The organism is Hymenobacter sp. NBH84, assembly GCF_014217645.1.
Lineage (GTDB): Bacteria > Bacteroidota > Bacteroidia > Cytophagales > Hymenobacteraceae > Hymenobacter > Hymenobacter profundi.
This window is the reverse complement of record NZ_CP043645.1, coordinates 1-57671: the sequence shown is the minus strand read 5'-3', so window position 1 is coordinate 57671 and position 57671 is coordinate 1. Positions and strand designations below refer to the sequence as shown.

Here is a 57671-nt window from a genome sequence, read left to right as displayed (position 1 = left end):
AGGCGTGCTTCCACAGGTCGGCGTTCTGGTCCACGATGTGCATCACGGAGGCAAACGTGTTGGCAATGTCGCCGGAAACGCGCCAGGAATCGGCCAGCGGCACCACCCACTCGCCCGGAAACTGCCAGCGGCACACGTTGTAGACCGCGTCGGGCCGTATGTCCCGGATCAGGTTGCCAATGAGCGTGTATTGCGTCTGCTCGTTCAGCCCCAGCCAGTCGCCGCCGCACCAGTCTACCTTAATAAAATCGTAGTTCCAGTCCCGTAGCAGCAGCTGCAGATCCTGGGCTTCGTGCCCACGCAGGCCCATTCCTATCCCAACGCTGTCTTTATCCCAGAAGGAAGCGCAGGTGTTGATGCCCGCATCAGAGTAGATGCCCGCCTTCAGGCCTTTGGCGTGGATGTAGTTGCTCAGGGCCCTCATGCCGGCCGTAAAGCGGGTAGGGTGCGCTATAATATTGCCCTGCTGATCGCGCCCCCCGAAGTAGCCGTCGTCTATGTTCACATAGGTGTAGCCCGCGGCCTGCATGCCCGACGCCACCATGGCATCGGCCTGCCCTTTGATAATTTCCTCGTTGATGCCCACGTGGAAATTGTTCCAGCTCGACCAGCCCATCACCGGGGTGCGGGGCCGCCCGACACGCTCTACCCGATCTGCCGCGGCGTCCATCCGGCTCAGGCTATGCTGCTGGCTTTGACAAGAAAACAGCGCTGCCGCCGTAAGCGCCAGGAACGTATTTATCTTTCTCACTATAAAATAAGGTTGGTGGCGGATTGGAGGCGCGCTGCCAGGTAGGGCGCAGCGTAGCTGCACTAGCGCAAGCGAAATATTCGAGCGGAGGGGCGCTCCTGCCTCGCGTAACGGCAGTTTTCAGTATACTTGCTGCTGCAAACGAACAGCCGTCACGGCTGAAAGGCAGCATGGGGGCCCAAGGCCACCTGTTTTCCTGAAGCGTTGTATAGCCCGTTACGCTGTGAGAGCCTGGGCTTTATAGTGCTGATAATCAGCGAGAAGCTAGTTTAATAGCCTGCCCTATGGCAGGGAGGGTCGAAAGGCAGGCGTACTGCCTGCTGGCAACTGATGCAGTTGCAGCCCCGCCCAAAGATATAGAAAAACGTGGGCCAGCCGGCCACTTTTATAACGCAACGCGCTGCTCGGCAGCCCGGCGCGCCACTACCGCCCATCTAGTCCTACCCCTCGCTCTCCCAACCGCGAGGCAGCACCTCGCGACCCTTATATTCAGTAACCTGTTTAGCATGAAATACTTGCCGTCTATTTTAGCCTTGCTGTTGCTTGGCGCAACCTTGCCGGCACCGGCGCAGACGCCTGTCTCCCAACCCCGGCAGCCCAACATTATTTTTATCCTGACCGACGACCTGGGCTACGGCGACCTGGGCGTGTTCTATCAAAACCAGCGGCAGCAAGCGGCCAACCGCAGTGAGCCCTGGCACTACACCCCCTACCTCGATCAGATGGCCGCCGGCGGGGCGCAGCTTACCCAGCAGTATGCCAACGCGCCCGTGTGTGCCCCCTCCCGCGCCTCCCTGCTCACGGGTACGCACCAAGGCAATGCCCACGTGCGCAACAACCAGTTCGACAAAGCCCTGGAGGACAACCACACCCTGGGCACCGTGCTGCAGGCGGCCGGCTACACCACCGCCACCATTGGCAAATGGGGCCTGCAAGGCGTGGATGAGGTAGGGCCCAACTGGCCGGCACACCCGCTCAAGCGCGGCTTCGACGCCTATTTCGGCTACATGCGCCACATGGATGGCCACGAGCACTACCCCGTGGAGGGCCCCTACGGCGGCCCCAAGCAGGTGTGGTACGGCTACGAAAATGTGTCGGAAGCCATGGCCAAGTGCTACACCACCGACCTGTGGACGGCGGCGGCCAAAAAATACGTCATCGACCACACCAAGGGTACCGACGCGGCCAAGCCGTTCTTCCTGTACCTGGCCTACGATACGCCCCACGCCGTGCTGGAGCTGCCTACCCAGACGTACCCAAAGGGCCAAGGGCTGAATGGCGGCCTGCAGTGGACGGGCACGCCCGGCCAGATGATCAATACCGCCTCGGGGCAGGTAGACTCTTACCTGCACCCCGACTACCGCGACGCCACCTACGACCACGACCGCAACGTGGCCACTGCCGAGGTGGCTTGGCCCGATACCTACAAGCGCTACGCCACCGCCGTGCGCCGCATCGACGACGGGGTAGGCGACCTGCTGCGCTTGTTGAAAGACCTGCACCTAGACGACAACACGCTGGTGGTATTCACCTCCGACAACGGCCCGTCCGTGGAGTCTTACCTGCCGGCCCGGTACGTGCCCAACTCCCCTACCTTCTTCAACAGCTTCGGGCCCTTTGATGGCATCAAGCGCGACTGTTGGGAAGGCGGCGTGCGCATGCCCACGCTGGTGCGCTGGCCCGGCCACATTCCGGCGGGCCGGGTGGTAACCACCCCCAGCATCTTCTCCGACTGGCTGGCCACCTTCGCCACTGCTGCCTGCGTGCCCGCCCCCGCCCGCACCGATGGCGTGTCGCTGCTGCCCTCGCTCACCGGCCAGGGTAGGCAGCCCGAGAGCACCGTTTACGTGGAGTATTTTGAGGAAGGCCAAACACCTGATTACGGAGCGTTTGAGCCAAACCACCGGGGCCGCCGGCGCGAGCAGATGCAAATGCTGCGCCTGGGCGACCTGGCCGGCGTGCGCTACCAGGTGAAATCAGCCAACGACGACTTCGAGATTTACGACGTGGTGAAAGACCCCTCGCAGGGTACCAACCTGGCCCGGCACCCCGGCTACGAGCAGCTACAGCAGCAGCTAAAAGCCCGGGCGCTGCAAGTGCGCCGCGCCAACCCCACCGCCCAGCGCCCCTACGACAACGCCCCGATTCCGGCAACGCCCGCCGCCTCTACCAAGAATAAAAAGAGCTTCTCCTGGAAATACGTGAAGGGAGATTTTCCGTGGGTAGCAGCTGATGAGGAGCAGAAAGCCAGCGCCCACGGCACCACCAAAACCCTGGGGGGCAAAGAATTGCGCAACCGACGGGGCATGGTCTATTACACGGCCTACGTGAATGTGCCAACGGACGGCGTGTATGAGTTTTCGTTGAAAACAACGGGCAAGGCCTTTGTGCGCCTGCACGAAGCCGCGCTGCTGGATGCCGATTTCGGTTATATCCCCGGCACCGAGCTAACGCAACGGGTGCCGTTGCAAGCCGGCCAGCACCCCATCCGCGTGGCCTACCGCAGCGGCAAAGCACCCCAGCCCGCCTTGACGCTACAATGGAAAAAAGCAGGTGATACCACCTGGCGCCCGCTAGGAGCAGCGAAGTAGCACTGGCGGAGGGTAGCCCTACCTGCCCTCCAGATGAAAACTACCCCAGCGCACCTGCCTTTTACCCTACCCTCGCCCCTACCCTCGCCCCTACCCTATTGCCAGTATCATGCGTCTGCAACCTTTCTCTCTCTCTATAATAGGTGTGCTTCTATTGACGGTTGGTGCCTGCCAGCACGAGCCGCCGCAAACTGAAACGGCCGCCATCGCACCAGCCGACGCGGAGCCGACCTCCTGCCACAGCAACATGCCGCAACGCTTTGCCACCGCCACGGGCGCCGCCACAACCGACAGCCTGGCTGCCCCGGCGAAGCACGCCTCGCACCAGGGCATGGTATGGGTGGAGGGCAGCCACTTCCGGATGGGCGCCACCGACAACGAGGGCCGCCCCGACGAGTACCCGGCCCACGAGGTGCAGCTGAATGGCTTCTGGATAGACGCCACCGAGGTGACCAACGCCCAGTTTGCGGCCTTCGTGAAAGCCACCGGCTACCAAACCGTGGCCGAGCGCAAGCCCGATTGGGAGGAGCTGAAAAAGCAGCTACCGGCCGGCACCCCCAAGCCCGCCGACGAACTGCTGGTGGCCTCTTCCCTCACCTTCAGCCAGCCCAGCCAGCCCGTGCCCCTAAACGATGCCTCGCAGTGGTGGCGCTGGACGCCCGGTGCCAGCTGGCGCCATCCGCAAGGGCCGCAGAGCAACCTCGAGGGTAGGGAAAGCTACCCCGCCACGCAGGTTGCCTGGGCGGATGCCGCCGCCTACGCCCGCTGGGCCGGCAAGCGCCTACCCTCCGAAGCCGAGTGGGAATACGCGGCCAGGGGCGGCCTGAGCAGCAAGAAGTACGGCTGGGGCGATGAGGACGTGGAAGCCGGCAAGCCCAAGGCCAACACCTGGCAGGGCAGCTTTCCCAACCACGACGAGCAACGAGACGGCTTTGCCGGCCTGGCGCCCGTTCGCTCGTTTCAGCCCAACGCCTACGGCCTCTACGATATGGCCGGCAACGTGTGGGAGTGGGTAGAGGATTGGTACGCGCCGGACTACTACCAGACCGTGGCCGGCCGCGTTTCCGTGAACCCGCACGGACCCGCCCAAAGCCACGACCCGCAGGAGCCCACGGTGCCCAAGAAGGTGACCCGCGGCGGCTCCTTCATGTGCAACGCCTCCTACTGCAAAGGCTACCGCGTGGCCGCCCGCATGAAATCCTCCCCCGATACGGGCCTGGAAAACACCGGCTTCCGGTGCGTATCCTCCCTATAATAAACGCCCATAGGCAAAATCTACCCCTCTGGAGTCTGTCATGAACTGGTTGGCGAAACACACCTTTTGCCAGTAGCAGCGGGAGCGAAGGCGAGGGAGCGAACCTGCTGCAGGACTAGGCGGCGACAGCGGGCGGCCCTACCGAAATTGCGCTCCATGACCCAGCGGCGGGGCAGTAGCACAAAGCCCGGCTGGCCTTCTACTTTGGCAATGGCTTGCAAGTTAATCTCGTGCAAAACGGCGGCGTGCTACGCGTCTTCGCCCATGTAGCTTTGGGCAACGTAGGCCATCCGTACTTTTTAGCCCGTGACATACTACCCCCCCCTCGCAGAGTGCCGCCACTGGCCAGCCGCCGCCGGTTTTGACCAAATAGCGCAGGGCGCTGAACACGGCTCAGAGCGAATGCTACCGCTGCACCATGTTCTACTGCACCGGGGCCAAATAGGGTGCCACAAATACCCATTCCGCATCTGTGGCGTCGCTCGAGTAATCTTTTCACTGGGGCATCTCCCAGATTACACCACCAATACATAACACGCTCTACCCACCTGCCCCAAGGGGCACAAAGGTGAACATCCACTTCACCGGGTTCTGCCAGTCGGAGCCTTTGAAGCGCCCGACGGGAAGCTTCACTAGCACCGTGTTCCAGCCTTTGCGCACGGGGGCGGCGGTTGGGGGGCGGTAGCTGTAGCCTTCGTCCTGTAGCGGAACTTCGGGGTGGCCGGGCTGGCCGGGGTGCTGCCAGGCGGGCGGGGCAATGGCCTGGCCGTTGAGGAGCACGGCGCTACCGCGGTTGTCCCAGGTGCCGGCGGCCGGCGAGGCGGAGTTGTAGGAGCGCGACAGGTCGTTGAAGCCGATCCAGAAGTAGCCGGTGGTATCGGCATTGCTCCAGAAGCGGGTGGTGGCGTACCAGGTGGTATTTTCCCGCGGCTGCTCCAGCGCGCCCGCTACCTGCGGGCTCCACCAATGGCGCAGCACCACGGTGCCGCCGGCCACTTCGGCGGCGGGCTTGCCGACTTTGGAGCCCGGCTTCTCGGGCGCGAAGGCGCGCGTCAGGTCGCCTTTGTTGGGGTAGGGACCGAGCAGCTGCCAGCTGATATCGGCTTGGGCGGCGTAGGGGAAGGGTAGGCGCCGAAAGTAGAGCGCCTTGTGGTCGAGCAGACGCCGCTCAAACGCCTTAAATGCGTTGGCGCGCTCGGAGTCCGGCTGGCCCACGGTAGACACCCAGCCGGGGTAGCCGCCGCCGCACCAGCTACGCTCGGCAAAAGCTAGCAGGGCCGGGTACACAGCATTGTGTTGCAGCACCTCTTCGGGCCGGGCCACGCGCCGGTCGTTCCACACGCAGAGGGTAGCGCCCAGCAGGCTGCTGTCGGCGGCGGCGGCATCGCCCAGGCGGCGGTTGAAGACGGTAACCACGCTCTCCAGCGGGTCCATGTGGTTGAGGTAGAGGTGGCGCGAGTCGATGTACTGCCGGCCGGGCTGGCGCTCCACCTCGCGCATCCACAGCTGCCGGATGGTGGCGGGGTCCAGGTTGCCGCCGGGCTCCCAGCCAATGGTTTTCTTCCCCATCTGATGCAGCAGCCCCGTCACCTGTGGCAGGAAATCGGAGTTGGTGATTTTCACCTCGTCGGCCCCCACGTGCAGGTAGGGCACATCGTAGGTCTGGGTGAAGCGGGTGAGGACTTCCTTTACCGTGGTCAGGCCGGCCGGGCTCTGCATTACAGTGCCAGTGGCGCGGGTGAAGGCGGCGCTGTGGCCGGGCATGTCCAGCTCCGGCACCAGCGTAATGTAGCGCGCCCGGCAGTAGCCAATGAGCTCCTGCACCTCTGCCTCCGAGTAGTACTGGCCAGGGTCGCGTAGCATGTGCTCGGGCGCGGTGAGCTGCGCAAAGCCGGGCACCTGCAGCCGCCAGGCAATGTCCTCGGTGGCGTGGAAATGAAAGACGTTGAGCTTGTACCGGGCCATAGCATCAATCTGCTGTTTCAGCAGCGACATGGGCTGATAGTTGCGGCCCACATCCACCATGTAGCCGCGCCACCCAAAGGCGGGCCAATCCCGGATGGTGCAGCCGGGCAGAAACGCCCCGTCGCGGCACAGCTGCACCAGCGTTTGCAAGCCGTTGAAGATGCCGTGGGCCGTGTTGGCGGTGAGCTGCACCCGCGCATCGGTCACGGCCAGGGCGTAGGCTTCCTCCGGAAAGTGATCCGCCGCCACCGGCCCCAGCGCCAGCGCCATGTGCGCCTCGCCGGGCGCGGGCTGGCTGGTTACGCGCAGCAGCAGCCCCTTTTCTGCCAGCAGCTGCTTTAGGCGCTCCGCCTCGGGTAGCAGCGCCGGCTGCTGTACCACAATGGTTCGGCACTGGTAGAGCGGAAAAGCCGCCGCCGTCCACTGCACCTGTTGCGGCAGCGGGAGCAGGGCGAGCTGATCTTGCAGGTCGTATACTTTAGGGTAGATCAGATGCTTCCAGCGCATATAGCCGGCGCCCGTCAGGTGCAGGCCGTCGTTGGTGTAGCGGGCGTCGAGCTTGCCGGTGGCGTCGGCGAAGCCGGCGTGCAGATCGAGGTAGGTGTAGCCGTGCGCTGTAGCCAAGCGACGGAGCTGCTCGTTTACTTGGTTGATGAGCGCCCCGTTGTGCACATGGCCCGCAAACTTGCCAAAGGCGTCGTTCACCGGCAAAATACTCTGCACGTAGAGCCGCGTGGCGGGCGACTCCTGCCGGAGGTAGTCGGCCAGCCACGTGATGTTTTTCACCACGCTGTCGGGCGGTACTTTGCCGGCCAGGTCGTTGGTGCCAATCAGCACAAACACCTTGGCCGGACGCCGCGCCACCACCTCCCCTACCCTGTTTAGCACCCCCGCCGACACGTCGCCGCTGATGCCGCGGTTTTTCACCTGCGGGTCATCAAACAGCTCGCTCCACTCGGCGCTGTCGCTGATGCTGTTGCCCAGAAAGATAACGTCGCCGCGGGTGTGCGGCAGCGTGCGGAAATGGCTGGCCCGCTGGTGGTAGTAGGTAGGAAATTTGCCGTCGGGCAGGCGCACCGGCTGCAGCTGCGCCGTCGCCGTCTGGGCCAGCAGGCACAGCAGGCACAACAGAAAAGTCAGGGTTTTCATGCGGGCTGATAAGGGGACGGTGGCGGGCGCCGGCCCGGAGTGAAGCCGGGGTAGTTAGGTCATTCTGCCGGGGTAGGGCGGCCTTGGGCCAGTAGCTCGCCCAGCACCTGCTGGCACTGGTAGAGGCCCCGTGGCACGTGGAAGCAGCCCTTCCATTTGCCCCCTTTGAGGGATAGCAGGGCCTCGCCCTGGCGGTTGAGGTAGCCAAACCACTCGCCGCCGTGGGCAGGGTCGGGGAAGCGCTGCCAGGTGTAGGCGTGCACGCGCTCAAACCACTGCCAGCAGGCCGGATTGCCGGTGTGCTGGTAGCCTTTGAGCAGGCTGATGATGGTTTCGATGTGTACCCACCACAGCTTCTGGTCCCACTCCAGCTGCTGGGGCGGGTGGCCATTGACGTCCATAAAGTAGAACAGGCCGCCGTGCTGCGGGTCCCAGGCATACTCTAGGGTGTTGAGCGTGATTTGCACGGCTTTTTCCAGCAGGGCCGGGTCGTGGCGCCGCACGGCCAGATCCATGATAAACCACATGGCCTCAATGGCGTGGCCGGGGTTCAGGAGCCTACCCTCGAAGCTGTCGGAAGGCTGCCCGTCGGGGGTAACGTTTTCCCGGATCAGGCCCAGGTCAGCGTCGTAAAACACGTCCATCACCTCGTGGATGCACGCCTCAATGGTTTGCTCCACCAGGGCGGGGTCGAGCAGGTGTTCGATTTCCAGCGACAGATTGCACAGGATCATCGGCAGGGCAAAGTTTTTCAGCGGGCGGGTATCCGCCACGGCTTTGCTCCAGCGGCCCTTGGGGTTGTCGCGCCGGGCCAGAATCTGCTCAAACGTGCTTTTGGCCAGCTGCGCGTAGTCGTCGCGCCCGGTAGCTACCGACAGCTGCCCGAAGGCCATGGTGGCGAAGCAGTCGGAGAAGATGTTGTAGGGCTGCACCAGCGGCTGGCCCGCGCGGTTCAGCGAGAAGTACCAGCTGCCCTCGTCGGCGCGCCCGTGCTGAAGCAGGAAGTCGGCGCCGTGCTGGGCCATTTCCAGCCAGTCGGGGCGCTGCTCCAAACGATTGTAGAGCATCGAGAACGTCCAGACCTGCCGGGCCTGTAGCCAGATGAACTTGTCGGTATCATAGACCTGCCCGGTGCGGTCGAGGCAGGTAAAAAAGCCGCCCTGCTCCCGGTCCACCGAATGGCGTTGCCAGAACGGCAGCACGTCGTGGAGCAGGTTGTCGCGGTACTGCTGGTAGTAGGCTTGTAGGGAAGTGTGCATCAGTGGTTGGGTTTGGAGACGGGTTGCCCGCCGGTTTTTGCCGGTTTTGCCGCTAGCGCGTCAGCCAGTCGTAGCTAAACTGCGCGTATACAATGCGGGTGTACTCGTCTTTCTCGTAGAGCACGCCAATGCGGCTGTCGCGCTGCACCACCAGATCGGAGTAAGCGGCCGGGCCGGCATAGATTTCTTTACCAGCCGACCAGGTCTGGCCGTTGTCGATGCTGGTGCGCACGGTCATTTTCTCGCGCTTGCTCTGGCTGTTGAGGTTGCTGAACAGCAGCACGTTCTGGTTTTTGCGGGGGCGATAGTTCACCATGCTGCCCTGGCACACGGGGTCGGGTAGCTCCTGCGCCACACGCACCGGCTCCCAGGTCTGGCCGGCGTCGGGCGAGTTGGCCAGCAGGCGGCTCTTCACGTCGCCCGACTGGTTGCGGATGTTCATTAGCACCCCGCCGCCGGTGGTTTCGGCGGCCGTGCTTTCGTTACCGCCGGGGTAGGGCACGGTGGGCGTCAGGTGCCAGGTGCGGCCGTGGTCGTCGGAGTAGAAGCCGTGGGCCTTATAGTCGCGGGACTGTGCCTGGGGCGGCCCGGCCGAGTGGTTGGCGGCCACAAACAGCCTACCCTGGTGCTCGCCCTGGGTGAGCTGCAGGGCGTGGCCCGGCGTGTTGGCGTAGGAGCGCCAGTCTTCCGCAAACGTGTACTGCGGGTTGATGGCCGGCTTATTGGGCCGGCTAACCTGGGCTGTGATGTTCATCGGCTCCGACCAAGTAGCGCCCTTGTTGGTGCTGGTCACGTACCACACTTCCCGAATGGCTTTGCCGTTGCGCACCTCACTCTCGTGCGTGGTGCCGGTGTTATAGATCAGAAACAGCCGCCCGTTGGGGTAGCGCGGGTCCGTCAGGTCAAACACGGGGGCGGGGTTGCCCACCTGCCACTTGCCGTAGTCGGCGGCCCGGCGCACGCTGGTCCAGGTCTGGCCGTTGTCGCGGCTGGTGCGCAGCACAATGTCCACGTCGCCAAAGTCGCCGCAATTGTCCAGCCTACCCTCGGCAAAGGCCAGCAGCTCGCCATCGGGCGCTTTCACAATGGCCGGGATGCGGTAGCAGCGGTAGCCGTCGTCGCCGTTGCGGAATACCACGGTTTCGGTGGGCGCACCCGCCGCGGCCTTATTGCCGGCCGGCCTGGTAGGGGCCGTGGCGTGGCAGCCCAGCAGGCCGGCGCTCAGTAGCAAGGGGTAGAAAGAACGATGGGCAAGGAAAAGCATAAGCGGCACGGATAAGGCTTTTGCTGAGAATCAGCTAGAAAAGCCGTTGAAAGTGATTCTCGAAATGGTTGCGCATGGCGTTGCGAAACGTTTCGGGGTTACCGTGCTGGATGACATCCACCAGCCCCCGGTGCGACACGAACTTGCGGTGCTGCACGGGCTTTTTCAGCAGGCCGCTCCGGTGCACGTACTCGAAGGCGGGCAGTAGCATGCGCTGGAAGCGGCGCAGAGTTTCGTTGCCGGCTATATCGTATAGTTTACCGTGAAAGCGCACTTCCTGGGCCGTGTCGAATAGCATCTGCTCGGTGTTGACTGGCTCCTCCGCTACAATGGCGTACAGCTCGTCGATATCAGCTTGTGTGATGCGCTCGAAGAGCAGATCGGCCATGCCGATTTCCAGTACCAGCCGCAGCTCAAAGATGTCGCGCAGGGTTTCGTGGTCCAGGATGCCCGGGTGCATGGTTTTTTCGAGGAGCGAGAGCAGGTCGGGATTGGTAATGACCGTGCCGCGCTTTTTGCGCGACTCAATCAGCCCGCGCATCCGCAGCCGTAGCAGCGCCTCCCGCACCACGGTGCGGCTCACGCTCAGCTGGGTAGCCAGCTCCACTTCCTTGGGAATGACATCGCCCGCTTTGTACTGCTGACTCTGGAAGAAGTTGAGCAGGTCGGTTTCCACTTTGTCGACCAGCGTAAGCTGCTCCTGTTCTTTCTGGTTGCTCTGAATTCCGGCGTAGTCCATCGAATGCAATTAGGAGGGTAGCACAGCACAGGAAACGCCCGGGGTCTATGGCCGGGGTGCATTGCCCTCGGCACGACCACGGCAACGAAGCCGGGAAGTAGCCACAATAAGTATGAGTTAATAGGCCACACTTGGGAAGCAGGCCGGGCAATATTCGCCATAAACAGAAGTAAATAAAAATTATTTCTTTTTATTTCAAGTATTAAGTTTGACTTAATATATTTGGTAGCGCACATTCAAGCTCTTTCAATTCTATTCCCCTCTGCTTATGCTCACTTTTACTGCTTCTTCTCGAAAATATATCATACTTATTATTTGCTGGCTGGCGGCGCTTAGTAGTTGGGCCCAAACGACGCTCACCGGCACCGTACGCGATGCTCTCACCAGCGAGCCGCTACCGGGGGCCAACGTGGTGGTGAAGGGTACCGCACGGGGCACGGCCACCGACGGGGAAGGCAAGTTTTCCCTACCCGTCAGCCGGGGCGAGGTGGTGGTGGTATCGCTGGTGAGCATGGCCAAGCAGGAAATCATCATTGCCGACCAGACCACGCTGGACGTGCGGCTGGCGGAAAGCAACCAGAGCCTGGATGAAGTGGTCGTGGTCGGCTACGGCCAGCAAAGCCGGCAAACGCTGACGCAAGCCGTCTCCAGCGTTGATAACACCGTGTTTAAATCGGTGCCGCGCACTAACGTGGGCACGGCCCTGCAGGGCACGGCGCCGGGCCTGCGGGTGCAGCAAAACACTGGCCAGCCGGGCGCTACCCCTACCATTGTGCTGCGCGGAGGCACCAACTTCAACGGCACTGGCTCGCCGCTGATTGTGCTCGACGGCGTGATTGTGCCGTCGCTGTACGGCATTAACATGGAGGATGTGGAGAAGATAGACGTGCTGAAGGATGCCGCCTCGGCCGCCATCTACGGCGCCCGCGCCTCCAACGGCGTGATTCTGGTGACCACCCGCAAGGGAAAGAAGGGCCGCACCTCCGTCACCTACAGCTATAAAACGGCCAGCAACTACGTGCGCCGCAACCCACTGTCTTATATGAGTGCGGCCGACTACATTCACTGGAACCGCCAGGGCTTGGGCAGCCGCTACGCCGCCGCCCAGGCCGATGGCAACACGGCCGAAATGAACAACGCCCGCAACCAGCTGACGGGCGCTTGGGGCTGGGGCCTGAACTCGGCCTGGACGGCTCCCGACGGCAAGTACTCTACGCAGCTGGTGAGCAAGGCCAACCGCCGGCTGCTCAACGACCCGCAGTACAGCCTGCTCGTCGATCCTAATCCCTTCAACCCCAACCAAAACGACAGCATTCTGTTCCGCTCCATCTCGCAGCGCGAGCTGGAAAACCAGATCTTGCGGCGTGGCTTGCTGAATGAGCATTACCTGAACTTTTCGGGGGGCAACGAGCAGGGCAACTTCTCGCTGGGGGTAGGCAGTCTGGGCGATGAGGGCGTAGTCATCGGCTCGCGACTGAAGCGCTACAACCTGAACTTCAACGGCGGGCTAAACGTGGGCAAAAACCTGGTAGTGAGCCTGAACATGGCTGGCTACAGCACCAAAACCAACGTACCCTACCTCAGCGCCGACGGTGGCGGGGGCGTCAACGGGGGCATTGTGCAGCGCTTCACGGGCATTGCGCCCACCGTGCGCCTCACCCACGACAACACCGGCGCGCAGCTGCCGGGCGTGGATGGCAGCACCCTGGGCAACCCTACCTACCTGCGCGACAAGTTTCTGAACGAAACCAACGAGCAGCGCTACTCAGGCGGACTGAACCTGACTTACACCATTCTGCCGGGTTTGAAGGCGCTGGGCTCGGCCTCGGGCTACTACCGCTACACCACCAACGACGCCTTCACCCAAGCCTATATCAACGGCACGGGCGGCGCCCTCATCAACACCCGCAACGCGTCGTATGCGCTGGAAAAAGCCAGCCAGTATACCTACAACGGCTTTTTGCAGTACGATAAAACGCTCGGCAAGCACAACCTATCGGTGCTGGGCGGGGGCGAGTTCTACGAGGTGCGCGCCTACAACTACAGCGCCGCCGCCAACCTGGCCGCCACCGACTTTATCCCCTGGCTGTCGGCCTCCACGGCGGCTGTGGGCGTGCCCAGTTCCTCGTTTTCGAGCTGGCAGCGGCTGGCCTCGGGCATCGGGCGCATCAACTACACCTTCGACAATACCTACCTGCTGACGGTGAACATGCGCTACGACGGTACCTCCAAGCTAACCACCAACCAGTACGGCTTCTTCCCCGGCGTATCGGCGGGCTGGAACGTGCACTACACCGACTTCTTCTCCAGCTCCGCAGTGCATCGGTTTGTGTCTACCCTGAAGCCTCGCGTCAGCTACGGCGAGGTGGGCAGCATTGAGCCGCTGGGCGACTACGCCACTATTCCGCAGTACGGCAGCGTAGGCACCTACAACGGGCAGCCGGGCTTTGCCGCGGGCAGCATCACCAACACCAACCTGAAGTGGGAGCGCGCCAACACGCTCAACTTCGGTCTGGACTTGGGCTTGTTCGATAACCGCGTGACGGTGATTACGGATTACTTTATCCGCAACGTGTACGACAAGATTGCCTCGCTGCCCATTCCGGTATCAACCGGCTACACGGCCTACACCACCAACAACGGCCAGCTGCGCAACCGCGGCCTTGAGCTGGAGGTGCGCGCCGACGTGCTGCGCCCGACCAAGCCCGACGGCGTGGCCTGGACCGTGAGCGCCAACCTCTTTCACGTGCGCAACTCCGCCGTGAAGCTGCCCAACAACGGCCTGGATCTGAATCGTCAGAACGCCATTCAGGTCTACGACCCCGCCCAAAACCGGCTGGTGTACGTGGGTGGCCTGCAGGAGGGCCGCCGCATTGGGCTGGATGAAGTGTATGCCCCCATCTACGATGGCCTGTATACCACGCAGGATGAAATCAATGAGCGCAACACCTTCTACAACTCCTACCTACCCTACGCCAACAAGCGCATCAAGCTGCTGGGCGACGCCCGCTGGCGCGACGTGGACAGCAACGACACGCTCGACTACCGCGACTTGGTGTACGTGGGCCGCACTACCCCTACTGTGCAGGGCGGCTTCTCGTCGAACCTGAGCTGGAAGGGCATCACCCTGTTTGCGCAGTTCGACTACTCCCTGGGCTTTGTCATCGCCAACCAGATGTACCTGCGGGGGATGTCGCAGGTGCAGGGCTCGCAAAACGGCCCCGTGGATGTGACCCAGACCTGGACGCCCGACAACCCCACGGCCACGCTGCCGCGCTACTACTGGGCCAACTACGGCCGCAACTACTTCACCGACGCGGGCGGCAGCTCTACGCCCCCGGCCAACTTCTGGCAGAAGGGCAACTACCTGGCCCTGCGCGAGCTAACGCTCAGCTTCGAAACGCCCGCCCAGCTGCTCGCGCGCCTGTCGGGCAGCCATGTGCAGGACCTGCGCGTGTTCGCCACGGGCTCCAACCTGGTGTATTTCACGCACTACAACGGCACCTTGCCTGAGGTAGGCGGCAACGACGTGGGCCGTTTCCCCCTACCCCGCACGCTCACGTTTGGCGCCACCATCAGACTCTAATTGCCCCCAACGTATGACATTCTATAAAACCCTATGTATCGCCGGCGGCTTGGCTTGCAGCGCCGGTCTGTTTTCGTGCCAGGATCAGCTCCGCGACGTGGTACCGCAAAACTCGCTCAACCAGGCGCTGGTGCTCACGGATGCCAACGCGGCCCTCACGCTCTACACCGGCGTGTACGCCTCGCTGCGCAACTACCAGAGCACGCTGGTGAACCTGGGCGAGATGCGCTCCGATTTGTGGGCCGACGGGCTCTACACCGAGTCGGAAGATGCTACCCTGCGCCAGTATTGGTCGCACAACATCAGCGCCACCAATGTGCCGGCCGCCAACTGGGGCAACTTCTACAACCTGCTTGACCGCGTGAACACGGTTATCAAGCTGTTTCCGAACGCGCCCCTAGACGAGGCCCGGCGCAAGAGCGCCCTGGCCGAAATGCACGGCCTGCGCGCCTACCTCTACTACACCATGCTGCGCACCTGGGGCGGGGTGCCGCTGCGCACCGAGCCCGTGACGGCCATTGGCAACCTGCAGGACCTGTACGCCGCCCGCGCTACCCCGGCCGAGGTGGTGCAGCTCATCAAAAGCGACCTGGAGCAGTCCCTGACCCTGTTCGACGGCAACAATGCCTTCACGGCCAAGCGCGTGTACTGGAACCGCGCCACCACGCTCACGCTCAAGGGCGACGTGTTCATCTGGTCGGGTACGCACCTGGGCGGGGGTAGCGCCGATTTCGCTACCGCCAAAACGGCCCTCGACGAGGTAAAGACCATCCCGGCGCTGGGCCTGCTCGACAGCTTTGCCGACGTGTTTGACCCCACCAAGGAAACCGGCAACCGCGAGATTCTCTTCTCGCTCAGCTTCGAGAAAAACGAGGCGACCCAGACCACCTACAACAACTTCCTGGTGAACACCACCCAGGCCAGCACGCTGGTGCTCGACCCCGTGCCGGGCCCGCCCGCGTCGGTGAGCAGCGTGTATCCGCTGGTAGCCGGAGCCAGCCGGGTAGGGCTGTCGGAAAACCTGATTAAGCGCCTGACCAGCACCCCCGTCGACGCGCGCATCCCCAACTCGTTTCGGGTGATGTACCGCAACAGCAAGGACTTCCCCATTGCAGCCACGCTGTTTACCAAGTTCATTGGCCGCGTGGATGCGGGCGTGCAGCTCTACGACACCAACTTTCCCCTCTACCGCTACGCCGATGTGCTGCTGCTCTCGGCCGAGGCCAACGCCAAGCTGGGCAACAGCCCCGCCGCCGACATCAACGCCATTCGGCGGCGGGCCTACGGCGCGGGCTACACGCCCTACGTGGCCAGCAGCCAGGCCAACAACCTGAACGCCATTCTGGACGAGTACCTGCGCGAGTTCATAGGGGAGGGCAAGCGCTGGTGGGCCCTGCGCCGGGCCGGCGACGCCTATGTTTTTGCAGCCGTGAACCCCCGCTACCTCTCGCCCGGCCAAACCTCCAAGCTGCTGCTGCCCATCACCATTGGCATGCTGAACGCCGACCCCAAGCTGACCCAGACCCCGGGCTACTAGGCGCTGGCTGGCCCGGGCCTTGGGCCTTGCCAGCCTACCCCCTCCCGCCCGGAATGGGGCTAGGGTAGGCAAGGCCCAAGGCCCGCACCAGCCGCTCACCGATGTTTAAACACGTTGTAGCTTTATTGTTTTTATCTCAACTACTGGCTGGCTTTTCCGGCAAATACCCCTTTTTTACACGCAACTCATGACGCAAATTCCGAAAATAGAAGGCCTGGTGGCGGCACCCTTCACCCCCATGCACCCCAACGGCGAGCTAAACCTTGCCCCAATACCCGAATACGGCCGCTTGCTGGCCCAAAATGGCGTGAAAGGCGCCTTCATTGGCGGCTCCACGGGCGAGGGCGTATCGTTGTCGTTTGCCGAAAAAATGACCCTGCTCCAGGCCTGGGGCGAGGTGCGCGAGCCGGGCCTGCAAAAGATTATGCTGGTGGGCGGCACCTCCCAGGCCGAGAGCATTCTGCTGGCCCGCGAGGCCGCCCGCTGCGGCTACGACGCCGTGGCCGTGCTGGCGCCCTACTACTTCAAGCCGGCCACCGTGGAGCTGCTGGCGCAGTTTTGCATCGGTATTGGCGAGGCCGTGCCCGAGGTGGGGCTGTACTTCTACCACATTCCGGCCCTGACGGGTGCCAACCTGTCGATGATTGACTTTCTGACCTGTATTGATGGGCGCCTGCCCAACTTCCGGGGTATCAAGTACACCCACAACGACCTGATGGACTACCGCCGCTGCCTGCTCTTCGCCGGTGGCAAGTACGACCTGCTCTGGGGTTGGGACGAAATTTTTCTGGCCGCCATGGCCATGGGCGCGCGGGGCGCCGTGGGCAGCACCTTCAACTACGCCGCGCCCGTTTACCATAAGCTGATGGCCGCCTTCGATGCCGGCGACCTGCCCCAGGCCCAGGCCATGCAGGACCAGTCCATTGCCATTGTGAAGCTATTGGTGAAGTACGGCGGCATTGCCACCGGCAAAGCTTACATGCGCGCGCTGGGGCTGGACTGCGGCACCTTCCGCCTACCCGTGGCCAACATGGGCGAAACCCGGTACCAGGAGTTTCTGGATGATTTGCAGCAAATCGACTTTTACGCGCACGCCTCGCAGCTCCCTGCATCCGTCTGATGCGTAGGCTCCGCAGGCTTGTGCTGGGGGTAGGGCTGGCGGGGGTGGTGGGGTGCGGGCGGGCGGGCCTCCCTACCCCCCCCACTACCCGGCTACACTACCACTCCCTACCCGCCCTACCCCCGCAGCAGGGGCAGGCCAACCCCGGCGTGGCCGGGGCGTTTGCGGGCGTCAGCCACGGCGCGCTGCTGGTGGCCGGGGGCGCCAACTTTCCCAACGGCTACCCGTGGCAAAACGGCCCAAAGGTGTGGCACGCCACCGTGTACGTGCTCACCGGCAAGGGCAGCCGGCAGCGCTGGCAGCTGGCCCAGCCGCTCGCCCAGCCCTTGGCCTACGGTGCCTCCGTGGGGTGGCACAACCAGCTCATCGGCCTTGGCGGCAACAACGCCGACCGCCGCCATAGCCAGGTGTTCACGCTAACCTGGGATGCCGATGCCGGGCAGGTGCAGCAGGGCACGCTGCCCAACCTACCGCTGGCCCTGGCCAACCACGCGGCGGCCGTGCTGGGCGACGTGCTGTACGTGTTCGGGGGCGAGTCGGACCACGGCACGGAGAAGAGCCTCTACGCGCTGAACCTGCGCCACCCGGCCACCGGCTGGCAGCGCCGCGCCGATCTGCCGGGGCCGGCGCGGGCCTTCACGGCGCTGGCGGCTTTGGGCGAGGCGCTGTACGTGCTGGGGGGTAGGGAAACGGTGGCGGGCACCACTACGGTGTTTAAAGACGCCTACCGCTACGAGCCGGCGCAGGACCATTGGGCGGCACTGCCGGATATGCCCGTGGCACTGGCCGCGCACGGCGCCGCGGCGGCCGGCCCGCACGCCCTGCTCATTCCGGGCGGCGACGACGGGGTGCGCCTCCAGCAGATTGAGGCCCTGAACCGGCAGCTGGCCACCACCCCCGCCGGCCCGGCCCACAACGATCTGCTGCAGCGGCGCAACGCCCTGCAGGCCGTTCACCCGGGGTTCCGGCGCGAGGTCTGGGAGTTTCGCCCCGGTAGCCGCCGCTGGGCGGTTGTGGACACGCTTCCCTACCCGGCCCCCGTCACGACCCCCGTGGTGCGCCGGGGCCGCCAGCTGCTGCTACCCTCGGGCGAAATATCGCCGGGCGTGCGCACGCCGGCCATCCGGCAGCTTACTGTTAAATAAGCAGTTATCCCGCCCCAGGCGTACATTAGTTCGCCGCTTGGGGCGGGATGATGGCGCTTTATCACTACCTCTGACTATGCGTAAGCAGGATTCCTTTTTAGCCGATTTTCAAAAGCTGTGGCTGGTGGGCGCGCTGCTGTTGCCGGGCGCGTCGGCGCGGGCGCAGCAGCCAACATTGCAGCTGGGGCAGGTGTGGCAGTCGGGCATGGTGGTGCAGCGCAACCAGCCCCTAACGCTCTGGGGCAAAGGCCAGCCGGGCGCATTGGTGCGGGCTGCCTTTGGCCGGGCGCAGGGCGCCGCCACCGTGCTACCCGATTCTACCTGGACCATTGCGCTGCCCGCCCGCCCCGCCTCCCCTACCCCCGACTCCCTGCAAGTGGTCAGTGGACCGGAGCGCCTCGTGCTCACCGATGTGCTGACTGGCGACGTGTGGCTGTGCGCGGGACAATCGAACATGGCCTTTCCGCTGGCTAATGACCGTGCGGCTTCGCAAACCCTATCCCAGCTTTCCAACCCGCTGCTACGGCTGCTGAACCTGCCGCCCGCCCTGACTACCTACAGCCCTGCCTACAAAGCCACCGAGCAGGCCCAGCTGGAGCCCGCCCAGTTCTACCGCCCCGGCCACTGGCAGGCGGCCAGCCCAGAGGCGGCGCGGGCCTTTTCGGCCGTGGGCTTCTATGCGGGGCAGTTGGTGCAGCAGCAGACCGGCATCCCCATTGGGCTGATTAATGTGGCCGTGGGCGGCACGCCCGCCGAAGCCTGGATGCGCCCGGTGCCCGCGGCGCCGACGCCCGCCGTGCACGCCGTTTTCAGCGGCAACTGGCTCACCAACCCCGCGCTGGAGCCCTGGTGCATACAGCGCGGCCACGAAAACCTGGATGCGCTGCTGCAGGCCGGCTACGTTCTGCCGCACGATTCGCTGGGCTACAATCACCCGTTTAAACCCGGCTTTCTGTACGAAGCCGCCGTCCGTCCCTTGCTGCGCCTGGGCATTGCGGGGGTGCTGTGGTATCAGGGTGAAAGCAACGCGCTGAGCCAGGCGCGGACCGAGCAGCACGAGCAGCTCTTTCCGCAGCTGGTGGCCGCGTGGCGGGCCGACTGGCAGCGGCCGGACCTGCCCATCTACACGTGTCAGCTTTCCTCCATTGGCACCGAAAAGGGATACAAATCGGAGTACTGGCCGCTGTTTCGGGACGGGCAGCGGCGGTTGGCGGCGGCGCTGCCGCACGTGGGCATGGCCGTCACCAGCTACGTGGGCCACCCCTGGGACGTGCACCCGACGGACAAAAAAACCGTGGGTGAGCGGCTGGGCCGCGTCGTGCTCATCCAAACCTACCACCAGCCCCTGCTGCCGGCCCCGCTGCCCGGCCGCGTGCGCCGCCGTCACAATGGCTGGGTGCTGCACCTGACCCACAGCGGCACCGGTTTGCGCACGGCCGATGCGCAGGCCGCGCGCGGCTTTGCGGTAGGCAGCGGCACCGGTCTGCGCATCGACCTGTCGGCCCAGGTTCGCGGCAGCAAGGTGCGGCTGCGTGGGGCCACGGCAGGCGAGTATCTGTACTACGGCTGGCAGCCCTTCAGCACGGCCAACGTGGTTAACAGCGCCTGCCTGCCTTTGTCTACCTTCCGGCTCGCCCTACCCTAGCCGGCCGCGCCGGCCACTCCCTACCCCTATTCCCCTCCTCTGCTCATGCCAGTCAGTACGCTTCCTGAATCGTCCCTGTTCTCTTCCCGCTCGCGCTTCTACCCCTGGGTAGTGGTAGGGCTGCTGTGGGTGGTAGCCATGCTGAACTACCTCGACCGGCAGATGCTGGCCACCATGCGCCCGGCCATGCAAATTGACCTGCACGAGCTGCAGTCGGCCACCAACTTTGGGCATCTGATGGCCATTTTTTTGTGGATTTACGGGCTGATGAGCCCCTTATCCGGGCTGGTGGCCGACCGCCTCAACCGTAAGTGGCTGATTGTGGGCAGCTTATTTGTGTGGTCGGGTGTGACACTTGCCATGGGCTACGCCACCACCTTCGATCAGCTCTACTGGATGCGCGCCCTGATGGGCGTCAGCGAGGCCCTCTACATTCCGGCCGCCCTGGCCCTGATTGCCGATTTTCACTCCTCCAAAACCCGCTCGCTGGCCATCGGCATTCACATGACCGGCTTATACATGGGGCAGGCGCTGGGCGGTTTTGGGGCCACGTTGGCCGCGGCTTACTCGTGGCCGGTGGCGTTTCACTGGTTTGGCGTGGCCGGCATTGGCTACGCGCTGGTGCTGGCCCTGTGCCTGCGCGAAGCGCGCCGCGAGGGGGTAGGCGCCGCAGCGGCGCCGGGCCAGGGCGCACCGGCCCGGCCCCTGTCGATGCTGAGCGGCGTGAAGGCGCTGCTGGGCAATTTCTCGTTCTGGATACTGCTGCTCTACTACGCCATTCCGAGCCTGCCCGGCTGGGCCACCAAGAACTGGCTCCCTACCCTATTTGCCGGCAGCCTGCACATTGATATGGCCAGCGTAGGGCCGCTTTCTACCATCAGCATTGCCGTTTCCTCGTTTCTGGGCGTCATTTTTGGCGGCCTGCTCTCCGACCGCTGGGTGCAGCGCAACGTGCGGGGCCGCATCTACACCAGCGCTATCGGCCTGGCCCTCACCATCCCCTCCTTGATGCTCATTGGCTTCGGCTCCTCGCAGGTTAGCGTTATCGGGGCCGCGCTGTGCTTCGGGCTGGGCTACGGCATGTTCGACGCCAACAACATGCCCATTTTGTGCCAGTTTGTGCCCGCCCACAGCCGGGCCACAGCGTACGGCCTGATGAATATGACCGGCGTATTTGCGGGCGCCATGGTTACCAACTGGCTGGGCAAATCGGTAGACGCCGGCCACTTAGGCAGCGACTTTGCCCTGCTGGCGGGCATTGTGCTGGTGGCCCTCATCCTGCAGCTGGCCTTCCTCAAACCCAAAGCCGTTGACTTCACGACTGACTACGCAGCTACCGCCTGATGGCAGACAATCATCAGGCAGCCTATTATTTCCTCCCCCCTCCTATGCTTAGTATCGCCTGTGCGCGCGTCGCCCTCGCCCCGCATCCTTGGAGAGCATCAAAAAGTGTGGGGCAGTGGGGCTAGGCGGCCATCGGTAGGGGCTCCGCTGGCGGTGGTCGGAAACCGGGGTACTGTTGTCGGAAACAGTCTTCCCATTCCTCGTTGAGCACCTTGGTACGGGCCTGCACGAGCAGATGGGCACCCTTTTTGGTCCACTGCATCTGCTGCCGCTTCACCATTCGCTTGGCCAGCACTTGGTTCACCGCCGACTCCACAAAGCCCGTAGACACCCGTTCGCCGTAGCGCTGGCGCTCCGAGTAGTCTACGATGAAGCCGCTGTTCTGCTCCACGTAGGTGTAAAAATCAGCCAGTAGCCGGGCCAATGGCTTCAATTTGCTGTATTTCTTGGCCACCAGCGGGTCGTCTTGGTGCGTGGCCAACAGGTCGTCCAGGTCCAATATTTTTTCCAGGGCCCGCTCGGCGCTGCCGTGCCAGAGGTGCCACTTGATGCTATGCAAGCGGTCCTGAAACGCTTTGCCCCCGATCGCATCGACCTGGACCACGCCCAGCGCGTACTGCTGCAGCACCGTCAGGCGCATGGTCAGGTGAAACCAGTCCAGGATGTGGGTGGACTCCGCACTCAGGTAGCTGGTCAGCGACCGCAGAACCGCGGCGCCGTCCGTGAAAAATTCCACTGCTTGATTGGCCTGCAGCCCCTGCGAACGCAGGACCTCGAACACCCGTCGGCGCGGCTTGGCATCAACCTCCTGCACGAAACCGAAGCATTTGGCAGCCCCTTCGGCGGGAATGCTTTTGCCCGTAATCACCTCGAAACAGCCTTTTTTATGCCAGTGCCGGACGTAGCCGCCGTCGAGGCCGACCACCAGCGGGCGGGGCGGGCACGGCAAGGCCTCGCGGTCGCGCTGGCAAACGCCGTGAAAAGGGGCCACTTCCTGCGGCAGCTGCTGTTCCTGCGCCTCGACCACGGCGTGCAGGTGCTGCTGGATGGTCGTGCCTGTGAGCTTCGCACTCAGGGGCAGCACGTCGTGGAGCAAATCGGCCGTTTTCTGGTAGGGAATCAGGCTGGCCCACTTGGTTTCCAGGTACAGCAACTCCGGCGTCACGTGCTGCGGAAACAGGGGCTGCAGGGGACTGAAGGTCTTCGGTCCGGCCTCGGTGGGTGGCAAGTAGTAGCGCGGGCTATCGACCGTGACGTTGCCGAATAAGGTTTTCAACTGGAGCGGGTAGCTGCCTTTCTTGCGCAACCCGCTGGGCTGGTGCGCCTGCAGGTGCGTCGCTATCTGCTGCCCAATCATCGTTTGCTGAATGCGCTGCAGCAGCTCCTTCGATTCGGCCAGCGTCAGTCCCACGCTGGCTAAGCTGAGGTCCTCCCGGCTCTAGGTGAACACGTCTTCGAGCAGGGACTCTTCGCCTTCCGACAGGCACGCCACCAATTGTAGTTTGAAGTTCATGGCATCAAGGGATTAAGGATTACAGCAAGGCCTTCACTTTACGAACCGTGTTGATGGCCACGTCGCACAGCTTTGCCGTGTTACGTACGCTCAGGCCCGCGCGCAGCTGCCGGGCGACGGCGGCATACTTTTTCAGAAAGACGGCTTTGTCTTCCTTCACGCCCACCGGGCGGCCAATCGTGACGCCTTGCCGCCGCGCTTCATCCATGCCCGAGAGGATGCGCTCGCGCAGGGTCTCGCGCTCCAGGCGGGCAAATTCGGCCAGCAGCGTGAACATGAACTGGGCGACGGGGTTACGTTTGCCGTTTTTTAGCGTTTCAATCCCAAAGTTTTGAACGTAGATGCTGACGCCCAGCTGCGTCAACTCCTCGACGATTTGCAGGACTTCTACCGTGGAACGGCCCAAACGCGAGACTTCGCTCACCAATACTTTCTGGATGGCGCCCCGGCGGCTCAGTTCCAGCAACTGCTGAATGCCCTCCCGGTCCTGATTCCGCTTGGCGCCGCTCATCTTCTCCGCAATCTCGGCCACCACCTGCACGGCCTGACTCTGGGCCACGGCGCGCAGGTCTTCCACCTGCCGCTGGTAGTCCTGCTCCTTTTTGGAGACGCGCACGAAAATAACCGCGTGTTGCATGGCGCAAAGCTACCTGGGCTGTATCAAATAAACCATCTGGTTTTCTTGATACAAATTTCAGGAGATTAAATCCGCGAAGAAATAGTCGTAACCGCCCTGCGAAAATAGAAAATCGGGATTACCCTTTAGTTGATACAGTTTGGCTAGTTTCTGGTTGACCTGGTCTTTATCGAAGTGCTCCGGCCGATAGGTCCAGAACCAGGTCGGTACGTCGTCCTCTCGGATATCCTCGCCGGCCAGTAAACGGTCATGAGCTTCGTAGGCCCAGCTGAACTGGTCGAGCGTGCGCTGGTCATAACCGCGGGGGCCGCCCACTTCTTCCGGCGGGCAGGCGCGGCGGCCACTCAGACACACCGGCCCGGTGGGGACTGCTGTTGCAGGCAGCACTTTCTCGACCCGTACCTGGTGCTGCCAGTAGTCACCGAAGTCATAGGTATAGGTGAACTTATCATTGACCCGCCACGGGAAATCGCCCAAGTGGACTCGCCGGGCGTCATCGGCGTACCATGTGCCGCCTGCGTAGCTCAGGCCGTAGTCCTTGCCCCACAAGTGAAAGCAGTGCAGGTGCCAGTTCTCCCAGCCCATCGCTACCTGGAAAATATGATGCAGCTCGGCCAGGGTAGTATCGCCCCGCACCAACACGCGCCGGCTGATTTGCGGGCTGATGCCGAGCAGATGAATCTTTAGCTGGTAGCCCCCAGCTAGGCGCTCAAGAGTGGAAGCAACAGGTGGTTGGGTCATGGTCTTTGCCGACAGCTTCGGCTTCCCAAGGTAGCCGAAGAAGCTGCCACCCCCAACTGCCCCACACTTTTTGATGCTCTCCAACATGAAGAACTTGACAATGTCTGAAAAGACAAAGGTTAGCCCTCAATATGTCGCCCTAAGTTTGATGCGTAAGCCCTGATCGTAAACTAGCTAACCACATTAGGAAATAAGGTGGGTAATTCAAGTTTAAAGGTCGGTAGGGAAAGTGGGATTTGCTACGATTTGGTTACAAATGGCTACAACTACGACTAGCCCATAACAAGACGGGCGGCCCACTATTCGTGAGCCGCCCGTCGGTTGGATGGTAGTAGATAAGAAGTTACTCGTGGCCTGCAGCTTCCATCTTGTGCTGCATCTTACGGGCAAAGGACTCAGCCTCGTTTTCGTGCACAAAGTCTACCTGCACATCGGTACTACTCGCTGACTTGATGATTTGCTCGATGGAGTTGCGGAGGTCAGAATTGGCGGGAGCAGCAGTAAGCAAATACAAGTGTAGGGGGGTATCGCCCGTTTTGAGGGCAGTGATGCGGCCCGCCCACTTATAGGCTTTGTCTTTGGCACGAGCCGGATTCTTGAGCTGGAAGGTGACGGGCTCCAAGCAATTCAGTACTCCGTTTTGCCATGTGTGAGAAAAGAGAATTTGGTCGTTTGCGGTAGCTATTTGACTTGGCTGCAGCTTTTCGGTCACGTGGTAGCGGTCGAAATACTGCTTGTACGATTGCCGCCACACCTTCTCGTCGTCGGTACGAGCTGGCGCGGCCTCTTCCTAGTACTCTCCTATCAAACGATGGTATAGCTCCTGACAGATACGCTCGGGCTCGGGGTCCATGGTGAGACCTTTCTGCACGGGTGTGAGTTGCCAAGCGGCGTCATTTGGCCGGATGAGAACAGAAGTGACGGTATTGAGGTCCTCGATGCTCTCGAATAACGGGTTGACCGATATTGCATCAGCTCGACGGTTGATAGCAACGGCAAAGTGCCGCAGCGTCGAAATGATAGGCCGAGCGGGTAAGCCGGGGAAGAATCCGGTCAGGCGTTGGGTCTTGGTAATAACCTGGGCACGTAGGAATCGGGTTTCTGGTTCGTAGAAAACAAGACCGACGTTCACGAACTCGCCCGTCACGTGGTCGTGCAGGTAACGCAGAACCTGGTACTGGTACGTTTTCATTGAGTTACGCGGTTGAGTTCTTGAGTAAAGGATGATACGTGTGCTAGCACTTGAGAGATATGAGCCTCAATGTCGTCAATTTCCGGTGTGCGCCAAGTGGGCGGGATATGTTGCCGGGCCGCCTGCCAGAATTGACTGTCTAAGCGCTGAAGAGCAGGTGTTAGCGTGGTGAAGTCGAACTGTTGGCCGCGCAGCTGCGGGAAAAAGTAGTGCTTTTCAATCCAGCCGCTCACATCGTTTGGTTGCAGCAGCCATGGTTCGGGAGAACGTAAAAACGAAAAGACCTGAGTGAAAGAAAATCCCAACTCATGGTCAAGCAACATGATTTGCTGCCCGTTGGTTAGCATGTTTTGCTTGGTGGCGTTGCGGTCAACGTTATTCAACAAAACATCAAACGCGAAAATCAGATAGGCTTGTTCCTTTTCGGCATCGGTGAGGGGCTGGCCGGTGATAAACTCCCGAAATCCTTGCTCGTAGCTAGAGCCAAAGTTGCGGCCTAGCGAACGGCTGACCATACCGTACTCGGCGCGACCATTCATCAGCTCCAAAAAATCAGGGCTGATGTCTACCTCAACCGGTTCAACGGCATATAGCCCTACATGCCAAGCAGCCCAGCAGCCTAACAATTCGCGCTGGAAAGCGGCTCCCTTCATGCGCTCGGCATCTACGCATTTGATAACGTATTCGCCCTCGGATTTCAGGAGGTCATTATAGCCGCGGATTAGCAGTGGCTTATTCGCTCCGTTCTCGAATGTTTTGTCTGGCTTAAGGGCATAAACAACGGGAAGTTGGTAGGAGCTATCAGTAATCAACACAGGGGCGGATGTTTAGGGCTGCGAAATTGCATAGAAAACACGGACTTTATTACCGGAGATATAAGTGAGGTGATCTAGCTAAGCCGCACAGAGTTGGGACGTAGTTTGAAATTGGGTTTCGAAGTGATTGGGGGATTGGTAGCCGAGGGCCGAATGGCGGCGCTCGGCGTTGTAATAAGCGAGATAGTGACTGATTTCCAGCCGGGCTTCTGCTAGGTTGCGGAAGCGGCCGCCGTCGAGCAACTCGGTTTTTAAGCGGCTCCAAAAGGACTCGGCGTGGGCGTTGTCGTAGCAGTTGCCCCGCCGACTCATGCTCTGCAAGGCCTCGTGGCGGGCTACTAAGGCCTTGAAGTTGGTGGCTGTGTACTGGCTGCCCTGGTCGGAATGGATGACCAAGCCCGCCGCGGGCTGGCGCACGGCCAAGGCGCGGCGCAACGCTTCGCTGACCAGGTCTTCGGGCATGGACTCGCGCACATCCCAGCCCACGACTTTACGCGAGTAGCGGTCCAGCCAGGTGGCCAGGTACAGCCACCCGCCGCCCTGTTTAGGCAGATACGTGATGTCGCCCACCCAGACCTGGTTGGGGGCCGTGGGCACTGGTTGACCCAGTAAGCGATTTGGCGCGGCGCGCACGTTTGGGTCGGAATCGGTGGTACGGGGCACAAAAGCGCGGGGCTGCTGGGCCCGCAAGCCGTGCGCTTTCAGCACGCGCCGGATGCGCCAGCGGCCCACAGGGTGCCCTTGGGCGTGCAACTCCGCTCGCAGGCGCCGGGTACCGTAGCGCGCCGAATGCCACTTAAACTCCTGGCGCACCGCTACTTGCCAAGCGGGCTCAGGGGCCGGCACTTGCCCCCGCTGCCACGCATAGTACGCGCTCGGGGCCACGCGCAGCACCTGACAGAGCTGGCGCACGGGCACCTGAGCCCGGCGTTGGGCGATATACTGATAAGTACTCACCGCGTTGGCTGGCTGAAGATGACCAAGGCTTTTTTTAAAATATCTAACTCCTGCTCCGCTCGTTTGAGCTGGGCGCGCAGCTGGCGCACTTCCGGGTCGCGAGCCACTTCCACACTGCCCACTTCGGCCACGAGTTGGGCCTGCTGCCAGCGGTAAAGTAGCTTGGGACTGATGCCCAACTGCTGGGCGGCCGCCTGCGTGCTGCGGCTCTCACTAGCCAGGCGCAGGGCCTCGGCTTTGAAGGCGTCGTCGTATTTGCGCCGTCTATCCGGCGTGGACTTGCTGCTTTTTACACTCATGACTCAGGAAATATACGTCCTGTTTCTGTGCGCCTAACCTAGACCACCTCAACCCACACAGCGTTGAGCGTCGGCCCGAGCTTCCGTTACCGCTTGTTCTCCGGCTTAGAGGCAGTTGGTGAAGGCACAGTCAATATGGATATACGGGCTCCGCGCGTGGTCACGACTTGCGGGGCAATCGGTCTGCGCTATGGGTTTGGTCGCTAACCAATAGTACAGACTGCTCTCTGCGCAGCGCTAGGGCACGCAGCCAGTGTGTGCCCTAGCGCTGTTTTCAGGCTGTGCTTTTCGCGCAGTGGGTAGGGCGTGTAAGATCTTAATGAGAATATTCGAAAGCAAATGGAATCTTTTAACCTATGAAACCTGAACCAAGATCACTGCCGCAAAAAGTACTATTTATTTAAGCACACATAGGGGGTGTCAAAATCGTCACTATTCTGAGGTTTGTCCGAGAAGCAACATTACGTTAAGCAACTTTTCTCAGAAACCACCTGATTTGATGAATAGGCCTATTTCTTACTTTTATCTAATTAATAGTCTTATCAAAAAAGCAACCTATGTTAACTTATGCAACCAGGTAATCTTTTACCCATTACCACTCTTGGTGACAGCTGGGTGGACAATGACTTGATGATGCTTCACGCCTGCTTCCAGTTGTTAACCAACTGCATTGAGCAGGAACACTTGTTCACGGCGACCGAGTGGGAGGAAAACGAAGCGACCCAGCACACCAAGCAAGAGCTTGAAGCATTGCATCAGTGGTGGCAAGAACGGAGCACAGTAGAACGGCAGCAACAGGTAGATCCAATCTGGACGAAGAAACAGTACGAAGAGGATACTCAGATGCTAATCCGCTTAATTAAGGTGCGTCAGTATCTATGGACGTAGCAGTGACCAACCTATAGATTGCTCTATTGAACATAATCTTTACTTATACGACAGGCTGAGAACAGCGCTATTACTGTGTAGGTCGAATGGCGTTGATCAACCACTGGCCGTTATGTCGGACTAAACTGAAGGTTAGGTTAGGCCCCTCGCTCATCTCACTTTCCTGCCAGCGATACAGCACTTGGGCGCTATCCTGGCTCATACTGACCTGCGTAGGCTGGCTTCGTAAGAGTAAGGCGACCTGTCCCTCGGCATCCTGTGTAAAGAGCACGCGGTCGTAGTCCAAGCCGGACGGGGGACCATCCGTTTGCGGATGTGCCTGGAGGGAATCCTGCGCGTATTGAAAGTAGCGGCGCTGCGTGAGCAAGTAGGTGGGCGCTACCCGACCGCTACGCTGTAACAACTGCAAGTAGCGATCGACTGCCTGAAAGTCAACTGCGTATGGGTTCGTTGTATCAGCATCGTTGGCAGCCGGGACGGTCGGCATGGTATTGAGTTGCTCATGCCGCTGCTGATACCAACGCAGAAACGCCACGACTGTCTGGGGAGGAGACGCGACGGCTTGTTGCGCACGCGTAGCAGATGGTGGCATTTGGGCAGGGGTAGAAGTCGTAGAATCGGTGGTGCACGCGGCGAGCAACAGCAGGCTTAGCCAATAGGTATAACAAGAGAGCTTCATGCAGCTAAAATAAGAGATGGCACCCGTAGAGTATGGTACCGAAGTATTACTTTAGAAATAGTGACAGGTATTGACCCACAAACCTAAATTCCCGGAAAAGTTGATTAGCATAATGCTAGTTATATGCGCGCTCTTAGAGGAGTGCAAATATTACTAGATGTCGTTAGCCCCTAATCAGTTTGGACGTTATCCCTGTCCGTGTTGTCACTATCACACCTTTCAAGAGCCCGCAACAGGAGAATATATCATCTGCCCGGTTTGCTTTTGGGAGGATGATCCGGTGCAAGCGGTTGAACCCACCTTCGTGAGTGGCGCTAATCAGGTGAGTTTACGCCAAGCACAAGTCAACTTTGTCGCGCTTGGGGTTTCCGATCCTACCTTTAAGCGTCAGGTTCGGCTGCCCACTACAGAAGAGCTACCTGATCAGTAGCGCTATTTTTCTCCTACCAGTTCTATCTGTTTTTCTATGGGTGCCAAACATGTGTGCTTTGCTTGTCGGAACGCCTATAATGTACCCTACGGCGCCGTTGGCCCCCTAAAGTGTCCCCACTGTGCCGGAGCCTTAACTATTTTGCCACATCGCTTTCGGCCGCCGAAAAAGCGAGAGGACGAGAAGTGGAATACCGCACAGTACTTAGTGGAGCAGGGGTTCTACTATGAGCATATCTTCCCGGTAGCGGAGCCTACGAAGCACGTGGCAATACCGGCGAACTATGTACCCTATCCGGAGAATTTACGGGAAGCTCGAGAATTCGTACAGCAATACCGTGCCTTTGCCAAGAAGCCATAAAAACAGCTGGTATTTAGCTACAGTCAAGCTTATAACCTTTATTGAAGGGACCTCGGTAAACGTTATAATTTTTTGGTTCTCTATAGAGAATACAGTTCAGTGAAACCACCGTTTATCAACGCAAACAGGGACTCCTCAATACCTATTTACGCCGCGAACTCACGCACTCTGCTTCGCGCTTTGCATAGGTCCTAATTTACCTGCTACAACTGATTATCTTGCCCTCATATGAAAGTTTTACTGGTAGAAGACGACCCGCAGGTAGCCTCTTTTGTGAAGAAAGGGTTTAAGCACGAGGGATATGAGATAACAGTGGCCTACGATGGACGCTCGGGCTGGTCGCTTTACCAGCAGCAGCCCTACGACATTGTGGTGCTGGACGTCAACCTACCCTACCTCAACGGGGTGGAATTATGTCAGCTTCTGCGCGGCAGCCGGCAACGGGTACCCATTCTGTTGCTTACGGCCCTGGATAGCCTGGCCGACAAAGAAGCGGGGTTTGCTGCCGGGGCCGACGATTACTTGGTGAAGCCCTTCGCGTTTCGGGAGTTGCTGCTGCGGGTACGGGCCCTCACCAAGCGTTATGCCGAAACCAGTACCCCGCAACACCTACGTCTGGCTGACCTGGAGCTGAATCTAGATTCCAAGATTGTGACCCGCGCCGGGCAACGCATTGACCTCACGACCCGCGAGTATTCGCTGCTGGAGCACCTATTGCTCAACCAGGGACGCATCGTGTCGCGCGTGGACATTGCCGAGCGGGTATGGGAAGTGGATTTCGATACCACGACTAACATCATTGACGTATACATTGGCTACTTGCGAAAAAAAATTGATCGAAGCTTCACGCCGAAGCTTATTCATACCGTTGTGGGGATGGGCTACGTGATGCGAATTGATTGAGTAGGGCGCTTCGCTCGTTTTGGCCCTCAACGCGACGCCTACCGCTATTCAGTAGCGCAGCATAAATACGGTAGGCGAGTGCAAAAAGCCCTGGCTCCTGGCTGGCCAGACTAACCAACGGGTCGTATATTTTCGCTCCTAACGGCTCCTGTATACGTGAGAACATGCTGATTCGAAATAAGCTGATGGTGCGCTTTACCCTGCTAGCCCTGGGTATCCAGCTGTGCTTCTCCGCTTGCGTCTATTACTTTAATGCCACCATGCGGGCGCAACGCTTTCAACACCGCTTGGTTAATAGCGCCACGCTGGCCGGGCGCCTGCTCGTACCCCGGCTTGCGCCGGAAACAAACCGGCTGCGCGGTTTGCGCCGGGAAGTGCTGCTTACCCTACCCCACGAAGAAATCAGCCTCTACGGCCCCGACACTACCCTGCGCTACAGCAGCGCCGACCACATCGACCAAGCGGCTAACCGAAGGCGCCTCGCCAGCGTAGGCGCGGGCCAGTTGGTGCGGTATCCGACTACAGGGGCGCTCGAAACCATTGGCTTTGCGTATCCGCAGGGTAGGGCCCAAGGGTATTACCGCATCTTCGTGTCGGCCGAGGACCAAGTGGGGCGGGCACAGCAGCGGCAACTGGGCCGGCTGCTGCTGCTGGCTAACAGTGGGGCGCTACTGCTCACGCTGGCCGCTGCCTGGCTGTTCGCCAGTGGTGCCCTGCGGCCCTTCGCGCGAATCAGCCAGCAGGCGCAGCGCATTTCAGCTAGTAGCCTGCAGCTGCGCCTAGCAGAAGGCAACGGTCGCGATGAGCTGGCCCAGCTCGCACGCGATTTCAACACGATGCTGGCCGGTCTGGAACAGGCGTTTGAAGCGCAGAAGAGTTTTCTTTCCAATGCTTCGCACGAGCTGCGCACGCCGCTCACAGGACTGGTTGGCACCCTGGAAACGGCGCTCGAATACGATACTACCCTGTTTGATGCCCGCCAGAGCATGACCCAAAGCCTGGAGGCCGCCCGCCGCCTCAGCGCCCTGACCAATGGGTTGCTTAACCTGGCGAAGGTGGACGGCGCCCTGCCGGCCGCTACCCCCGTGCGCCTCGACGAATGTCTCCGCCACGCCCTGGCGCTGGCGCGGGCCAAGTACCCCAACCGCGAGTGGCACCTCTCCTTCCGCAACGTACCCACTGGCCCCGAAGCACACCTATTTATGCTGACTGGCAATGCCGAGCTGCTCACGACCGCGCTGCTCAACCTGCTTGACAATGCGGGTAAATACTCTGGTGGGCCGGTGCGCACGGAAGTGATGTATGCCGATGCCACCACCCTACGCTTGGCGGTAGCCGATGAGGGCCCCGGCCTTTCTGCGGAAGAGCTCAGCCACATCTACGAGCCGCTGTATCGGTCGGCCGGGGCCCAGGGCCGCCCGGGCTACGGTTTGGGCTTACCGTTGACGCAACGCATCATCCAGCGCCACGGCGGGCGGCTCGAGTTGACTTCCGTTCCTAACCAAGGTACCGTAGCGGAGGTCTGGCTACCTATTCATCCTTCTTAACGGATGCAGGGTGGCGGCCATCTGTACCGTTAGCCCCCGGCCTGGCCGGGGGCTTTTTCATGTTTTCTCATGTGCTTCTCATCTCGTTCTCATGCCGGGGCGGGACCTTTATACGGGTCGTTGCCTAGCCTATCTGCATCAGGTTGCGGCGCGTTTTTCTGGTTGGAAGCCGTTTGAACCTATACGGCACGGGTACTACACTAGCAGGCAGTACCCGTGCCGTATAGGTTTGGGCTATTCATCGTTTGCCCACCTGAAGCCCTACCACCGCTGCACACTCGGGCCGCCATTTCCGCCGCTGTCCCCATCCCTACCTAAACGATTAACGCCATGCACAGCAAGCTTTCTGCTCATGCTATCTATCTCACGAAGCTGGATCATGAGCGACTAACCAACCTGGTGCAGCAGGAGCAGCCAGCGGATATGAGCGACCTGATAGAGGTGCTGAAACAGGAGCTCAAGCACGCGCATCTTGTTGATTCCTACGCTGTTCTTCCTGATGTCATCACCATGAATTCCCGCCTGAAGCTGCGGGCGACAACCAACGACGAGCGGTACTTCACGCTGGTATACCCGTCGGAGGCGAACGAAGCCCGGGAACGGGTATCCGTGCTGACGCCCATGGGCATTGCCGTGCTGGGCTGCCGGCTGGGTGACCAGGTCCGGTGGAGTACGCCGGAAGGGCCAACCAGCTACTGGATTGAAGCAGTTCTGCACCAACCGGAAGCCGCCGGCGACTGGGTGAGCTAGAGACGCTCCGCAGTCGCTTATTTTCTGGAGCACAGCCAGTTGCACTATGCTACCGGGGCTACGGACTCACACCACCAACCACCTGCTTAACAGTAAATCACCCCTGGTTCACCTTATTCTTTACAACATACACATGCAGCCCATCTATATCACGAAAGCGGACCATGCTAAGCTAGTAACTCTAATACAGGCGGAGCGTCAAGTCGGCGGCGACCAGCCTGTGGGGGCATTGGATACTGAATTGAAACGCGCCAAGCTGGTTGATTCAGCAGTCGTGCCGCCAGATGTTGTCACGATGAACTCGGTGGTTCGCCTCCGGGAGCTGAAAAGCAAGACAGAGTTGGAAATCACGTTGGTGTATCCCAAGGACGCGGATGTGGGGCGCCGAAAAATCTCGATTCTGGCTCCGGTGGCTACCGCTGTGCTCGGCTGCCGGGTAGGCGACCAGGTAGAGTGGCCCCTGCCAAAAGGCACGGCTACATACGCAATAGAAGCCATTTTGTATCAGCCCGAAGCTGCTGGACCGCTGTGAGAGCAGGTGCCACCCCAGGCTGTTGCGGGTTGAGCCAGCATTAGCAAAGCGATGAACGCCTGGCACTTGCAGGCAGAAACAAGGTAACGTTTTGTTCGGCGGGCGCACCGCGGCTTGCTGCGGCTCCTGTCGCTTCTCAAATAAAATAGCTTTCTATCCTTATGAAAAAAGTCTTTTTGTGCTGTGTGCTCGGCCTGTTGGCCTGCGCTGGGTTGGCGTCCTATCCAAAAGAAGTCGCTCCGGCGGGCTACCTGATGGTGATAGGCAGCGGCCGGCCAGGTAATTCAAACCGGGCGGAAATCACCATTATACAGCCGAATGGTCGCCGGCAGGTGCAGTCCCTCCCCGATATTCCGGTGAGCAAGGAAGGTCCCAGCCCGGCAGGCGCAGTGGATATTCACCAAGCTGAGTCCGTCACGATCAATAAGTTATACGCCCAGGGTTGGCGTCTGGTTAGTGTGGCGCAAAGCACCGTAGGGGCCGGGGCCTCCACCGAAACTATTTACCTGCTGGAAAGCCGCTGACGCCCGCCGCTTCCCCTACCCCCCTTCCCCAATCAGCCTGCTTCTCCCCGAGAGTTTCCTTGCCGCATGCCCACCACTACGATTACCTTATTCCAACTCAACGACATACACGGCTACCTCAACCTGCACCAGGAGCTGTTTCCTGGGGCTGACGATTTTGAGTACCGTCCCTGCGGCGGGTATGCTCGCCTGGCCACCACGCTGCGGATGTGGCGGGCCCTCTTTCCCAACAGCTTGCTCTTCGACGGGGGCGACACCTTTCACGGCACCTGGCCGGTAGTAGGCACCAAGGGCGAGATTCTACTACCCATTCTTCGCGAGTTGGATATTGCGGGCATGACGGCCCACTGGGATTTTGCCTACGGCCCGGCCCATTTGCAGCAGCTGCTTGCGCAGCTCAACTACCCGCTGCTGGCCGCCAACGTGTACAACGAGCAGTCGGGCGAACTGGCTTTTCCTCCCTACCGGGTCTACCAAGTCGGCGGGCGGCGGGTAGGGGTAATTGGTTTGGCCTGCCCTGCTGTAGGCACCAATATGCCCGCCCACTTTAGCCAGGGGCTGCGCTTCACTACCGGCGACGCGGAGCTACCCGGCTGCGTAAGTCGGCTGCGCGAGCAGGAGCAGGCCGATCTGGTCGTGCTGCTTTCCCACTGCGGTTTTCCCCAGGATGTAGACCTGCTGACGCGCCACCAAGGCATCGATGTGTGCTTGAGCAGCCATACCCACAACCGGCTCTACGAGCCTGTGCGTGTAGGCCGCTGCCTGGTGATGCAATCCGGTTCGCATGGTTCCTTTGCCGGCCGGCTCACCCTCACACTCGAGGAAGGCCGCATCACCGCGTATGACCATGAACTACGGGAAATTGGGGCCGACATTGCCCCCGATCCGGTGGTGCAGGCCCTCATTGATCAAGCCTTGCTCCCGTACGCGTATCTGCGCGAGATGGTAGGCATTGTGCGCGGCGCCTTGCACCGGGGCACCTCGGTGAATGCGCCGATGGACGACTTCCTGCTCGAAAGCCTGCGCGCCTGCGTACCGGCTGACGTGTACCTGTCCAACGGCTGGCGCTACGGCGCGCCCGTGCTGCCCGGCCCCGTGCGCCTGGAAGACCTCTACCACATCGTGCCGATGGATCCCGAAATCGAAACCGTGGAGCTGACCGGCATCGAGCTGCACCAGTTGTTGGAAGACAACCTGGAAAGCACCTACAGCCCCGACGCGCTGCGCCAGCGGGGCGGCTACGTGAAGCGGGGCCTGGGACTGAAGGTGTACTTCAAGATGGAAAACCCCGCTGGCAGCCGCGTGCAGCGCGCCCTCGTGGGTGGCCAGCTGCTCGACCCGGCCCGCACCTACTTGGTGGCTTTCGTGACGGGGCAGGCCGTGCCCTCCCACCTGGGCCACGCGCGCCGCAGCACCGGCCAGCACGCCGTGGCCGCCATGCGCGCCTACCTCGACCAGCACCGCCCGCTGGCCGTGGGCTGCCCCGATTCGTTCGTAGTAGTGTAAACTTTGATATCGTGAGTACACAGTGTCCGCTAGGCCACAGCTTGCTTAACCTGAGCCAGTGTCCGACGCATACTCACATTTGGCGCACCCGCCCTACCCTACTGCTGGTAGATAATCCGCCTAGGTTTTACCGCGTACCGAAGCGCTACCTGCATAGCACTCCACGTGGGCACGCTGTACTTCTACGGAAAGCCGTGTTATCCGCTTCTGCAGGCATAAGAGCGCCTCAGCAAGGTGCCCTGGCTCAGGCTGCTAAGCCGTTTTCGGCCGCGTATGATAGGACACGTGCAAGGCCCGAATGGCCTGCAACAGCTCGCCCTCGGCGGGGCCTGCTACCTGGGCATCGGCAAGAAGCTGTTGTACCGGCAGCATGTGCACGGGCCCGGGCGGTACCCCAATCTCCTGAAGCCAGTGCGTAAGCTGCTGGGCCGAGGCGAGATACACGATTTTGCCCAGGCCTACCCAGCCGTGGGCGGTGGCGCACATAGGGCAGTGCTCACCGCTGGTGTAGAGGGTGGCGGCGGCGCGGGCGTCGGGCGCGAGGTGGGCAGCAGCCCATTGTGCCAGCGCCAACTCGGGATGGGCCAGGGAGTTGAGTTCGTTTACGCGGTTCCGGGCCTGAGCCAGCACCGTGCCGTCAGTGCCCACCAGCACCGAGCCGAAGGGTTCGTCGCCGGCGTGCAGGGCTTCGGCGGCCAGGGCCAGGCACTGGCGCAGGTGGGGCAGGTCGGTGGGCGTGAGGGGGAGGTTGGTGGGCATAAAGGAAGAAGTAGGTTGGGCCGAGGGGCACTTGTCAGTCCTACCCCCCGCAGGGGAAGTAGGGCTCAGACAGCTGGATACAGTACGGCCTTCGGATTGGTAAACGTGGGCCGGCCGTTCTTGTAGCCCAGCAGCGGCTGCGCGATGGTGCGGATAGCCTCAGTGGCGCTGGAGGCCTCCAGCAGCACAAATGTGGCCGGGCCACCCACTTGCAGGCGAGCCTGCCGGGCTAGCAGCCGGGCGGCATTGGTGGTTACCATTTCGTAAGTGGCCCGGATTTCGTCGTCGGTGGCAAGCTGGGCCACGTTGGCGTATAGGTTGGCCATGCGCACCAGCGAGGCGTCGCCGTAGGGCGTAAAGGCGTTGAGGATGTTATTGCTGGAAATGGTGGTAAGCAAGCCCTGCGCCTGCAATTCGTGCGCGTTTACTACCCCTCTGGGAATGAGGTGAGTATGCTCCTGCCCCATCATCAGCAGGTCGGTAGCAGGCAGTACGGTCAGGGCAATTTCGGCCTCCAGCAGCAGCTGCACCAGCCCGGCACGCTGGGCCGGGGGCATGGCGCTCAGCTTGTTGACGTGCCCAATGGACACGCGGCCCTGGTAGCCCCGCTGCTTGGTTTGCTCGACAATTTTGGGGATGCCCGACTGTGCGGGGTTAAGGTCGAAATCAAGGTGAAAGTCCACGTTCACCTCAAACTCCTCGGCCAAGTCGAAAATCAATTCCACGTGGCGGTCGGGGTCGGTGTAGGGGCAGCCGCCCACTAGGTCAGCCCCCTGTTGCAGAGCCTGTCGCAGCAGCTCGTAGGTAGCCATTTCCTGGGTCAGACCGTCTTGAGCAAAGGCGCACAGTTCAATGTCGATGGCCGGGGCGTACACCTCCCGCACCCGCTTGAGGGCCGCCAACGAGCGCAAGCCGGCGCGGGGGTCGGTTTCGACGAAGGTGCGCAGGCCCATGGTGCCTTTCTTGATAGCCATTTCGATTACCCGACTGGCTCGGGCAAACACGTCCTGCTCGGTGAAATCCTTTTTGGCCTCCTTGGTGAGCTGCGAGGCCTCCTCCTTGCCGCCCGCCTGCACCGGGCAGCGGCTCAGGATGCAGGCCTTGTCGAGGTGAATGTGCGTTTCGTAGAAGCCAGCGCACACAAACTGGTTTTCAGCGTCGAGCACCACGCGGGCCGGGGCCGTGATGTCGGCCTCCAGCAGCGTAATCTGCTCGCCCACGATTCCGATGTCTACGCTGGCCTGGTAGTCGTCGAGGCGCGCATTTTTCACGAGTAGGTCAAGCATGAAAGTTGGCAACAGAAAAAAATGTAAGCTACTTATTTTTAATGAATTAACACCCTGGCTCGGCGTCTGCTCGCCGCCGTTCGCAAACGCCAGTATGCGCTTTCCGGTTTCGGGCGTGAGCACGGTAGCCAGCGTGTCGGTGCGCACCGCCCCCGGTTCTATGGCCAATACAGGGGCCAGTAAAACAGGCAGTAGCATCTACTATGCAGTCGTTGCTGAAGCCCGCGCCGAAGAGCACCTTGGTGTCACGGGTTTTGAGGTGGCCGCGGCCGTCAGCCACCTCAGCTGCCGCGGTAGGTGGAGTAGCCAAAGGCCGACAGCGTAATGGGCACATGGTAGTGGGCGCCGTCGGTGAGTTCAAACACCACTTCCACGAAAGGGTAGAACGAGGTTTGCTGCTGCGCCGCGAAGTAGGGCTTGGTGAGGAAGGTGAGACGGTAGGTGCCGGTGGCGGGCGTTTTCTGGCCGGCGGTGGGCAGGAAATCACCGATGCGGCCGGCTGCATCGGTTTGCTTCTCCGCTACCTGGCTCCAGGTTTTCTTCGCGCCATCATACTTCTCCAGACGCACCGTGACGCCGGGCGCGGGCAGGCCGCGGCCGATGTCGAGAATGTGGGTGCTGAGTTGGTAGGCAGGCGGCGTTTGCTGCGCCAGACCCAACAGGGGCAACAGGCTAGCCAGAACAATAAGCAGGGTTTTCATACAGGCAAAAAATGAAACGCAGTTAAATAAGTAGTGCTGCCGGCCTCGGGTATGCCGCCGCCCAGCAGCAATTTTCAAAAAAGGAGCTTGGATGAAGAAGCATGAACCTGCCTGCTATACGAGAGTACGGGTGATACACTTGTAAGTATTCACGTAAACAGTTTACTATACAGCAACCTCAGAACTTACGGTGCGATTTGATTTTCAGGCTTAGCGGCGACCACCACAAAGGAAAAAAGCCCAGCAAACATGATGTCGCTCTTATACAGTGGCGGTCAGGCTAGTGGACCGGATGCGGTATATGTATCGCCCTAACTGCTTGTCTACTCCCGGTTATTTTCCAGATGCGTTGCGTTCAGCGCTGAATTACTGATGGCTTCGCAGCAGCAGCTTCCCCTTTACATACGGAAGCTGTGTAGAAAGTCAACAGAACATAACGCTGTGCGAAGTCGAAGCAATAAAGAGTCGCAAACTGTGCGGGGTAGCAGCTTACCCAGTCGTCAGGAGGAGGACTTGCGTTGCGGATAGGTACTAGCCCCTGACAATGGCTATAACTTATTGTCCCACACTGTTTGAGGCCCGCCATTAGCGGGCAACGCTCCACTCTCCTTTCAGTCCTAACAGTAGGAAGAGACGTCCTTCTTCTGTTAGGGTAGCTTGGCCCATCTCACTCAGCAGGTGTGCCGTTTGATATCATCAGGATATAGCCGGCCAAGCTGCCAATGATGGTTCCAAACAACGCAATTGCTCCCGCCAGTACGAAGGGACTGAGATGTGCATTAAAATACATCTCATGCTGTAAATCCTCTTGATAGGCTGGGTGAAGAAAGCTAGCATAGATAAAAATGAAGGCCGCGAAGATTACTGATCCCACCAAGCCAACAAAAAAGCCCAGCCTCAACCCTGACAAGTAAGAAACTGGGCCGGTTGTCTGGTCTTTAAAAGCTCGAATAGCCAAGATAACGGCTACCACCGTAAATACGTGACTACCAAAGCGCACCAGTTGATTTTTATGTAAGTCTAATGCATAGCACATGCAGAAGTAGAAGCACATAAGTGCGAAAGCAAAGGTGCCGTATAGGAAGCCTAACCTGGAAACTGAAGCGTTGGTAATCATAGTCGTGAAGATTCTCAAACAGTGTGGGACAATAAGTTATAGCCATTGTCAGGGGCTAGTACCTATCCGCAACGCAAGTCCTCCTCCTGACGACTGGGTAAGCTGCTACCCCGCACAGTTTGCGGTTCTCCCCCACTTAAGAGATGATTAGCCTAAAAGTCATACCCCGGCATGAGAATGAGATGAGAAATAAATGAGAAAGCATGAAAAGACCTCCGACGATGCCTAAAACCTGAGCCGCGGACAGTACCAGCGCTGCCCGGATTACACGGGGCGCATCAAAAAGTGTGGGGTAGCCGGAGTCAGCAGCTTTTCTGCTAAGTTGGAAAGCCGTGCTTGTCAGCGAAGGCCATGCCCCAACCACATACAGCTTCACCTCTTGACCGCTTGGCGGTGGGCTACCAACTCAAAATATCAGCCCGCAAATCAGCCCAGGGCCGGCTGGTGTTCAACCTGTTTGCCTCGCTGGCCGAGTTTGAGCGGAAACTCATTCGGGAGCGAACTCACACCGGCCTGGCTGCCGCGCGGGCGCAGAGCCGCGTCGGGGGGCGCCGCCGCGAACTATCGGAAGAAGCCGAACGCACGGTCACCGTAGCTGAGACGCTTTATAAGAAACAGCAACCGGGCGTCAACGAAATCGTTCAGCGCTTGCGCATCTCCAAAGTTACACTGTACAAATACCTGCGTCACCTGGGCGTCGTCATCCACAGTCACCGAAAAGCTGCAGCAGCTAAGTTAACCGAGCGAGTTTTGTATCTGTTCATAGGTCAAATTCCTTAACGTGCTATTTATCCCGTTTTTTGAGAGGCGCCCAAGTAGGGTGGGGAATATACGCGCCCGATGGGTGCGGTAGCAGCCTGCTTCGCTCATTGCGCAATTGACAAACAAGTTATGATAACGCTCACTTATCATAACTTATATTCGCTAGGCAAAACGAGCGCGTTTTTCCGGTTTTCACTCCTATATATAGTGGTGCAGAAACTGCAGCCTAGTTTGCGCCTCTTTCACCTCACCTGATCCGTACCCGAAACCTCGCTCATGCCCGACGATCTATCTCTGGTCCCAGCATCCAACACTACCCAACCCATCAGTGCCCAGTTGGCCCGGGCCTCGGCCAAGGTGGCCGGCTTTCTGGAAGCGGGCCTGCAGGGGGCGGCTAACACCGAGCGGGCCTACACCTCGGACCTGAAAAGCTACGTCGCCTTTTGCGAGCGGCACGGCTTGCTCGCGGTGCCCGCCGACGTGGATACCTTGACCGAGTACGTGGCCTACCTGGCTACCGAGAAGCCCGCCCCGGAACCCAGCCCTGGGGGCGGTGGGGAGAACAAGAAACGCAAGGGCCAACAGCCGCTCACCCGGCCCCACGCGCTGGCTACCATCCAGCGCCACCTGGCCGCCATCCGCAAAGCCCATCAGCTGGCCGGCTACCGGCTGCCGGCTACGCTCGATGCCTTGAACGTGGTGATGGACGGCATTGCCCGCACCCTGGGCAAACGCCAGGACCAGGCCCCGGCGTTCACGGTCGACGAGCTCAAGCACGCCCTTCGCCGCATCGACCTGGACACGTCAGCTGGTATTCGGGACCGGGCCCTGCTACTGCTGGGCTTTGCGGGCGCCTTCCGCCGCTCGGAGCTAGTGGATCTGAACATCGAGCAGCTCGAGTTCACCGAGCGCGCCCTGCTCGTGCACCTGGCTAAAAGCAAAACCAACCAGTACGGGGCCATCGAGGACAAGGCTATTTTCTACGCGCCCAACATGGATTTCTGCCCCGTGCGCTGTCTGCGGGCCTGGCTGAACCTGCTGGGCCGCACCACCGGGCCGCTGTTCGTGAAGATTCCCCGTACTACGCCAGGGCAAATGGCGACGCCATCCCAGAAGCGGCTGTCGGACATTTCCATCAACAAGCTGGTGCAGAAGCGCCTGGGGCCGGGCTACTCGGCCCACTCGCTACGCGTGTCCTTTGTGACGGTGGCTGTGCTCAACGGGCAATCGCACAAGGCCATAAAGAACCAGACCAAGCAAAAAACCGATGCCATGATTGAGCGCTACACCCAACTCAACAACGTCGTGGCCTACAATGCTGCTCAGACTCTAGGACTGTAGCTTTAGTATCGATCTGGATATGCTCTGAGTATAGGTGTAAACGAGCATGCCGGAGCGATACTCCTGCACAGCCTGATTTCGTCGCGTTCCGCATTGCTGAGCACGGATTTAGGAGCAAGGTTAGCAATATACTGGGCACGTCCACATCACTTTGCTGGGCACCCGCCGCTACTTGGCAAATGCACTCGGCTTTAAATGCTGGCATATATTTCTTGCGGGTGGAGAGATTTCCTCCGAAATTCAATTTTCAGTCATAGGAAACGTCTTGCTGTCCGTCTTAGAAAGACCAGTCATTCTGCTGGTCGTTTAGAAAGCTTTTTTAACTGACGTACTAACTTTTACTGTTAAAACTAATCTAATAATATAGTTATTGTACAATGTCGTCTACATCGACTAGTAATATCCTAGGTGAAAAAAATTGAAGGAAGGCACCGTCTTGAAAATCTGCTGATTCAACACTCGTTCTGTCTATGCTATCAGGGGCAAAACGTTGAATTAATTGTATAAAACTACTTGCAATGGGATTAGATTTATTTGCAAAAATCAATTGCAGCATAATTATAATTTTATGATTATGCTGAATGGGGGCACCTACAAACAATCTGGTCAGGTAAAATTCAAATGCATCCATGTCAGTCGTGCATATCAATTCATTGAGATTTTTGATATAATCGCAGCAACGACAGGAAAATGCGGGAAACTTTAAGGTCTTGGTAGTATGCTTCCTGGTTTTAGCTTTTGAAGTGCATTGTAGAAAAGAGGCTACACAATATGCAAGGTCGATATCACCATTATCATCATAATAAAAAACTCCAAATGTCCCCACTGAATCAAAGGCAGTATGACCTCCTCCCATTTATTAGACCGCTTGAAAGTGGAGTATCAGGCGTTCTGAAGCTCGACGGTAGTGGCGGCAGCCACTACTTCATCGGGCGTTAAATTCTGTAGCGAGCTGTGCGGCCGAAAGCCATTGTACTCCTGCCGCCAGTGCTCAATTTTCTCCTGTGCGTCGCTCAGCGACAGAAACCAGTGCACATTCAAACATTCGTCCCGGAAGCTCCCATTAAACGACTCAATATACGCGTTATCGGTTGGTTTACCCGGCCGGGAAAAGTCCAACGTGACGTGCTGGTCATAGGCCCAGCGGTCGAGCGCCTTGCTGATAAACTCACTGCCATTGTCGACCTGAATGCGCTCGGGCACGACGCCCAATTGCTGCCGTAAGCGGGTCATGACGGCTACGACGTCTTCGCCCTTAAGCGACTGTCCCACGTGAATGGCCAGGCATTGACGACTAAAGTTATCGACTATCGTTAAGGCCCGAATTTTCCGTCCGTCGAAGAGCTGATCAGCCACAAAATCCATGCTCCAGCTTTGATGGGGACGCTGGAGTGCGACCCGTTCCAACCGGTGGGCAGCAGCCCGACTGCGCTTGGGTCGTTTACTGCGTAAGTTCAAGCCCTCCAGGCAGTACAACCGATGAACGCGTTTGTGGTTGTCTGCCCAGCCTTCGCGCCGTAGCAGCGTAAACAGGCGCTGACAACCGTAGCGGATACGCACGTGCGCCAGTTCCCGCAGCCGCTGGCGCAGTGCGGTGTCGTCGCGGCGGTGAGCTTTGTAGGACCAGCTGGAGCGCTGCAACACCACCACCCGACAGGCACGACGAGCGGAGATGCGGTAGGCGTCGATGAGGTGCTGAGCCGCGTGTCGACGCTGCACGGGCCTCAGAACTTTTTTTTGAGTACGTCCTGCAACATCTGCTTGTCCAGGCTCAGGTCGGCCACGAGTTGTTTCAGGTGCAGATTCTCTTCTTCTAACTGCTTCAGCCGGCGTAGCTCGGGCACACCTAACCCGCCGTATTTCTTCTTCCAGTTGTAGTAGCTGGCCTCGCTGATGCCCATCTTCCGGCACACCTCCGCGACAGTCACGCCCGTGTCGGCCTGACGCAGGGCGAACACGATTTGAGCCTCGGTAAACTTGGTCTTTTTCATGGCAAGTGTCTTGGTTTTAAGGTACGACAAGTGCCTGATTTCTCTACTTTAGCGTGGTCCAGTTTAATGGGGGGAGGTCAAGTATATGATAATACATCATCTGGAAACAGATTAGTATTTGTGCTTATATCTTTAATCAAAGGCCTGTCTGATAGCAACTCGTACTGGAAATATTCGCCTGAAAATTTGAATACTCTGCTTGTTTTTGGTTTTTTATCTAATTTGGCTTGCAAGAACGTCATCCTAGCCTCATTCAGTTTTTGAGAAAATGAGATTATCCATATGTCTGATATTTCTCGCTGAATTGGAGCTAAAATCGAATTTGAGTTAAATTCGACATACCTCTGATGGGTCTCTTCTAAATACAATGTTCTGTGTTTTTGAGATAGGGCATGAGCTAAGGCTCGAAACAACACCACCTCGCCTATAATACCACCTTGTCCTGAGATATAAGAGTTAAAATCTATCTTCATAAAGTATTGGATGGCGTGACTATTCGCTAAAGTAAATACCCATTGCTTACCAGTGCGACTTGATTGTTAATCTTTCAGCAATTAAGAGCGTGTAGGGGAATTCAAAGTAGGCGGTTTAGACGGATAGTCAGGTTAGCGACCAGTAGCCACGTGCTGCGACTAGCCGGGGTGAACTCCTAATTCAGGGCCAAACAGCGGAAGCTGGTGAGTCAGGTAACGGTGTGCTTGACGACCCAGCGTTTGGTGATGGGCATAAGGTCCGTCGTGGTGGGTGGGCGACTATCCAACTCATGGCATAAGCCTAAGCCGGCCACGTGCTGGGCAAAGCGGCCACGGTAGGCTTGATCGGTGAGCACCGTGGCCAGGCGCGTCATCCACCCCAACTACGTTGGAGCAGCAGGGTCGGGCCACAGCCCGAGTCGTGCTGGTGCGCCGCGTGCACATGGGCCGACCAGATACGACCGGCCGAGTCAGTCAGGATCTGGCGCTTACGCCCTTTCACGCACTTGTCCCCGTCCAGGCCACGGCGTTCAAAGATATTTGGGGCCAGATGCACACTCTGGCTGTCCACGCATGTCAGCCACGGTAGGGCCTGCTGTCCTGAACGCAGCCGGTCCAAGACATTCAGCACGTGGTTGAGTCGTTGCTAACGGCCGGTGCGTTGCCACTGATAGAAGTAGTAGTACACAGTCGTCCAGGCGGGGAATGTCGCCGGTAAAGCACCGCGTTGAAGACCTGACGCAAACACAGGCGCCGTCGGCGTTGTACGGGCAGCAGCGAACCAATAACTTGCTATTGCGAGTCAGTGAAGGGTTGATAGCCGTCAACCATGAAGCGAATCGGAGCCTGGGAACTCCCTGCGCAACTTACTGACTCTTTTTCGTTTACAGACTTATCCAATTTCCCAATACGCTCTTACAATTGTTCGACCTCAACAGTGTATTCCACCTCAATGATGACGTTATTTACCAGCCATTCGTACCTTTTATCTTTAGTATAATTAGTAATGTCCTCTCGTCAGTTATCCGATTTACAGACTCATCAACAAAGCTGGTATTCTTACATTGAGGCGAGGAAAGCACTTATTAAATTCAACGAGCAGCCTATTGGTATCAAACCGGCCGCGAACATCACTCCTTTAGCGGATGAATGGAAAGTTGAATTAGAGCAGGTTGACTCCGTATCCTTATTCTATAAGTCTGCCCGACAGACGCTTCGCTTACGCGAAATTGACATCCGGGAGAAAGAAGGACTCTTTTGTCTTCCATGGAACACTACTGTTACGGAAGGAGCATTAAATAGCCTGAAGCAAGCAGCTGAAATCTGTTACATGGAGTTCGAACCGGCTCCAATGCTGAAAGGGACTATCGGAAGTTGGTTTGAACACCCAGACCTGGTAAAGGCCAAGGCTACTTTACTGTTACAACAGGCTGAACTGGCTTTCCCTTGGAATATTATAAAAGCAGAGTGCCAGGGCGAAGCATCTAACTATCAGACCAATCTGGAAATAGTGTTGCTGGTTAATCCGGAAAGTCCTGCTATGACCACTGCTGAGCGTAACGCTAAACGGTGGGCGCACGCTGAAGCTCGGATGGCGTTGACAAGGATTTTAACCAGCCATGGATTCGTGGCGCGTGGGGTGAAAGCGTCTTTGGTTACGAGCCGGCTTACCAGAAATGTCTGGGCATCCTCCTTTAGTCAGTTAGTTCAACAAACCTGGGTGGCAGACCTGGTTGAGCAGGAACAGGTCAAAATTTGTCAGCTGCGCTACTGCTTTCAGACCAGCGCTGATGAAAAATCGTCATCGGGTTTATTGGAAGAGATAGGTGCTGAGTTAAGACTGGCTTTCCCAAAGATCCAACCTGTTCTCAGCGCTAACAGCTTTCGGCTGGAATTCCAGTATCATTTGGATTTCTCCAAACGAACAGCTCAGGTGCTACGGCTTCGTAATCTGCTCGATACATATCAGAACAGGTTGGAGCAGGTAGGCTTGGTAGCACGTTTGTTCGGCACAGATCAGCTACACTTTCTGGCCCGCCCCGATCCACGGCGTCAGCAGGAGGATGCCAACACGCGCTTCAGTAAGCTTGCCGGGGAAGAAGTAGGAGTAGGGGAGGAGAAAACCTACCAGAAAATTGGTAAGCTGGCTCGGGTGCAGTTTCCCTTTCTGACTATTGCATTACCACCGGAGATTGATGCCGAAACCCGCCTTCAGCTCTTCACCAAGTTGACCGCCGGCAATTCCATCACCCCAAACCTGACTGGAGAACGGGAAAAGCTGGCCCGCCTTTTTGATGCGCTGCGCCGTATGACAGATCCTAAAAAGTCTGTCCCCAATCCGCAACTACGCGCCGCGTTATTCGATGCTGCTCAGGCCAGAGGTGTAGCAGAGCCAGCCGAACTGAATATTGGCTCGGCCACATGGCAGGAGGTAGCACAACACTCTTTTCTGCGTCTCAATGAATCGCAGCATGCCAGTGTCGTGGCCACTCTATTGGCTCCTGATATGGCGTTGGTGCAGGGGCCACCTGGCACCGGCAAATCAACTGCCATTTCCCAGATAATCTGGCACCTGGTTCGCCAGAATCCACTAAACCGTGTCCTGCTCACCTCCGAAACCAATACGGCTGTCGATAACGCACTTGAAAAGCTGGAGAATGGTTTTCATAATCTCGTCAAGCCAATCCGGATTGGCTCTGAAGCAAAGATGGAAGAGGAGGGTGGACGCTATGCCCTGACCCGGTTGGAGGAATGGGCCACTGCTCCTACTGAAGCCCAATCAGGACCAGTTGACCAGCCTGATAACATCCTGCGCCGCTGGATGCGCACGATTGCTCGCCGGGCCACTGCCCAGGCGCTACTGCCGACCGAACTGACTATAGCATGGACAACAGCCCTGGATGACCTGGCTCCGGCAACCCGCGCAATGGTGCTGAAACACTACTTGGAAAACGTTAATGTCATCGGGGCTACCGGGGGCTCTTTAGGCGAGAAAAGTACCCGCAGTACTCCAACTAAACCTGTCTACACCAAATTTTTCCGGCAGTATAGAAAAGTGTTTGCTGAGCGGCTGACGGCAACGGAGGTAAGTCAGAAGAATAGCGCAAAGAATTCAGGAAAAGGTTCGTCATCAGTTAACACCATTGATACTTCCGGTATCCGGTTTGATGTGGTGGTGATGGATGAAGCCAGTAAGGCCACGCCTCCTGAGCTGGCTTTGGCCCTGGTTTATGCATATAAAGCCATCATTATCGGAGACCACCGTCAGCTGCCTCCTCTACTGGACGAGGGGGACTTTCGTAGTACCCTGTTAGCTGCCGGCGCTCCGGAACTGGCAGCCCAGTTCTCGCGTGCTGATGCTGAAACTTCCCAGTTCGAGCGCCTGTTCACCCGGCCTGGCGTCCAACCTGGTGTTGTATCGCGTTTTGACACGCAGTACCGCATGCACCCCGATATTAATGCGGTTATCGAGCAGTTTTACGTCGATGATAATGGCCTCAAGTGCGGTATACTGGAGGCAGCCGCTGATGAACCCAATCTGAGTAGCGCGCTTAGTCGCTACCATGGCTTAACGCACCCGGTACTGGTCAGCCCTTCTGACCATCTTATATGGGTAGAAGTGGACGAGCCTGAACTGTTGGCTGGTACCTCCCGCATCAACCCATCCGAGGTTCAGGCCACGGAAGCCGTGCTGGCTTGCTTATCACAGAGCCAGGGGTTCGAGGAATTTCAGGCCCACTGGACCAAGCCTGAAGAGCGCGAAGTAGCGCTGATTACTTTTTACGGCCGACAGGTAAATCTGCTTCAGGAAGTTGCTGCGCAGTTTAGTGATATTATTCCCTGTCGGGTACAAACCGTTGATAAATTTCAGGGTATGGAGCGCAATATTGTGGTCGTGTCGCTGGTGCGCAGCGATAAGATTGCTGCTACCCGTTTTCAGGAGCCTGATTTGGAGGCTTATCCCGCCAGCGGTGGGTACCCACTGCAGACCAGCCTGGGATTCGCTCAGTTTCCCAATAGACTAAACGTAGCTCTCTCCCGGGCAAAACGTCTGCTTATTATCGTAGGCAACAGCCGCCACTTTAGCCGGAACGACTGTTATCGGCGCGTCTACGAAACCGTCCAGGCCCGTGGCCGGATAGTGCCCTATGCTGACCTGTTACCTTATCTAAAAAGCTAACGGACCTGCGCCACCTAGTTACTTTTTTACTTCTCTATCCCTAGTCCCAGTGTCCTACCCAGGTTTTACCTTTCTTGAAGATCAACCCCAGCATCTGGGCCTGAGAAAGCAGCACGTCAGAATTCAATATCGTCGTGCACAGCCTGTGCCAACGGAGGAGGTCATCATCCTGCAGTGTCTGGAATACCTGGGGGGCGTGGTAGATGAGTTGGTACTGGGTACTGTATTGGGTTTCGCTCTTACCGAAGATTTTACGGTTACGCCCCTGCTCTACCGCGACGCGGCTGAGGTGGCTATCTGGGAAGAGTTATTAGCTGGGTTAGCTGATTTCGGCCTGATTCGCCGAGAGGATAAAACTATTGCCCGAACAGCCTTCACTCATTTAGCTGCCACGCAGCGCGTGAAGTATCAATACTTCCGGGCTACCTGCAGCTATTGGGAATTCGAGAAATTAACCGGGCCCGCGGATTTCCCTTTTCATGAATTTGGTTTTCAGGCCGCCCTCACAAACGAAGTGTTGGTGGAACATCCTGGACGGCGCGTCGAACTGCAGCCGGGACCGGATACGAAACTGTCGGAGTACGCCTGGCAGCAGTTGAAAAGTCAGGTCGAAGTAGCTTGGTCTGATCTGTCTGAAGTCGATTACTTCGGTAGCACTAATCAGTATGCAACTCTGGGTGCCCTTCCTGTCACCGGCTACTGCTACCGGCTCAGTACCGCTTCTCCATTGGCCGACGCGACTGATTATCGCTTTACCGTTGCAGTGAATGAAATGGCCAGCCCACTGCTGACTAGGTTAGTCAACCAGCCCGCTAACGAGGTGTTGCGGCGAGAATGGGGGCACTTCTGCGAATTTGCCCGGTTTTGGCAGGATTCCACGGTGGTAATCGATGCGACACAACTGCAACGGTTTAGTCAGGACTGGAAATGGGCCGACCTGCTGGCAGATTCCCGCCTTAGTTGGTTTCAGCCTGAAGTGTTGCCGGCATTAGCACGCCTTGTGCCTCCAACTTACCACTCACAGCTTTCTACCCATATTCCGCCAGCTCTCTGTCAGGCACGATTCGATGAGTTTCCTGAAATATGGAACTGGACGGTGTTATCAGCCCGTCTAGACCACGGGTTCATCTCCGCTCACCTTACTCAGTCGTTGGACGGAGAGCTACAGTACCCTTGGGATTTTGAAGTATTGTCGCAGCGCAATCCAGCGGCCGTGGAAAGCTGGCTTACTCAGCTTCTGCAGTCATCCTGGGCCAACCAGCTGGTAGGCACCGAGACCTTTCAGTGGGACTGGGCCGTATTGGCTAACCGCTTATCAGAAACATTTATCCTCGCGCATCTTGCTGTTCTGCCTTTCAGTCGCAGTCTGCTGCTCGAACGCGGTGCGCAATTCCTAGAAGCGGCCCTAAAGGCCGAAATGGAAGCAGGCCGTTTTGGTACCTGGAACCGGGAGCAGGTACTGACTACGGTTTCTTTACCTTTTCTGTGGGAGCATCTGGAGCATCTGGTTCATCTACTGCCCTGGCACGGTCTGCTCGGACGGTTGCTGGCAGTGGGCCAGCTACCCCCTTCTGCTACTGAGCAGACCAGGCTGCTGGCGTTGCTGCGTAAGCATCGCGACGATATAAACCCCCTGACTACGCAGCCGCTGGCTTGGACGCCGGAGCTAATAGCTGTCTTCGACGAGCTAGGGTTGTTGCAGTGGGCTTCCGGTTCGTTCAGCCCCGGGTTCGAGCAGCATCCCGCTGTTGCCTGGACTGCTGAGCATTTTGCCCGTTACCATTCCCGGGTGCGCACCGCTGCCGGGGCTGCTTTTGTCAGTGCTCAGCTCCGCGAGGTAGAGCGCATTGTAGAATACCCGGATTTTGCCTGGGACTGGGCTGCGCTGTCATCCAATGAACATCTTTCCTGGACCCCGGCTCTTACTACCCGCTACCTCGACCGTATTGTTTGGAGCCGGTTACTGCAGCAATTCGGGCCGTCAAAGGTCGCCTTGCGGTTGTCTGGGCTGCACACTCAATTGCAGGCAAATGCTCCTGCATCATTGCCTGACCTCTGGGCTTACGCCAATCAGTACTTGCCGGTATCTGTATTGCTTTCTTGGTATACAACATACCGGGAGCATCTTAATCTGGCACAGCTCTGCCGCCGTGACCCGGATGCAGTAGTTGATTTCCTCCTGATCCAACAGGACTTTAATGCCGAATGGAATTGGCCCGCGCTGGTTAATTCCACGCCTGCCAAGCTGGAACTGCTGCTGTCAGCGGCCGATAAACAATACCGCCTGCAACCCAATGAACAACTGGCATGCCTGTCCCAGGCAGCTGCTCCGCATCTTGAGCTGGAATACAGTCTCACGACTGCCCCGGGGCTTGCGTTGCCGTGGGACTGGAAATATATCAGTGGCCAACTCTCGCCTACGCAGCTTGCTCACTACGTATCCCAGCTGGCCCCGAAAATAGACTGGACCCAGATAGTAAGCCAGGAGGCTATGCATTTCCTCCTCACTACTGTATGGGTGCTCGATGCTCAGGTGCAGCCGTGGCTGCCATGGTCCCTGGTAACCCCGCTACTCAGCCCCGAGCAGGTGCAGGCAAATTGGAGCCCGTTGGCAGTATATCTTGATTGGCCCTACCTCATGCGCCAGCCAGAACTCTACCCGCTGCTGCACGCACATCTGCTCGATCATCCGGTCGTGAAGGAATACCTGCCTTGGGACTATATTCTGAGCCAGGTTATATCCCCCGACGAGCTGGTCGCCAACTTGCCGCTCTGGAGCCGCCGCCTCACCACTCTCCACAACCCGGAAGTTCGGTCAGCAGCCTTTGCCGCTTTCACTCGGCAACTACCGGTAGAAGTTATTGCGCCTACTCCCAACGGACAACCTATCTATCCGCGTCCGGAAGCAACGCCAGTAAGTGAGCTGCCCCTCGATTGGCCCCTGTTATCCGCTGATTCGCGCCTAGCGCAGCATTTCACCCGCGAAACGCTACGCCGCTACCGAAACTATTGGCACTGGCCCACCTTGTCACGTAATACCGAGCTGAATGCTAACTCCGACTATCTGCTGTGTCAGGACTTTAGTTCTCTCTGGGACTGGACGTATATCTCGCAATACAGCCTCTTTATCGGGGGATACCAAGAACAGGCTAACAAGCAGTTCAAGGCTGACCTCCGTCGCTACAACCAATTTGTCGATTGGGCGGCGCTTAGCCTGCGTCAGGATGTAGTTTTCTCGGCTAAGATTCTCACTGATTTCAGGTTTAAATCATGGGATTGGAAGGTGCTGTCTGCTTCTGCCGCGTTGCGGCTTGAAGATGAAGGGCTGCTGGCATTGCAGAATCGAGACTGGGACTGGGCCACGCTGTCCGCTAACCCACGGCTCTCCATTCACCTAGAAACAGTAGAAGCCCTTGCCAACCAGGATTGGGACTGGGCTGCGCTATCTGCTAATCCTAGCCTTCGCTTCGATGGGGACAGCCTCTGCCGTTTAGCCAAACACGCCTGGGACTGGCCCACGCTTACCCGCCATCATCGGCTAAAATGGACGGCTGACTTAATGCATGCGCTGGCCGACTATCCACTCGACTGGGCGTACCTCGCTACCCGTCGGGATATAGAGTGGTCAGTTGAGTTGCTCCGCCGTGTCTCTGCCCATTTGCCGTGGCTTCAATTGTCTCGCAACCCGCCCTTTGACCTTACTGTTGAACGCCTGCGCGAGTTTCAGGCCTATTGGTCCTTTAAAGAGTTGTCTCGTAGCCAAGCATTGGCCGATTGGTGGGAGGAAACCAAGAAACAGGGGGTAAAGATTGTTCAGAGAAAGCTGGTTCAGCCAGCTGAGGTACTGGTATCTACTGTTGGTTTGCCTTGGGACTGGAAATATCTGTCAGAGCGTACAGATATAGCCTTCAATACAGGGTTATTAGATGGCCTGAAATCGTACCTGCACTGGCCCACGTTGTCCCGCCGCGAGTGGGGCTATGCCTTTCAGACAGATTGGTTACAGCGCTACCTTGGTTACTGGGATCTAGTAGCCTTAGCTGTTCACGCTGCCCTGCCCGAACCTGCCCAGCAGCCAGTTCTGACTCTGATCAAGGCTGATACAACGCGTGTACTACCGTATTTGTATTCTCTGGAAAGGCACGCTGCCAAATCCGAGTGGGCTGGTTATGCTTTTCACTGTACGCACCTAACTAACGCGGCTTCCATTATTCGCTCCGGGCAACTGCTTTCGCGGCGTGAGGTTCGCAAAACACCTCATAAGCTAGCCGATGCTTCTGGTAGTATTAACTTCCATCCTAGTCCTGTCTGGGACTATGCGCGGCTCTATTATCGGCCCCAAACTTTCACTCAATATTATACGGAGCAATTAGGTCTGGATTGGCAGTTGCTGCAGGAGAAAAAGATGAAGGACCCTACGCCGTATTATCGGGCGGAAAGCCTGGGTTTTCCTAAGTGTCCTATTCCGATCTACTTCCGCTTCCGACTCTCGGAGATTCTGGCCACTCAGTTGGATCATTTCTACGTCAGCGACGGCAACATGCAGAGCAGCAATACTGACTTTGATTTACTGGCCAAAATGCTCCACAGGATTGATACCAGCTATCTACTATACCATCATAAAGAAAAAGACGGCTGGCTGGAACCAGAGAGATGGCAAAAGCATAAGGATATTTCTCAGCAGGAAATCCTGATTAAATCTGGTTTATCTCTGTCGAAGCTGGGTACCGTCGACATCTTCGTGCCCGACTACTGGGCGGCGGAAGAGTTGCGTCGTCTCATCGGCCATGACCATCCGCTGGCTGCTCATATCCAGACTGGGTATGGCTGTTTCCGCCATGAAAACCGGAGCCTCGAATGCTCTTACTCCGAGACGCATGTCGAGGTCAACACTGACTTTACCGACCCATATGACCTAGTATTAGAATGCGCTGATCTGGATACTGCAGATTTGTCGGAAATGCCGGCCGAAACTTATCGTCGTTTAGGCAATAAGCTCATCGCCGAAAAAATTCTTCGGGTTTCGTGGCCAACGCCTACCGGCTTCCGCGTTCTGTTCCGCGACAAAGTAGACAGCCGTCCCGGCGGCCGCCGCGAATACGAATTGTTTCAGCAGGAAGCCTAATTAGCCCCGTAGCTTGAACCGAAATAGCATTTAATCCCATCTTATAAGCCTTTCCCTAAGCTTACTTTCACTTTACTCATGCTACAAAGCGCCGCCTTCACTACTTGGATGCTCGATCAAGGTTATCCACCCAAAACGCCCCGAGTATATCTGCATGATATTGAACGCATCGAGCAACGTCTGGGCATAACCCTGGAGCCCATTACGGTTGCCAATACCAATCAAATAATTTACCGTCTCGGTAACGAAGCGCCAGCCCGCACTACCAAACACATAGGCAATGACCGCTCAGCGGTCAACTGCTACCACGAGTTCCGTACCGGTCTGGCATTGCCCGGTTACCGTCGGCGTGGTCCCCGCCCCCAAGCCACATAGCCTACTCTGGCATCCTCGCAAGGTGGCTTGCAATCAGCTACCTTGCCACCGCCGTTCTTGCACCAGTGTTTTAAGCGTGAACGCCCGCAGTTCTTCGGGTACCTGCGCTTCCGGCTTCAGCCGGAAGGGGTGTCGCCCATTGGCCTCGGGTTTAAAGTACACCTGCTGAAACTCTCGTTCATAAAAGGGGTATTTCTTCCAAAAGGGCGGATTTACACGCTAAGCCCGATTATCAAAAAGGGTGACCGAAAAACAGACCGGAAAAGGCCGATTCCAAGGCGTACAGGGGGTATGACCAGCCTATCAAAAAGGATTTCCTTTCTGATAATCTTAGAATTAACTATTAGCAAAAATCAATAAATCAATTGGTTAACTGCTTAGCGTGTAAAACCGCCCTTTTGCAACAAGAACCCCATATAGTGGCCACCAGCTCAGCTATTTCGTCCCAGTTGTGCAACAGCCGCTTACTTCAAGCTGACATTGACTGCTTGCACCCATCTTTTGGCATCTTGGCCATTCGTCAGCGGCTTGCTAGGCATATATTGGAACTGGTAGCTAGTGTGCGCCCATATACTGCGTCCCTTTTCCCAACGCATTATATCGCACTCAGCACGGTTACCTTACCTGTACCCCGTGTTCCTGCAATATGCCAAACTTAGGCTATACGTGCCAGTAGCCTCCATCACGAACAGGCACTGCGCATCACAGATCTTCAGCAGGTGCTGGAAGTCCTTTTTGTTATTGCTGACTCCTAAGTGCTTTGGCTGCTGGTCAACCTAGTACAAAATGACCAGCATGGCTTTGCTCACTTCAATGCCGACCACGGGAGCCAATGGGTGAGAACCCATAGGGGCTACACTAACGAGGAAAGGAGAAAAGAAATCCAGAGAATATTTTGCTATCCTTACACAGGCTCTGGGGCCTCACGGAACAGTCCAGAGTAGCCACAAAATAGAGAGGGGATTATCATGCTAAACGAGCTCGAGATGGCCCCATAATGAATGAATCTTACTTCCCCATTTTCCTTTTCAACAGCTGGTATTACGGCGAGCATGCAAACGCAGGAAATATAAGATAATCCACTACTCAATCCATAATGCCACGTTACTTAGTCGAGGAGTTCTATAATGCAGACCAAGATGAGTTTGTGAATTATGCCAGTAATGGCAGCGAACTGGAATTATTATTTCCCTTGTCATCTGTAGGTTTTACCCAAAGCAGCATTGATATCGTTCAGGACTACAGCATGGTTTCTTATTGCTGTGAAACGATTGCCCCCTTCATATCAGTAGTGAACTTCGGGTACGAAAAAAAAGACCGTATTCATTTATACTTTAGAATAACCTGCACATCAACCGACACCCCCTCTTTACAGCAAGAGCTCTTTTATTTTTCCGAAGTTATAAGCCAAGAGCTTAAGATATATGATGATATACATGTCATTTCGTTTTGGGATACAATATCTGAGTATGAAGATAGCTTTAGCAAAAGAGTCTTTCATTTCCCTGACCTAATTAATGGGTACTGGGCCAATCTGATTAATCAAGGGCACCAAGAAATAGCCTCTGAGTACCATACATCCCCAACAAAATACTTCAATAAACTATATAGGACGTACCCGGAGCAGAGTTATCTGTTTTGGCGCAGCCCGCTCTCCAAAGATTTCAAAGATCCCCTTTACTTCTCAACCGAGAATTGGATTATTCCCCCGCGAACAAATCTCACTGGTGCGCTTAAGCTGTATTCCGGCATCGAGCACACCACTAAGCTGGAACCAGCTGAAAAAGTGTTATATAATGGCTTGCTCGCATTGGTTACGGACACCGCCGCAGTGTATTTCAGACAATCTGAGCAACTGCTACATTCCATAAGATGTACAACCTTCTTACTGGCTCAACGACACAGTCCTGCACCTGAGCAGCATTTAACCGACATTATAACGCAGGACACCGGTGTTCAAGGCCACCTTTTCAAGGACGATGATACCCTAAGAAGAAAGGCTGCTACCTTCACCAGAACTGTAAAAATTGACAAAGAACAAATAACCTATCAGCTTTCAGAGCTGGGCGACATAATTATTGCCAGTTACAAAGATTTTAAATATGTCTTTTTCAGCGACAATTCAATGAGCTTTGAGCAAATCAAAGATTTGAACAAATTTCTGTATCCGGCATATGCAAAAACACAAAATATAATTGAAGCTTCTATCACAGGAGACTGCAAATGGCCAGAGTTGGATGACGACAAATTTGAGGAGCTTTGTTATGACATCCTTTATTGCGATCCAAGATTCGACTCAAATACTATTCAAAAAATGGGAAATTCCCGTTCCAGGGATGGCGGTAGAGATATAGTAATTAAAACCCGGCTGGCACCGGGCAGACAACAGGAGCTTTACATATTCCAGTGCAAATACTTTTCTACTCGCACTTCACTGTCAGCGGCAAAATTACCAAATGCGGCAAATGTCATTATGCAATATGGAGCACACGGATATGGGGTATTCACAACAACGGTAATAGATGCAACATTGTATGACATGCTGGACGCATTTGTCAAAAACGGGCACTTATATAATTACTACTGCTGGTCCAAATACGAACTCGAACGCTTCCTGAACAGGCATCAGCTGATCAAGCGCAAATATTTTACTCCCTAAGCAACGTCTCCAGTTCCACGGTTTATTGCTGTTCCTATTAGTACCTGAGGAGATGCAATCAATTAATCCGCGATGTGGCTATGGCATACGGTTGCCCATAAATGAGGATTTCCAATCGCCCCCACCCATTGCCCGGCAAGGGTGCAGACCATGCAGCAAGTCTTAAGTAAGCAGCTGCGTCAAGCTGTTATAGCGGTTTCGTGAACGGTGAATCCATCTTATTTTATGTAACTATCTATAAATCAGAAAATAATCTCATAAAGTGGGTGCACTGAACGAGAAACCGCTATATACCACGTGGAACTTCCACCTGTGAAGGTACAGGCATTATGCTGCCGGACGATTTCTACAACCTGCCAGACCTTCCCGTGATTAACCACCATCTTAAGCAGATACCACCGACAGCATGCGGCGAGCCAGCGTCCATCGTTGGTTCTGACCGGAAGCCCAATTTGTGGTATTCCATATTTCATCCGGATTATGCATCGTGAATTTTACGCGGCGCATGTGCGGGTAGCCATCCAGCAAGTCGCTGCCATCTTCACTGTCCACTTTCCAGTCATAGTTACCCCTTACCTCTACAACAGCCTGATTAATACCGTTATGTCGTAATAGAACCAAGTCGCCTATTCTCATATGACGGTAAAAATTCCATAGAGAGGGTCCGCCCATAGCTGCATTTTGTAACTCAGGATAAACCTCGCTGATGACAGCACTAATGGCAGCAGCTTCCTGATAGCCTTTCTCATGGATATTACCAACGGCATCCCAACCTATACAGATGCACTGATGTTTACGATACCATTGCAGTGCTTCATCAGCACTTTCATGATGGGTAATGAGTCGCCAGATGTTCATATTTAATAACAGGTGAAACAGTGTAAGTATCGCCTGCAATATATATTAATCTGGTTCTGTAACCTGCATGCAAACCTGTCTTCCACGATTGTCTCAACAGCCTCACACATCAGTTATCTGTTACCAGTAACACGGCTCCACACAGAGTTGCGAACTCGTCTTCCGGGTCAAACTCTATCCCTGAAACTCTGGACACCGCTGTCATTGCAGGAAGATTCACCGGCTCATCACAATCGAATATGGAATAGGCTACGTACCCTGGCCCGGAAGCCAGTACGTCTACAAGACTTGGTACACAACACATCAGCACCGGCACCTGTTCGGGCACCTTCACAAATCCGGTTGCTGGGTCGGGCAGTACTAACCCTTCCGTTGGCACTGCCTGTGGAAGCTGATACGGCAGATACAGGGTGGCATTCAT

The 57671-nt window shown here is 57.9% G+C and carries 47 protein-coding genes (1 of these 47 running past the window's edge); 22 read left to right on the top strand and 25 right to left on the bottom strand.

Going from position 1 to position 57671, the window contains the following annotated elements; translation table 11 throughout:
- On the bottom strand, positions 1–751 hold the 5' portion of the coding sequence (locus F1C16_RS20275) for a glycoside hydrolase family 27 protein (RefSeq protein WP_258049158.1). It extends 521 nt beyond the left edge of the window; the window shows 751 of its 1272 coding nt (coding positions 1–751); its start codon is at positions 749–751; the stop codon falls past the left edge of the window.
- A gap of 506 nt (positions 752–1257) precedes the next feature.
- Between F1C16_RS20275 and F1C16_RS20270 the strand changes: the two genes are divergently transcribed.
- Positions 1258–3342 carry a sulfatase-like hydrolase/transferase gene (locus tag F1C16_RS20270; protein WP_185284536.1) on the top strand — a complete coding sequence of 695 codons (2085 nt, stop codon included), beginning with the start codon at positions 1258–1260 and terminating at the stop codon, positions 3340–3342.
- 109 nt (positions 3343–3451) lie between these two features.
- On the top strand, positions 3452–4597 hold the full coding sequence (locus F1C16_RS20265; protein WP_185284535.1) for a formylglycine-generating enzyme family protein: 1146 nt from the start codon (positions 3452–3454) through the stop codon (positions 4595–4597).
- A gap of 540 nt (positions 4598–5137) precedes the next feature.
- Here F1C16_RS20265 and F1C16_RS20260 read toward each other — a convergent pair.
- The 4 genes from F1C16_RS20260 to F1C16_RS20245 are packed head-to-tail and all read right to left on the bottom strand — an operon-like array spanning position 5138 to position 10973.
- On the bottom strand, positions 5138–7711 hold the full coding sequence (locus F1C16_RS20260; RefSeq protein ID WP_185284534.1) for a family 20 glycosylhydrolase: 2574 nt from the start codon (positions 7709–7711) through the stop codon (positions 5138–5140).
- 59 nt (positions 7712–7770) lie between these two features.
- Complete coding sequence (locus F1C16_RS20255; protein ID WP_185284533.1) at positions 7771–8970, bottom strand: AGE family epimerase/isomerase; 1200 nt, start codon at positions 8968–8970, stop codon at positions 7771–7773.
- 52 nt (positions 8971–9022) lie between these two features.
- The gene (locus F1C16_RS20250) at positions 9023–10234 is read right to left on the bottom strand and encodes an exo-alpha-sialidase (protein ID WP_185284532.1); all 1212 of its coding nucleotides are present in this window, start codon (positions 10232–10234) and stop codon (positions 9023–9025) included.
- 34 nt (positions 10235–10268) lie between these two features.
- Positions 10269–10973 carry a FadR/GntR family transcriptional regulator gene (locus F1C16_RS20245; RefSeq protein ID WP_185284531.1) on the bottom strand — a complete coding sequence of 235 codons (705 nt, stop codon included), beginning with the start codon at positions 10971–10973 and terminating at the stop codon, positions 10269–10271.
- A 268-nt stretch (positions 10974–11241) separates the two neighbouring features.
- Between F1C16_RS20245 and F1C16_RS20240 the strand changes: the two genes are divergently transcribed.
- From F1C16_RS20240 to F1C16_RS20215, 6 genes are all read left to right on the top strand, one after another.
- Positions 11242–14559, top strand: coding sequence for a SusC/RagA family TonB-linked outer membrane protein (locus F1C16_RS20240; protein WP_185284530.1), 3318 nt, complete (start codon positions 11242–11244; stop codon positions 14557–14559).
- A gap of 13 nt (positions 14560–14572) precedes the next feature.
- Positions 14573–16096, top strand: a complete 1524-nt coding sequence (locus F1C16_RS20235) for a RagB/SusD family nutrient uptake outer membrane protein (protein ID WP_185284529.1) — start codon at positions 14573–14575, stop codon at positions 16094–16096.
- 187 nt (positions 16097–16283) lie between these two features.
- Positions 16284–17216, top strand: coding sequence for a dihydrodipicolinate synthase family protein (locus tag F1C16_RS20230; RefSeq protein WP_185284528.1), 933 nt, complete (start codon positions 16284–16286; stop codon positions 17214–17216).
- Positions 17216–18361, top strand: a complete 1146-nt coding sequence (locus F1C16_RS20225; protein ID WP_185284527.1) for a galactose oxidase — start codon at positions 17216–17218, stop codon at positions 18359–18361. Before F1C16_RS20230 ends, F1C16_RS20225 begins: the two co-directional genes overlap by 1 nt.
- Positions 18362–18437: 76 nt before the next feature.
- Positions 18438–20006, top strand: a complete 1569-nt coding sequence (locus F1C16_RS20220) for a sialate O-acetylesterase (RefSeq protein ID WP_185284526.1) — start codon at positions 18438–18440, stop codon at positions 20004–20006.
- Between the two features lie 45 nt (positions 20007–20051).
- Positions 20052–21350 carry an MFS transporter gene (locus tag F1C16_RS20215; protein ID WP_185284525.1) on the top strand — a complete coding sequence of 433 codons (1299 nt, stop codon included), beginning with the start codon at positions 20052–20054 and terminating at the stop codon, positions 21348–21350.
- Positions 21351–21471: 121 nt separating this feature from the next.
- Here the strand turns inward: F1C16_RS20215 and F1C16_RS20210 are convergent, their stop codons facing one another.
- The 8 genes from F1C16_RS20210 to F1C16_RS20175 form a co-directional block, all read right to left on the bottom strand.
- Complete coding sequence (locus F1C16_RS20210) at positions 21472–22761, bottom strand: ISKra4 family transposase (RefSeq protein WP_185284524.1); 1290 nt, start codon at positions 22759–22761, stop codon at positions 21472–21474.
- Between the two features lie 121 nt (positions 22762–22882).
- Positions 22883–23500 (bottom strand): recombinase family protein, encoded by a 618-nt coding sequence (locus F1C16_RS20205; protein WP_185284523.1) that lies wholly within the window; start codon positions 23498–23500, stop codon positions 22883–22885.
- 57 nt (positions 23501–23557) lie between these two features.
- The gene (locus F1C16_RS20200) at positions 23558–24241 is read right to left on the bottom strand and encodes a plasmid pRiA4b ORF-3 family protein (RefSeq protein ID WP_185284522.1); all 684 of its coding nucleotides are present in this window, start codon (positions 24239–24241) and stop codon (positions 23558–23560) included.
- Between the two features lie 343 nt (positions 24242–24584).
- A complete protein-coding gene (locus tag F1C16_RS20195; RefSeq protein ID WP_185284521.1) occupies positions 24585–24863 on the bottom strand; it encodes a hypothetical protein in 279 nt (92 codons plus the stop codon).
- A gap of 168 nt (positions 24864–25031) precedes the next feature.
- The gene (locus F1C16_RS20190; protein WP_185284520.1) at positions 25032–25433 is read right to left on the bottom strand and encodes a DUF3037 domain-containing protein; all 402 of its coding nucleotides are present in this window, start codon (positions 25431–25433) and stop codon (positions 25032–25034) included.
- Positions 25430–26248, bottom strand: coding sequence for a HipA family kinase (locus F1C16_RS20185; protein WP_185284519.1), 819 nt, complete (start codon positions 26246–26248; stop codon positions 25430–25432). The genes F1C16_RS20190 and F1C16_RS20185 overlap by 4 nt, the downstream gene beginning before the upstream one ends.
- Positions 26249–26326: 78 nt before the next feature.
- Positions 26327–27205, bottom strand: a complete 879-nt coding sequence (locus tag F1C16_RS20180; RefSeq protein ID WP_185284427.1) for an IS3 family transposase — start codon at positions 27203–27205, stop codon at positions 26327–26329.
- Positions 27202–27504 carry a transposase gene (locus tag F1C16_RS20175; RefSeq protein ID WP_185284426.1) on the bottom strand — a complete coding sequence of 101 codons (303 nt, stop codon included), beginning with the start codon at positions 27502–27504 and terminating at the stop codon, positions 27202–27204. The genes F1C16_RS20180 and F1C16_RS20175 overlap by 4 nt, the downstream gene beginning before the upstream one ends.
- Before the next feature lie 567 nt (positions 27505–28071).
- Between F1C16_RS20175 and F1C16_RS20170 the strand changes: the two genes are divergently transcribed.
- Positions 28072–28392: a hypothetical protein gene (locus F1C16_RS20170; RefSeq protein ID WP_185284518.1), complete on the top strand. Its 321-nt coding sequence runs from the start codon at positions 28072–28074 to the stop codon at positions 28390–28392.
- Positions 28393–28462: 70 nt separating this feature from the next.
- Here F1C16_RS20170 and F1C16_RS20165 read toward each other — a convergent pair whose 3' ends face one another.
- On the bottom strand, positions 28463–29071 hold the full coding sequence (locus tag F1C16_RS20165; protein WP_185284517.1) for a DUF3828 domain-containing protein: 609 nt from the start codon (positions 29069–29071) through the stop codon (positions 28463–28465).
- A gap of 157 nt (positions 29072–29228) precedes the next feature.
- Here F1C16_RS20165 and F1C16_RS20160 point away from each other — a divergent pair, with 157 nt between their 5' ends.
- The 7 genes from F1C16_RS20160 (at position 29229) to F1C16_RS20130 (ending at position 35623) form a co-directional block, all read left to right on the top strand.
- The gene (locus F1C16_RS20160; protein ID WP_185284516.1) at positions 29229–29501 is read left to right on the top strand and encodes a CPCC family cysteine-rich protein; all 273 of its coding nucleotides are present in this window, start codon (positions 29229–29231) and stop codon (positions 29499–29501) included.
- A 588-nt stretch (positions 29502–30089) separates the two neighbouring features.
- On the top strand, positions 30090–30764 hold the full coding sequence (locus F1C16_RS20155) for a response regulator transcription factor (RefSeq protein ID WP_185284515.1): 675 nt from the start codon (positions 30090–30092) through the stop codon (positions 30762–30764).
- Between the two features lie 164 nt (positions 30765–30928).
- Positions 30929–32311, top strand: coding sequence for a HAMP domain-containing sensor histidine kinase (locus tag F1C16_RS20150; RefSeq protein WP_185284514.1), 1383 nt, complete (start codon positions 30929–30931; stop codon positions 32309–32311).
- Between the two features lie 330 nt (positions 32312–32641).
- Positions 32642–33061, top strand: a complete 420-nt coding sequence (gene rnk, locus F1C16_RS20145; RefSeq protein ID WP_185284513.1) for a nucleoside diphosphate kinase regulator — start codon at positions 32642–32644, stop codon at positions 33059–33061.
- Between the two features lie 133 nt (positions 33062–33194).
- The gene (gene rnk, locus F1C16_RS20140; protein WP_185284512.1) at positions 33195–33593 is read left to right on the top strand and encodes a nucleoside diphosphate kinase regulator; all 399 of its coding nucleotides are present in this window, start codon (positions 33195–33197) and stop codon (positions 33591–33593) included.
- Positions 33594–33754: 161 nt separating this feature from the next.
- Positions 33755–34117, top strand: coding sequence for a hypothetical protein (locus tag F1C16_RS20135; protein WP_185284511.1), 363 nt, complete (start codon positions 33755–33757; stop codon positions 34115–34117).
- A 66-nt stretch (positions 34118–34183) separates the two neighbouring features.
- Positions 34184–35623, top strand: coding sequence for a bifunctional UDP-sugar hydrolase/5'-nucleotidase (locus tag F1C16_RS20130; RefSeq protein ID WP_216859221.1), 1440 nt, complete (start codon positions 34184–34186; stop codon positions 35621–35623).
- 252 nt (positions 35624–35875) lie between these two features.
- On the opposite strand, the gene F1C16_RS20125 is transcribed toward F1C16_RS20130, so the two are convergent.
- The 4 genes from F1C16_RS20125 to F1C16_RS20110 form a co-directional block, all read right to left on the bottom strand.
- A complete protein-coding gene (locus F1C16_RS20125; protein WP_185284510.1) occupies positions 35876–36382 on the bottom strand; it encodes a nucleoside deaminase in 507 nt (168 codons plus the stop codon).
- A gap of 65 nt (positions 36383–36447) precedes the next feature.
- Positions 36448–37668, bottom strand: coding sequence for an amidohydrolase family protein (locus tag F1C16_RS20120; RefSeq protein WP_185284509.1), 1221 nt, complete (start codon positions 37666–37668; stop codon positions 36448–36450).
- Between the two features lie 281 nt (positions 37669–37949).
- Positions 37950–38369, bottom strand: a complete 420-nt coding sequence (gene uraH, locus F1C16_RS20115; RefSeq protein WP_185284508.1) for a hydroxyisourate hydrolase — start codon at positions 38367–38369, stop codon at positions 37950–37952.
- Between the two features lie 667 nt (positions 38370–39036).
- A complete protein-coding gene (locus F1C16_RS20110) occupies positions 39037–39486 on the bottom strand; it encodes a DUF4199 domain-containing protein (protein WP_185284507.1) in 450 nt (149 codons plus the stop codon).
- Positions 39487–39837: 351 nt separating this feature from the next.
- Between F1C16_RS20110 and F1C16_RS20105 the strand changes: the two genes are divergently transcribed.
- Both F1C16_RS20105 and F1C16_RS20100 read left to right on the top strand, forming a co-directional pair.
- The gene (locus F1C16_RS20105; RefSeq protein WP_258049156.1) at positions 39838–40266 is read left to right on the top strand and encodes a recombinase family protein; all 429 of its coding nucleotides are present in this window, start codon (positions 39838–39840) and stop codon (positions 40264–40266) included.
- Positions 40267–40524: 258 nt separating this feature from the next.
- Positions 40525–41589, top strand: a complete 1065-nt coding sequence (locus F1C16_RS20100; protein ID WP_185284506.1) for a tyrosine-type recombinase/integrase — start codon at positions 40525–40527, stop codon at positions 41587–41589.
- A gap of 367 nt (positions 41590–41956) precedes the next feature.
- On the opposite strand, the gene F1C16_RS20095 is transcribed toward F1C16_RS20100, so the two are convergent.
- The 5 genes from F1C16_RS20095 to F1C16_RS20075 form a co-directional block, all read right to left on the bottom strand.
- A complete protein-coding gene (locus tag F1C16_RS20095) occupies positions 41957–42220 on the bottom strand; it encodes a hypothetical protein (protein WP_185284505.1) in 264 nt (87 codons plus the stop codon).
- A gap of 251 nt (positions 42221–42471) precedes the next feature.
- A protein-coding gene (locus tag F1C16_RS20090) for an IS3 family transposase (RefSeq protein WP_374940580.1) occupies positions 42472–43580 on the bottom strand; the annotation gives its coding sequence in 2 pieces (ribosomal slippage) (positions 42472–43325 and positions 43325–43580; 1110 coding nt in all).
- 77 nt (positions 43581–43657) lie between these two features.
- Positions 43658–44053 carry a hypothetical protein gene (locus tag F1C16_RS20085; protein WP_185284504.1) on the bottom strand — a complete coding sequence of 132 codons (396 nt, stop codon included), beginning with the start codon at positions 44051–44053 and terminating at the stop codon, positions 43658–43660.
- A gap of 209 nt (positions 44054–44262) precedes the next feature.
- The gene (locus tag F1C16_RS20080) at positions 44263–44427 is read right to left on the bottom strand and encodes a hypothetical protein (RefSeq protein ID WP_185284503.1); all 165 of its coding nucleotides are present in this window, start codon (positions 44425–44427) and stop codon (positions 44263–44265) included.
- On the bottom strand, positions 44424–44684 hold the full coding sequence (locus F1C16_RS20075; RefSeq protein ID WP_185284502.1) for a transposase: 261 nt from the start codon (positions 44682–44684) through the stop codon (positions 44424–44426). Before F1C16_RS20075 ends, F1C16_RS20080 begins: the two co-directional genes overlap by 4 nt.
- A gap of 375 nt (positions 44685–45059) precedes the next feature.
- Here F1C16_RS20075 and F1C16_RS20070 point away from each other — a divergent pair, with 375 nt between their 5' ends.
- The 4 genes from F1C16_RS20070 (at position 45060) to F1C16_RS20055 (ending at position 56392) form a co-directional block, all read left to right on the top strand.
- A complete protein-coding gene (locus F1C16_RS20070) occupies positions 45060–48233 on the top strand; it encodes a DEAD/DEAH box helicase (RefSeq protein ID WP_185284501.1) in 3174 nt (1057 codons plus the stop codon).
- A 49-nt stretch (positions 48234–48282) separates the two neighbouring features.
- Entirely contained in the window at positions 48283–53358 is a 5076-nt protein-coding gene (locus F1C16_RS20065; RefSeq protein ID WP_185284500.1) for a DarT ssDNA thymidine ADP-ribosyltransferase family protein, read from the top strand.
- Between the two features lie 78 nt (positions 53359–53436).
- Positions 53437–53733: a hypothetical protein gene (locus F1C16_RS20060; RefSeq protein WP_185284499.1), complete on the top strand. Its 297-nt coding sequence runs from the start codon at positions 53437–53439 to the stop codon at positions 53731–53733.
- Positions 53734–54829: 1096 nt separating this feature from the next.
- Positions 54830–56392, top strand: coding sequence for a hypothetical protein (locus F1C16_RS20055; RefSeq protein WP_185284498.1), 1563 nt, complete (start codon positions 54830–54832; stop codon positions 56390–56392).
- 384 nt (positions 56393–56776) lie between these two features.
- Here F1C16_RS20055 and F1C16_RS20050 read toward each other — a convergent pair whose 3' ends face one another.
- Both F1C16_RS20050 and F1C16_RS20045 read right to left on the bottom strand, forming a co-directional pair.
- Positions 56777–57250, bottom strand: coding sequence for a hypothetical protein (locus tag F1C16_RS20050; RefSeq protein ID WP_185284497.1), 474 nt, complete (start codon positions 57248–57250; stop codon positions 56777–56779).
- A gap of 109 nt (positions 57251–57359) precedes the next feature.
- Positions 57360–57671 carry a hypothetical protein gene (locus F1C16_RS20045; RefSeq protein ID WP_185284496.1) on the bottom strand — a complete coding sequence of 104 codons (312 nt, stop codon included), beginning with the start codon at positions 57669–57671 and terminating at the stop codon, positions 57360–57362.

Coding starts and splice junctions, on each gene's coding strand:
- F1C16_RS20060 (WP_185284499.1), top strand. CDS start 53,437: ATGCTACAAAGCGCCGCCTTCACTACTTGGATGCTCGATCAAGGTTAT.
- F1C16_RS20070 (WP_185284501.1), top strand. CDS start 45,060: ATGTCCTCTCGTCAGTTATCCGATTTACAGACTCATCAACAAAGCTGG.
- F1C16_RS20250 (WP_185284532.1), bottom strand. CDS start 10,234: ATGCTTTTCCTTGCCCATCGTTCTTTCTACCCCTTGCTACTGAGCGCC.
- F1C16_RS20270 (WP_185284536.1), top strand. CDS start 1,258: ATGAAATACTTGCCGTCTATTTTAGCCTTGCTGTTGCTTGGCGCAACC.
- F1C16_RS20080 (WP_185284503.1), bottom strand. CDS start 44,427: ATGACGCGCCTGGCCACGGTGCTCACCGATCAAGCCTACCGTGGCCGC.
- F1C16_RS20175 (WP_185284426.1), bottom strand. CDS start 27,504: ATGAGTGTAAAAAGCAGCAAGTCCACGCCGGATAGACGGCGCAAATAC.
- F1C16_RS20110 (WP_185284507.1), bottom strand. CDS start 39,486: ATGATTACCAACGCTTCAGTTTCCAGGTTAGGCTTCCTATACGGCACC.
- F1C16_RS20055 (WP_185284498.1), top strand. CDS start 54,830: ATGCCACGTTACTTAGTCGAGGAGTTCTATAATGCAGACCAAGATGAG.
- F1C16_RS20120 (WP_185284509.1), bottom strand. CDS start 37,668: ATGCTTGACCTACTCGTGAAAAATGCGCGCCTCGACGACTACCAGGCC.
- F1C16_RS20100 (WP_185284506.1), top strand. CDS start 40,525: ATGCCCGACGATCTATCTCTGGTCCCAGCATCCAACACTACCCAACCC.
- F1C16_RS20215 (WP_185284525.1), top strand. CDS start 20,052: ATGCCAGTCAGTACGCTTCCTGAATCGTCCCTGTTCTCTTCCCGCTCG.
- F1C16_RS20050 (WP_185284497.1), bottom strand. CDS start 57,250: ATGAACATCTGGCGACTCATTACCCATCATGAAAGTGCTGATGAAGCA.
- F1C16_RS20105 (WP_258049156.1), top strand. CDS start 39,838: ATGCCCCAACCACATACAGCTTCACCTCTTGACCGCTTGGCGGTGGGC.
- F1C16_RS20085 (WP_185284504.1), bottom strand. CDS start 44,053: ATGAAGATAGATTTTAACTCTTATATCTCAGGACAAGGTGGTATTATA.
- F1C16_RS20260 (WP_185284534.1), bottom strand. CDS start 7,711: ATGAAAACCCTGACTTTTCTGTTGTGCCTGCTGTGCCTGCTGGCCCAG.
- F1C16_RS20160 (WP_185284516.1), top strand. CDS start 29,229: ATGTCGTTAGCCCCTAATCAGTTTGGACGTTATCCCTGTCCGTGTTGT.
- F1C16_RS20125 (WP_185284510.1), bottom strand. CDS start 36,382: ATGCCCACCAACCTCCCCCTCACGCCCACCGACCTGCCCCACCTGCGC.
- F1C16_RS20205 (WP_185284523.1), bottom strand. CDS start 23,500: ATGCAACACGCGGTTATTTTCGTGCGCGTCTCCAAAAAGGAGCAGGAC.
- rnk (WP_185284513.1), top strand. CDS start 32,642: ATGCACAGCAAGCTTTCTGCTCATGCTATCTATCTCACGAAGCTGGAT.
- F1C16_RS20240 (WP_185284530.1), top strand. CDS start 11,242: ATGCTCACTTTTACTGCTTCTTCTCGAAAATATATCATACTTATTATT.
- F1C16_RS20255 (WP_185284533.1), bottom strand. CDS start 8,970: ATGCACACTTCCCTACAAGCCTACTACCAGCAGTACCGCGACAACCTG.
- F1C16_RS20045 (WP_185284496.1), bottom strand. CDS start 57,671: ATGAATGCCACCCTGTATCTGCCGTATCAGCTTCCACAGGCAGTGCCA.
- F1C16_RS20200 (WP_185284522.1), bottom strand. CDS start 24,241: ATGACCCAACCACCTGTTGCTTCCACTCTTGAGCGCCTAGCTGGGGGC.
- F1C16_RS20190 (WP_185284520.1), bottom strand. CDS start 25,433: ATGAAAACGTACCAGTACCAGGTTCTGCGTTACCTGCACGACCACGTG.
- F1C16_RS20155 (WP_185284515.1), top strand. CDS start 30,090: ATGAAAGTTTTACTGGTAGAAGACGACCCGCAGGTAGCCTCTTTTGTG.
- rnk (WP_185284512.1), top strand. CDS start 33,195: ATGCAGCCCATCTATATCACGAAAGCGGACCATGCTAAGCTAGTAACT.
- F1C16_RS20095 (WP_185284505.1), bottom strand. CDS start 42,220: ATGGATGCATTTGAATTTTACCTGACCAGATTGTTTGTAGGTGCCCCC.
- F1C16_RS20165 (WP_185284517.1), bottom strand. CDS start 29,071: ATGAAGCTCTCTTGTTATACCTATTGGCTAAGCCTGCTGTTGCTCGCC.
- F1C16_RS20150 (WP_185284514.1), top strand. CDS start 30,929: ATGCTGATTCGAAATAAGCTGATGGTGCGCTTTACCCTGCTAGCCCTG.
- F1C16_RS20230 (WP_185284528.1), top strand. CDS start 16,284: ATGACGCAAATTCCGAAAATAGAAGGCCTGGTGGCGGCACCCTTCACC.
- F1C16_RS20265 (WP_185284535.1), top strand. CDS start 3,452: ATGCGTCTGCAACCTTTCTCTCTCTCTATAATAGGTGTGCTTCTATTG.
- F1C16_RS20135 (WP_185284511.1), top strand. CDS start 33,755: ATGAAAAAAGTCTTTTTGTGCTGTGTGCTCGGCCTGTTGGCCTGCGCT.
- F1C16_RS20170 (WP_185284518.1), top strand. CDS start 28,072: ATGCAACCAGGTAATCTTTTACCCATTACCACTCTTGGTGACAGCTGG.
- F1C16_RS20220 (WP_185284526.1), top strand. CDS start 18,438: ATGCGTAAGCAGGATTCCTTTTTAGCCGATTTTCAAAAGCTGTGGCTG.
- uraH (WP_185284508.1), bottom strand. CDS start 38,369: ATGAAAACCCTGCTTATTGTTCTGGCTAGCCTGTTGCCCCTGTTGGGT.
- F1C16_RS20225 (WP_185284527.1), top strand. CDS start 17,216: ATGCGTAGGCTCCGCAGGCTTGTGCTGGGGGTAGGGCTGGCGGGGGTG.
- F1C16_RS20235 (WP_185284529.1), top strand. CDS start 14,573: ATGACATTCTATAAAACCCTATGTATCGCCGGCGGCTTGGCTTGCAGC.
- F1C16_RS20130 (WP_216859221.1), top strand. CDS start 34,184: ATGCCCACCACTACGATTACCTTATTCCAACTCAACGACATACACGGC.
- F1C16_RS20245 (WP_185284531.1), bottom strand. CDS start 10,973: ATGGACTACGCCGGAATTCAGAGCAACCAGAAAGAACAGGAGCAGCTT.